This is a genomic window from Actinoplanes aureus (genome assembly GCF_015704865.1).
GTDB lineage: Bacteria > Actinomycetota > Actinomycetes > Mycobacteriales > Micromonosporaceae > Actinoplanes > Actinoplanes aureus.
This window is the reverse complement of the sequence record NZ_JADQTO010000011.1, coordinates 165,741-219,638: the sequence shown is the minus strand read 5'-3', so window position 1 is coordinate 219,638 and position 53,898 is coordinate 165,741. Positions and strand designations below refer to the sequence as shown.

Here is a 53,898-nt window from a genome sequence, read left to right as displayed (position 1 = left end):
CGACGCCGCCACGAACAGCCCACCGTGGGAGATCGGCCGCGTCCAGCCGGCCCTCGCCGCCGTGCTCGACGAGGCCAAGGGCCCCAAGGTACTCGACGCCGGCTGCGGCACCGGAACCCTCGCGCTGGCCCTGGCCCGGCGCGGCCATCAGGTCACCGCCTTCGACGTCTCACGCGTGGCCATCGACGCCGCCCGGAAGAAGGCGGCAGCCGAGGGGCTGAGCGTAAACTTCCAGGTGAAGGACGCCACCCAGCTGTCGTTCCCCGAGGCGCCGTTCGACTCGATCTTCGACTGCGGCCTGCTGCACAACCTGTACCGGCACGGCGGCGCGGCCGAATACCTCGCCGCGCTGCCGAATCTGGCCGCACCAGGCGCGACCGTCTTCGTCGAGGCCATCTCCGCGGCCGCCGGCTACGACTGGAAGCTGACCGAGGAGATCCTGCGGGCGACCTTCACCGGCCCACAGTGGACGAACACCCGGATAGACGAGGCCGAGATCGACGCGCAGGTCGACGGCGAGCAGCTGTCCCTGCCCGGCCTGCTACTCCGGACGATCCGCGCCGCCGCTTAGCTCCCGCTTCTTCGAGGTACGCGCAACCGGCGTCCCGCCGAAGCCGACCCCGTCCCCGCTCTCCCGGCGCGAGCTCGACTGTCGCGCACGCGACCACCGGGAAATAGCATCACTCGACGGTTAAGGCGACAGGCGCAGGCAATCGCGGCCATCGCCAACGGCCACCACCTACAGCCCGCCGCTTACGGCCCACCACGTACGGCCCGCCGCCTGCGGCTCACCGCCCGGGGTATCTGCTGCGCTCGTCACACGGGTGGCATCGGCTCAAGTGACATTGGGTAGCCGGAGTTGGCCGGGTTTGCAGCAGCTCTCGCGGATCGTGGTGGACCGGGTGGGTGGGAGCACACCGGAAACACCACGATCCCCAACCCACCACGCGACGGCGGCTACCGAAGTAGGCCCCCGCGCCGACCGTAGGCGGCCCTACCAGCTAGTTAGACACCTTTCGTGGTGGGATCCAAGTGGTGATCTTGTTCGGCCCACATTCAGTGTTGTCTCAATGGCCTCGAGACAACACTGACGTTGGGCCGAGAGAATTCGGCCAGCGGACCCTGACCGCGAAGGCTCTACACCCGGCACTCAGGGCGTTGGCAAGCAGCCACGCGAAGCCGCGCCCGACCCCGCCAATCCCGCGGCAGGCAGCCCGACCGCCTGGCGAGCAACCACGACGAAACCGCGCCCGGCCCCGCAAACCCCCGCGGCACGCAGCCCGGGCGCGTGAAGAGCATCCGCGCCCGCTCCCCCGCAGCGCGACGGACTGGTGTTTCCCGGCGGCCGCGCTGGGGCCGGGACGGACAGCCCGGCTCGCGCGGAGAGGGCGGGCACGCGTCGGCTTCGGCAAGACGCCGGTCACGCGTACCCCGAAGGAGCGTGACCGGCAAGCAGACCTAGACCACGAAGGTCTGCATTGAGCGCTATGGCAGCAGGGCTGTCAGGTCCGGCTGTTCCTTGACCAGGCCGTCGGCCACGGCGAGATCGGCAAGCGTCTGGACCGACGCCCGGTTGATCTCGGCCGGCCAGCTGGGCAGGATCAACGCGTCCCGGGTCTCCGGCGGGATCTTGGTGTACGTGCCAAGCACGTCCCGCACCTCATCGGGGTGCCCGTCCGCATACGCCAGCGACTCCTTGATCGCCGCCGTGAAGCGCTGGACCAGGTCGGCGTCCTCGGCGAGCAGTTTTTGTGACGTGAAGTACATGGCGACGGTGAGGTCGGGCGCCGCGTCGACGTAGGGGGACGCGATCCGTTTCGCGCCGGCCGCGATCGCGGTCTGCTGGAACGGCTCGACCACGAAGATGGCGTCGACCCGGCCGGCCTCCAGTGCGGGCACCTGGTCCGGGAAGGCCAGCTCGGTGAACTTGACGGCGGTGGCGTCGCCACCGTCCTTCTTGACCGACGCCTTGACGGTGGTCTCGACGATGTTCTTCAGGGTGTTGGCCGCGACGGTCTTGCCGGCCAGGTCCTTGGGCGATTTGATCGGGCTGTCCGCCTTCACGTACAGCGCGCCGAAGTCCTTGCCGTCCTCGCCGGTGGAGTTGTTGCCGTTCGACACGACCTTGATCGGCACCTTCTGGGTCTGTGCGATCAGCAGCGAGATGGAGTTGCTGAATCCGAACTGGAACTGGCCGCTGAGCACGGCCGGCACGATCGCCGCGCCGCCCTGGGCGGTGGTCAGCGTCAGGTCGATGCCGGCGTTGCGGAAGATCCCCTTGGCCTGGCCGAGGTAGATCGGGGCGACGTCGACGATCGCGATGACGCCCACGTTGACCTTGTCGAGCTGGCCGGACGCGGCCGGCTCGGGTTCGTCATCGGAGCCGCCGCACGCGGTCACAGCGAGAAGTAGCGCGGCGAATACCGCGAGAACAGGGCGTCGACGCATCAAGACTCCTATGTCATCCGGCCTTCCGCAGCCGATCTTATCGACATCTGTTGATCTTCGCCGCCGATTTCCACAGCCGCCGCGTCGTGCTCGTAGACCCAGCCGAGCGCGTTGAACGACCAGGCCTGCGAGCCGGCGGTCATCTGCTGGTCCCGGTCCCGCTGCGCGGGCCCGTCGGGCAGGTGGAACCGGGTCTTGTTGCCCGCCGAGATCTCCTGCATCCGGGAGGTACGCGGCAGGCGCACCTGCTCATACCGGCGGAGCGCGTCGGGCACGAACCGGTCGCGCCGCAGACACTCGGCGAGCGCGGCACCGTCCTCGATGGCCTGCGCGGCGCCCTGCGCCATGAACGGCAGCATCGCGTGGGCCGCGTCGCCGAGCAGCGTGACCCGCCCGGCCGACCAGCGCGGCAGCGGCGGCCGGTCGAACAGCGCCCACACGTACGTCTCGTCGGCCGCACCGATGATCTCCCGGACCTGCGGGTGCCAGCCGTCGTACGCCGCCAGCGCGTCCCCGACCGACCCCTGATCGGTCCACGACTCCCGGGTCCACCGGTCCTGCTCGACCACCGCCACGAAGTTCACGAAGCGGCGCCCGCTGATGAAGTAGTGCACGAAGTGCCGGCCCGGCCCCAGCCAGATCTGCGCGGTGACCTCCAGGTTCAGGTGGCGCAACCGCTCCGCCGGAACCACACCCCGGTACGCCACGCAGCCGGTGAACCGCGCCTGGTCCGGACCGAACAGCCCCTGCCGCACGGCGGAGTGGATGCCGTCCGCGCCGAGCAGCACGTCGGCCTCGACGCGAGGACCGTCGGCGAACCGGGCCTCCACGTAGGAGCCGTGATCGGTGAACCCGGTCAACCGGTGCCCGGTGTGCACCCGGGACGGGGGCAGCGCCGAGGCCAGAGCGGCGAGCAGGTCGGCCCGGTGCATCTGGTAGTGCGGAAACCCGTACGTCGCCTCCAAGGCCTCGGCGAGTGGAGCGCGCAGCAACGTGCGACCGTCGTCCCAGCGGCGCTGATGCCACGCCAGTGGCTTCACACCGGTCGCCGCGAGCGCGTCGGACAGGCCGAGCCGGTGCAGCAGGCGCGAAGCGTTCGGGCTGACCTGCACGCCGGCCCCGACCTCGGAGAGCCGGCTCGCCCGCTCGTAGATGTGGACGTCGCAACCGGCCCGGAGCAGGCTGAGGCCGGCGGTCAGGCCGCCGATGCCACCGCCGATGACCGCGACTGACAACTGGTTCTCCCCCATGACGTCGATATTTCATCGACGCCGGCCGGTGCGCCACCAGAAATTTGATTGATCGGCTGGTCAGTGTGTCTCGATCAATCAATTCCGTGGATAGAAAGCTCTCGGTCGAGCGTCGCGTCCGAGCGGCGCTCACGACGAGAGGGACACATGTTGAAGACGAGAATCGGCGCCGCGGCAGTGGCGCTCGCTGCGGGTGTCACCACGATCGCCACCGGATCGGCTCCCGCGATCGCCGCCGACGTGAACCCGTACTCGGCGTCCGCGATCTGCGGCTCGGGCTACTCCGTGATCGACAAGCAGGTGAGTGAGGGCGAGTACTACATGTACCTGCTCTACAACAGCAGCAACGGCAAGAACTGCGCGGTGACGCTCAAGCAGGCCAACCTGGGCACCAAGACGCTTACCGACGTCTACCTGATCGGCCAGAAGAACGCCGGGGCGGCCGAGGACTACGGCAAGTTCGAGTACTACGCCGGTCCGGTCTACCTCTACGCCCCGAACGAGTGCATCCAGTGGGGCGGCTTCGCCACGGTCGGCGGCAGCACGTACTACTACAACAGCCCGTGGGAGCACTGCGGCTGATCACTTCGCCACCGGGTACAGGCAGGCGATCTCGGCGGCGGCGCCCCGGTGCGCCGCCGCCGGGACCGCCTCGCCGTCCAGGGTGCGCAGATCGGCCACCTCGGTCGGGCTCTCCCCGCCCAGGCAGGCGACGGCGGCCACGACGGGCGCCGTCCCGGCGGGCCGCTGCCAGGGCACGGTGGCACCGCGGGCGGTGAGGGCGATCTGGTGCCAGGCCGGCGGGCCGTCCGGGACCGCGGGGTCGGGGTGGTAGGCGGCGTACCCCACCACGTCGACGCCGCTGCCGGTGGCGTTCAGCGTGACCCGGCCGGCCTCGTCGGTGACCCGGAGACTGATCGTGCTGGGCTGGTTCCGGTCCCCGGGACAGCGGCTGAGGCCCGTGCCGTCCGGTGGGTTGCCGTGCACGATCGCCGAGGCCAGCACCCCGCCGCCGGCCACCATGAACCAGCGGACGTCCGGGGTGCCGGCGGTCGCGTCGAGGATCGGCTCGCCGAGGCAGAAGCCGGTCAGCCCGACCGTGCATCCCGCCGGGATGGCGTAGAGCTCGGGTTGGGCGCGGGCCGGGCCCTGCCGGACCTTCGCGCCGCTGCCGTAGGTGGTCGCGGTGAACAGGGTGCCGCCGGCGACGGCCGGGCAGCCGGGCACGGCCGCGGGCTCCGGCCGGCCGCGCCCCACGCCCCAGGCCGTGCCCGCCCCGAGGAGAACGAGAGCCAGCACCGCCGCCAGCACCCAGCGACCGGCCGGGCGACGCGCCGGTCGGTGTGGGAGATGCGCAGCAGGCATCGGGTCGAGGTCCTGCCAGCGCTTGCGCCAGGCTGCCTGGTCACCGTTCAAGACGCCGACGTACGCCAGAAGCACGTCCAGAGACGGCCGCCGGATCCCGCTCGCCGCCTCGGAGAGGGTGGAAGCGCTGTACCCGGTCTTCCGGGCCATCGCCCGATAGGTCGGGCTCCCCGCCTCGACCCGTAGCTTGCGCAGGTCGTAGGCGAGCGACTCCACCGGTCCCGCGGCCGGGTCGATCGGGCGTTCCTGGCGGGCCATGGTCTCTCCCTCGCCGGCACGGCACAAACCGGGAGATCTTACGTGATCAACTCTCCGATATGGACGGCCGGGCGCTCGTAGCAGTACTCCAGGCCGTCCTCGTCGTCCCACTGCTCGCCGACCTTGCGGAAGCCGTACTGGACGGCCAGCCGGTAGGAGGCCTCGTTGTCCGGGCGGATGCTCACGCGTACCCGATGCACCCGGGAATCGCCGGCGGCGCGCTCGAGCAGCGCCTCCAGGGCGGCCCGCGCGTAGCCGCGGCGGCGATAGGCGGGGTCCACCGCGTACCCGATCTCCACCATCCCCGTGCTGTCCGGGGCCTCGTGGAAGCCGGCCCGGCCCACCGCCACGCGCTGGTCGTCGTCCCAGATGACGCCGGTCACCCAGGCGGCGCTGGCCGGATCCTCGTCCCACTGCCGGCTGCGCATCTCCCACACCGACCGGCACTCCGGCCCGGCGAGATAGTCGGAGACCGGCACAGGACTGGCGGCGTTGGCCGCCGCGAGGTCGCCGTCGGCGAGGGCCCGGAACGCGGGGCCGGTCAGATGCACGATGCGCACACGCGGCGCGGAATCCTCGGTCACCGCGCCAGGGTGCCCCATCCTCGTGCCGTCGCGGAAATCCATTTCCGGCGGATCTCGGTGGCGATCTCCTCCGGCGGCCGGCGGTCGGTGTCCACATCAAGGTCGCCGACGCCGGTCAGCCGGTCGAGGATCCGCGCCGACCGGTCCACGACCTCGGCGAGGCGCGCGGCCGGCTGCCCGATCAGCTCGTCGCCGGCCATGCCGTTCGCCGGTTTGAGGCCATGACCGCGGCGGGTGACCCGCTCGGCGAGCACCGCCCGGCTCGCGGTCAGCCGGCACAGCGTGATGGTCGTGGCGGGCAGCGCGGTGGCGTACGCCTCCAGGCCCTCAGGTCGCTCCAGCGGGCCGACCGCGACCAGGCACTCGGCCCCGCTCGCCCGGAACTCGCGCCAGACCGCGGCGAGATTGGCCGCCTTGAGCCGGTGGTTGCCGGGATCGGCGGCCCGGGCCGGCCGGTGGAAGCCGATCTGGTCGAGGTCCACGAAGGCGGCGTGCGTCCCGGCCTGGCGCAGCTGGTGGTAGACCAGCCAGCCGACGGTCGACTTGCCGATCGCGGCCGGCCCGCTGATCCAGAGGATCTCACCGGGCGGTGCCGGGCGACCCGGGCTCGGCACCGTGACCGGTATGCCCGCCGGGGTCCAGCCGGTCCGGGCCGACACCCGGTCGGCGACCTCCGCGACGGACAGCCCGGTCGTGTCCACGCACACCGCCCGCGGAACGGCCCGGTCGAGCGTCTCGGCGTGCGCCACCGCTTGCGCGACGTCGTCGTGCGGGCTGTTGCGGGCTCTGAGCCGCCGGGCCAGCTCGGCCTCTCCGACGTCGAGCCGGCAACTGGTCACCACACCGTTCGGGACGAGGCCCGTCTCCACGCCGCGCTCCGGGTCGGTGACACCCGGGACGATCACACCGCGGGCACCGGCGTCCCGGAAGCCGGCCAGGACGGCGTTGAGCGTACGAGCCTGCAGCCGGTGCCGCCCGTGGTCACCGGCCGGCTCGGGCGCCCAGTGCTCCGGCGTCGGCGGGCCGTAGCACATGCCGAGCTGGTCGATGTCGACGTAACCCACGGCCGTGCCCTCCCCGGCCAGGCGGGTGAACAACTCCCAGGCCACGGTGGTCTTTCCCGCACCCGAGGTCCCGTACAGCCACAACACCGGTAGTCCCGCCATGGCCGCGAGTATCCGGACGCTCGAGCCGGCGCGCGACCCGCTTTTCTCAACTCAGTGGTGCGGTGACCGCCGGTACGACGTGGCGGACGCTCCAGTCGAAGCTTCCCTCGCACACCACCGCGCCGTTCCGGCCGGTGACGGTTGCCGTGGTGGAGAACCGGACCCACGCCGCGCCGGCGAAGATCTCCGCGAGCGCGCGGCGGGCCGTCTCGTCCAGCGAGCAGGTGGCGACCAGGCGGCCTCGCGCGGGTGCCCGGAAGCGCAGGGCCGCGGCGCCGCCCAGCGGTACGACGCCGTCGAGCGCCGCCTTGCTCGGGCCGGCGCCGATGATCGCCGCCAGCCCGGCCGCGTCGATCATGGTGATCAGACCGCTGGAGTGCAGCGAGCCGAAGACGTTGGTCATCTGCGGGCGTACGTCCACCGCGACCACCCCGACGCCGTCGGCGGCCTGCAAAACCTCCAGACCGACCATCTGATGCGCCGGGATCGGACCGAGCAGTGAGCGGGCCAGGCCGGTCAGGTCCATCCACTCAGGCTGCCGGTCGCCGGTGAACGGCGACTGTCGGCGGACTGACCGGCAGGCGACGGTTCACAGTGCGGCCGCGACGGCCGCGCCGACGAAGATCACCTGCAACGCGGTGCGCAGCGGCAGCGGTGTCACCGGCCGCCCGCCGAGGTTGAGCGACCGGCGGGCCGCGGACACGTTCGCCGGGAACATCGCCAGCATGAGCAGCGCGAGTCCGGCCGCCGCGAACGGTGCCAGCCGCGGGATCAGCAGTCCGGCCGCGCCCGCCAGCTCGAGTACGCCGGTGAGCGTGACCAGCAGGTCCGGGCGGGGCAGACCGGGCGGCACCATCGCGATGAGCTCGCGCCGGTAGGACGGCGGATAGAAGTGCACCACACCGGTGACCACGAACATCAGCGCCAAGCCGCCACGCAGCGCCGGCTGCCAGGCGTCCAGCGCGTCGACACCGGCCACGCCGAGCAGCCGCAGAACCACGAACCCGCCGACCAGAGCGATCAAGGGAGCCATTCTCATCACCTTTCCAGTGGAAAGTTTCCACTGGAAAGATAGCGCGCCGGCTTGGATTTTGCCAATGGCAAGATAGGGTGGGCCGCGGAGGTGAGGAAGATCGAGCAGCCCGGCTATCACCATGGGAACCTGCGACGCGTCATGCTCGACGCCGCCTTGCAGGCCATCGAGGAGTCCGGCCCCACCGGCTGGAGCCTGCGCGAGCTGGCCCGCCGCGCCGGGGTCTCACACACCGCGCCGGCCCACCACTTCGGCGACAAGACCGGCCTGCTCACCGCGGTGGCCGCCGAGGGCTTCGACCTGTTCGCCGGCGCGCTGACCGCGGCCGGCGACGACTTCCTCGAGGTCGGCATCGCGTACGTGCGCTTCGCGGTGAACCACCGGGCGCACTTCCGGGTGATGTTCCGCCCGGAGCTCTACCGGCCCGACGACCCGGCCGTCGCCCCGGCCCGCGAACGCGCCCGGCAGATCCTGGTCACCGGCAGCCGGCAGCTCTCCCCCGACCCCGCCCGCGACCGCACGGCCACCGTCGCCGCCTGGTCGATGGCGCACGGTTTCGCCAGCCTGTGGCTCGGTGGTGCCCTGTCGGACGCCGCCGAGACCGACCCGGAAACCGTCGCCCGCGAGATCATCGAGCTGGCCTTCGGCCACCTTCGCTGAAGCCGCTTCAGGCGTGAACCACCCGGTTGCGACCGGCGTGTTTGGCGGCGTACAGGCGGCGGTCGGCCTCGGCGAGCAGGTCCGCCTGGTCCGCGGCCGCGTACGGATCGGTGCTCACCGACCCGATGCTGACCGTGACCGGCAGGTCTCCGGTGATCGGCTGCCAGCGGTGCCCGGCCACCCGCAGACGGATCGTGTCCAGCAGAGGTCCCGCCTGATCGGCACTGGCACCGGGCACGACCAGCAGGAACTCCTCGCCACCCATCCGGGCCGCGAACCCGCCCGTCCCGGCGGCGAACGCCGACACCACTTCGGCCACCGCGATCAGCACCCGGTCGCCGGTGTCGTGCGACAACGTGTCGTTGATCCGTTTGAAGTGGTCCAGGTCGAGCAGCGACACGGTGACCGGCCGGCCCGCGGCGGCCGCGTCGGCGAGCGCGTCCGGCAGCCGTTCGTCGACGAACCGGCGGTTGTAGAGGCCGGTGAGCGGGTCGCGGCGGGCCTGCTCCCGGTAGCGTTCGGCGTCCCGGCGTGCCTCGGCGGTCTCGAACATCGCCTGCCGGGCCCGCGCCTTCGCCTCCTGCTGCGCGGACCGCAGCTGCTCGCTGGCCGCGTGGAAGCGCTTGTACTCGGCGAATGCGGCCGGGAAGTCGCCGGCGGCGGCGTGCAGCTCGGCCTGCTCGGCCATCACGCGTACGCCGACGCTTGTCAGCTGGTGCTCGGTGCACACCTGGCGGCAGCGGTCGAGGCTGTGCTGTGCCCGGTCGAGCGCGCCCGCGTGCCGCTGGGCGGCGGTGAGGGTGAGAGCGGCGTCGGCCAGGTCGTGTGCCTCGTACCAGTTCGGCGCGTCGTCCAGGTCGTGCAGGATCGCCTCGGCCTCGGCGTACCGTCCGGCGCTGATGTGGATGTTGGCGACCGTGTCGCGTTCCACGATCAGCAGGTCGCGGCCGATGGCCGCGGCCGCGCGGTACATCCGGTCGACGGCGGCCAGCGCGGTGCCGGCCTTGCCGGCTTCCAGTTCGGTGTACGCGAGATTGTTCAGCACCAGCAGCTGCCGGGTCAGGTCGCCGATCTCCACGGCGATGCGTTCGGCCTGCCGGTAGCGTTCCCGGGCCTGGTCGGTGGAGCCGTTCTCGGCGAGCGAGTTGGCCAGCCGGATCAGGTGGATGATGCGCAGCCCGGGCGGCGCCTTCTCGTCGAGCAGCTCGACCGCGCCCAGCGCGTGCTCCAGGCTGGCCGCGTGATCGCCGAGGTAGTGGCAGGTCAGCGCCAGGTGGAAGTGGCTGCGGGCGAGCAGCGGCCGGCAGTCGTGCCGTTGCGCCCACTCGTACGTGGTGAGGAAGACGCGGACCGCGTGGTCGACGTCGCCCTCCCGGCGGCGCATGTCGGCCTGCACGAGCCGGGCCCGGTGCCCCAGCACCACGTCGCCGAGCCGGTCCGCCGCCTCCGCCGCGGCGCAGGCACGGGCCAGGATGGCCGCCACGTCATGACCCTCATGGTTCTCCAGGTCGTCGAGTTCGGCGGCAACATCCACGGCCGACGTATCGGCACCGGGCGCCGGAACTGAAGAAAGAAAACCCTCAGGCCCGGTCCGGGCCCGCCGATGACTGGCGACCGAATAGCAACCGGCACGCTACGGAGGACGCATGAGGCGTACGAGAAATGTTGTGCGGACCGCTGTGGCGGCGGCCCTGGTCGGCAGCACCGCGCTGGCCGTACCGGCGCAGGCGGCCGAACGCTTCGGCGGCGGGTGGCTGACCACCGCGACCGCCGGCACGGCGGGCACGACGCTCAAGGACGTACGCACGATCATCGGCGCGGACACCGGTGCGGCGGCACGACTGACCGGTACCGGGGTCGGCGTCGCCCTGCTCGACACCGGCGTGGCCCCGGTCGCCGGGCTGCCGGCGGCGCGGATCGTCAACGGGCCGGACCTGTCGTTCGAGTCGCAGGCGGACAACCTGCGCTACCTCGACTCGTACGGCCACGGCACCCACATGGCCGGCATCATCGTCGGCAACGACACGGCCAGTGGCGCCAAGGGCATCGCCACCGGCGCCCAGCTCACCTCGATCAAGCTCGGTACGGCCAACGGCGCCGTCGACGTCTCGCAGGTGATCGCCGGCATCGACTGGGTGGTCGAGCACCGCAACGACGACCCGAACAACCCAATCCGGGTGCTGAACCTGTCCTACGGCAGCGGCGGCAACCCGGCCGCGGCGACCGACCCGCTCCAGTACGCGGTCGAACGCGCCTGGAAGGCCGGCATCGTGGTGGTCGCGGCGGCCGGCAACGAGGGCAACGCCGAGGCTCGGCTGACCAACCCGGCCACCGACCCGTACGTCGTCTCGGTCGGCGCGGCGTCGACCAAGGGCACCGTCGCGACCGGCGACGACGACCTGGCGGCGTTCACCAACAGCGGGACCACCGGCAAGGCCATCGACGTGCTGGCACCGGGCGAGTCGATCCTGTCGCTGCGGGACCCGGGATCGAGCATCGACGACGCGTACCCGTCGGCGCGCAGCGGCACCACGCTGTTCCGCGGCAGCGGCACCTCGCAGGCCGCCGCGGTCACCTCGGCGGCCGTCGCCCTGCTGCTCGAGGCGAAGCCGTCGCTCACCCCGGACCAGGTCAAGAACCTGCTGAAGCGGGGCACCGCGCTGACCGCCGGCAAGGCCGGCACGCTGCGGCTCAAGCAGATCAACGTGAACACCGCGCTGGGTCTGAGCCCGGCCGCCGACAGCGCGCAGAAGCACCCGCTGTCCAGCGGCGCCGGCGAGATCGACGACGCCCGCGGCGCGAGCCGGGTGGTGAGCAACAGTGTCGCGCTGACCGGCGAGTTCAGCGTCTTCGGGCCGTTCCACAGCGCCAACTGGGCGGCCATGACGGCGGTCGGGCAGGCCTGGATCGGCGGCAACTGGATGGGCACCACGATCGCCGGCAACGGCTGGACCGGCACCTCGTTCGCCTCGAAGACGTGGGCGTCCGCGGTGTGGCCGGTCATTCCGTGGGGCGGCAGCCGCACCTGGACCGACCCGAGCTGGAGCGGCCGCGCCTGGTCCGGCCGCGCCTGGTCGGCCGACGAGTGGACCGGCGCCCGCTACACCTCCACCGACGGCTGGAGCACCAGCCGCTGGGGCTGAACCCCGCATGACTCGCGCCCGGCACTTTCAGTGCCGGGCGCGTCCCGTTTCCAGAGCGACAACCGCTTCGGTACGGCTGTGCACCCCCAGCCGCGCGAAGGCGTTCTCCAGGTGCTTGCGTACGGTGTGCGGCGAGACGCCCAGCCGGCGGCTGATCGCCTGGTTGGTCAGGCCGTGCCGGACCAGCGCGAGGATCTCCCCCTCGCGCCGGGTCAGCGACGGCCCGGGGTCGACGATGCGCCGGATCGCGGCGTCCAGGTGCGGGCGCAGCAGGGTCAGCACCAGGCGGTCGTGCTCGTCGAACGGCCGGCCCGGGCCACGGTCGAGCAGCAGCACGTTGGTCTGCCCCGGCGGGTGGCTGAGTTTGACGCCGATCTCGTGCTCCAGGCCGCAGGGCCGGAAGTACTCGGTGTAGAGCCCGGTCCGGCGCCAGGCCGCCCCGTCCATCACGTCCGTGATCGCAAGCACCGGCACCCGCTCGCCGGGGCCGTGGCACAGCGGGTGATCGAGGTAGTGCGCCCAGAACACGTCGTCGAGGCTGGCGTCCAGCTCGGCGGCCTCCGCCGGCATCGTCACACCGTCGAGCACCCGCTGGCCCGCGATATCGAGCCGGGACCACGAGACCACGTCACACGAGATCGACGCCGCCACGACGGCCAGCACCTCGGCGATGGTCAGCGGCGACCCGTCCGGGGACAGCAGCCGGCGCAACGCCGTCACGTCGAGATCGATGCCCATCGCACGACGCTACGACAAACGTCGTATGGCTCCTGTCGCCCGCCGGACGGCAGCGTGAAGAGATGCAACCAACCGACAGACTCGAAGAACTCGACGACCGCTGGCAGGCGCGTCCCAGCCTGAACGTCGCCCGCGGCGGGCTGATCGCGGCGACCGCCGGCACCACCTACGCGTTCGGCGGATTCACCACGGCGTTCGGCGCCGAACTGGACTCGGTCGAGCGGCTCGACCCGGCGAGCGGCCGGTGGCGGCTCGTGACGCCGATGCCCACGGCACGCGGCAACTCGGCCACGGCGGCCGTACGCCGCGACATCTTTGTGCTGGGCGGCTTCGTCCGGGGCAAGACCGTGGACACGGTCGAGGTCCTCGACACCGCGTCGGGCGCCTGGCGTACCGGGCGGCCGCTGCCGGGTGCGCGGGGTGGCGCGGGCGCGGCAGCGATCGGCGACCGGATCTATGTGGTCGGCGGCTTCGACGCCGACGACGTGGCCACCGCGGCGGTCTCCATGTACGACGTGTCGCAGGACCGGTGGCACAGCCTGCGGCCGATGCCGACCCGGCGCGGCCTGCTCAAGGTGGTCGAGCTCGACGGTGACCTGTACGCGATCGGCGGCGCCGACGACGCCCAAGTCTTCCAGTCCGCCGTCGAACGCTACGACCCGGCGAGGGACACCTGGCGGACCGTGGCACCGCTGTCCTCCGGACGCGGGAACCCGGCCGTCGCCGCCGGTGACCGGCACATCTTCGTCGTCGGTGGCGCCAGTGCGGACGGCCCGCTGCGCACCACCGAACGGTACGACCCACGAGCCGACCGCTGGCGTACGCTGCGCCCGCTGCTCGCCGCAGGCCGCGCCTCGTTCTCCGCGGATCTGGTGCGCGGCTCGCTCGTCGCGTTCGGCGGTTTCGAGATCACCGGCGGCCCGCCCACCGCCAGTGCCCGGGTCGAGGCCCTGCGCGTCAGCGACTAGAAACCTTCGTGGTCAGGGTCTTGTCCGGCCCAACGTGGGTGCTGTCTGGTGGCCGTTGAGACAGCAGTGAGCGTGGGCCAAGCTAGTTCTGGTCCTCCGCCTCGGCCAGGTATTCCAGCAGCTCCGGGCCGGCCGCCAGCCCGACGCGCTCGACCTCCTCACCGGTGCAGGTCAGCAGCGCCACCGTCACCGTGGCCGGCCCGCGCGCGATCACCCGCCAGGTGCCGCCGCTGTCGGACCAGCGCTGCAGGACACTGACGGGTTCCGGGGTCGCCATGCCTCCATCATCGACCGATGATGGGGCATGCGTGAGCGTGGGGTGCTCGTCTCGCTGGTGATCTCCTCCAGCCTGCTGCCGGTCGCCCTCGGCGTGGCGGTCAACGTGGCCACCGGCGGCACGCTGCCCGGGCCGCTCAGCCCGCTGACCGCGCTGGCCTGGCCGGTGGTCGGCGTTCTCACGATCACCACCGCCGCGCTGGCCGTCGTCCAGTCCCGGCCGGTACCCCGCGAACCCGGGACCCGCCCGGCGCCGGCCGATCTTCCGCTGCCGGCGGCCGGCCTGGCCGGCCGCGACGACGAGCTCAGCCGGCTACGCGTGCTGGTCGCCGGCGGGGTACGCGCGATCGCCATCACCGGCCAGGCCGGAGTGGGCAAGTCCGCCCTCGCGCTGCGGCTGGCCGCGGACGTCGGCGGCCGTTTCCCGGACGGGCACCTGTTCACCGACTTCGGCGCCGGCCGGACCACCGCCGACCTGCTCGCCTGGTTCCTCACCGGCCTCGGCGAACCGGTCAACGCGGCCCTCACCGAGGACCAGCTGCTGCGCCAGTACCGCGCGGCGCTCGCCGGCCGCCGCGTCCTGGTGCTGCTCGACGACGCCCCGGGCACCGAAGCTGTCCGCCCGCTGCTGCCGACCGCGCCGGAGTGCCTCGCGATCGTCGCCAGCCGCCGCCCGCTCGCCGGGTTGGACGAGGCCGTCCACTTCCCGGTGCCGGCCCTGACCGCCGGCGCGGCCGTGAACCTGCTCGCCGCGATCGTCGGCGCCGAGCGCGTGTCCCGGGACCCGGCCGGAGCGGAGGCGCTGGTCCAGGCCTGCGGCTCGCTGCCGCTGGCGGTCCGCATCGCCGGCGCGCGCCTCGCCCACCGGCCCGGATGGTCCATCACCCACCTGGCCGAGCGTCTCGCCGACGAGCGGTCCCGCCTCGACGAGCTGCGGGCCGGAGACCTGGCGGTCCGCAGCAGCTTCCAGGAGACGTACGACGACCTCCCGGAAGCCGACCGCCAGGCGTTCCGCCGCCTCGGCATCGTCCCCGCCGCCACGACCGGCTCCCCCGGCAGATCCTTCGGCGTCGCCACCGCCGCTGCCGCCCTCGGCGCGCCCGGCCGGGATGCGGAGGCCGCGCTGGAACGGCTCGTCGACTCCGGTCTGCTGGAGTCCTCCGGCCCGGGCCGCTACCGCATGCACGACCTGCTCCGGCTGTTCGCCACCGAGTGCATGACCGCCGGCGAGCGTGCCGACACTCTGGACCGCCTGATCGACCACTACGTCACCCTGGTGGATGACGACGAACTGGCCGGTGAACGCGACGCCCTGCTCGCGCTGCTGGACCGGGCCGTGGACGACGGCCGGCGCGAATCGGCGTGGCGGCTCTGGAAAGCCACGCGCCGGTCCGCCACGCTGCACGCCGACTACCGGTTCCGGGTGGCCGCGGCCGGCCGTGCGGTCCGCGCCGCGGATGATCCGCGCCGGCACACCGACGCGTTGTGGGAGCTCGGCCGGGCCACCGACCTGGTCGGCGGCGCCGTGCAGGCCCACGCGATGCTGTCCGAGGCGCTCGATCGCTGGGCGGGCGAGGACGCCGACCGGTATCTGCTGCTCTGCCACCTCGCCAGCGCGTCCGACCACCTGGGACGGCTCGACGAGGCGGCCGAGCACGCGAGCGCGGCCCGCGCCGGGTTCGCCGGACTCGGCGATGTCGAGGGTGAGGCGCACGCGCTGACCAAACTGGGCAGCATCGCGCTGCGCACCGGTCGTGCACCCGAGGCGGTGTCGCTGGCCGAACAGGCGGTCGCGTTGCGACGGCCCAGGCGCGACGAGCCGGACTCCGAACTGGCCTGGTCGCTGCTCGAACTCGGCACCGCCCTGCTGGACACCGGCTCACCGGAAGCGGCCGGTGCCGCGTTCGAGGAAGCTCTCGCCCACCAGCGCGCTCACCGGAACACCCGCGGCGAAGGCCGGACACTGCGCGCTCTGGGCTGGCTCGCCGATGTGAACGGCCGCCCGGCCGACGCCCTCGCCCACTACGAGGAGGCGGTACGCGTGCTCGCCACCATGGGGCCGACGGTCGACTACGGGCTGGCTCACGAGTCCGTCGGCGACAGCCGGCTCACCCTCGGCGATCCCGAGGGCGCCGAGGACGCGTACCGCAAGGCCGTCGACATCTTCGTCACCGTCGCCAATCCCGTACGTCTCGGGATCGGCCTGCTCAAGCAGGCCGCAGCGCAGGTCGAGCTCGGCCGGCTTCGCGCGGCCGGGGAGGCCGAGCAGCGGGCCGCCGGCATCCTCGCTGGCGTCGACATCGCCGAGGTACGCGCGGCGCGTGACCGCCTCGCCGCCGCCCGGCGCTCACGGCCGGCCTCAGCGTAGCCTCGCCGCCTGAGCCACTGGGCCGGTCCGCTCGGCGACGGTGTCGTCCAGGCGGGTTCCGCGCGTCTCCGCCGCGTACCCGGCCACCACCAGCGCGGCCAGCAGGAACGCCGCGGCGAACGCGGACAGCGCCGCCGGCAGGGAAATGGCCAGCAGTGCGCCGCCGGCCAGCGGCGCGGCCACCGCGCCGATCCGGGCGAAGCCGCTCGCGGCGCCGAGCCCGGAGGCACGCAGCTGCGTCGGGTAACGCTCCGGGGTGTACGCGTACAGCGCGGCCCAGGCGCCCAGGGTGAAGAAGTTCATCAGTCCCGCCGCGACGAACACGAGCGCCGTGGAGTCGGCGATCGCCCAGGTGAAGGTCGCGAGCGCCGCGGCACCCAGGTAACCGGCCAGCACCGGCTTGCGGCCGGCCCGCTCCACCAGCCACGCCGCCGACAGGTATCCGGGCAGCTGCGCCAGCGCCAGGAAGAAGACGTACTGGTAGCTGCGCAGGAAGCCGTACTCGCCGGCGAAGATCTGCGGCAGCCAGGAGAAGATCCCGTAGTAACCGAACCCGATCAGCAGCCACACCGCCCACAGCAGAACCGTCGTGCGGCCGAGCGCGCCCCGCAGCAGTTCCGCGGGCGACGTGGCGCCCTTCCCGGACGGCAGCGTCAGGCGCTGCTCGACCGGCGGCGCGCCGTTGACCCGCGCCACCTCGTTGACCAGCTTCCGCGCCCCCTCGGCGTCGCCTCTGCTGAGCAGGTAGCGGGCCGATTCCGGCACCCGCATCCGGGCCCAGAGCACTAGCAGCGCGGCCGCCGCCGAGCTGGCCAGCAGCCACCGCCAGCCCAGCGTCGGCATGATCAGCAGCGCGAGCCCGGCCGCGGCGACCGTGCCGGCCGCCCACCAGCTTTCCAGCAGCACCAGCCAGCGTCCCCGGTCCCGGGTCGGCAGATACTCGGTGAACAGGGCGAAGTCCAGCGGCAGCGCCCCGCCGAGCCCGAACCCGGTCAACGCCCGCAGCACCGCCAGCCACACCGGGCCGGGCGCGAACGCGGACGCCACCCCGAACACCGCGAAGATCGCGATGGTGAGCTGGAACCCGAGCCGCCGCCCCACCCGGTCCGCCATGATCCCCCAGAACCAGGCCCCCACCAGCATGCCCGCGAAGGTGGAGGTCACCACGACGCCGGCCTGGCCCGGGCTGAGCCCGAACTCCTCGGTGACCCCCGGCAGCGCGAACGACAGCAGCAGGATCTCCGCCGCGTCCGCCGCCCAGGTCACCCCGCAGATCAGGAAGAGCTTCCGCTGGAACGCGCCGAACCCGACCCGGTCGATGGCGTCCTGGATGTGTACGTCCCCGCTCACGCCCGCCGTTTACCCCGTGGCCGGCCGTTGACGCACGGCGCCGTGACTCAGCGCAGCTTGTGCAGCCGGATGGTGGTGCCGGCCGGGCTCGAGTGGATCCGCATCAGGTCGCACAGCTCGTTCGCCAGGACCAGTCCGTAACCACGGTGGCGGATGTGTGGCGGGCCGATGCGGCCGGCGAGCGGATCGGTCAGATGGCCGGTGTCCTGAAGCTGGCAGACGACCAGGCCCGGCTCGGTCCAGACGGTGACCCGGCCGAAGCCCCAGGTGTGATCGACCGTGTTGGCGGCCACCTCGCTCGCGGCCAGCACCAGCTCCTCCGCGCGTTCCCCGGGCAGGTGTGCCGTGGCCAGCCGCCGCACGAAGCACCGGACGGCGGCGAGCGAATCGTCGTACACCAGTGATTCCGCGTCCGGTTGGGGCGGCGGCAGCGGCCGGTTGAAGGTCGCGGCCGTCACCGCCGGGTCGGCGTACCGGTCGCTGTCACGCAGAGCGCCGTCCTCGATCATCGTGGGATGGGTGGACCAGGCGTCCGCGATCACCGAGGGGTCGAGTCGCACTACGTCGTACGGGCACAGGATGGCGGCGTCCCGGCCGGCGAAGGCCGCGTTGATCAGCGCCTCGTGTGCGGCGCAGGCCGGGTACTCCAGCTCGGTGCGGTCCGGCCAGATCGGCTCGCCGACGATGGAGACCCGGCGGTCCGGATGGTCGTCGGCGAACCGGAGCAGCACACCGGGGATGATCCGGCCCGGGTTGCGGCCGGCCACCGCCATGTCGGCGAAGCTCACGCGGTCGCTGACGTCGATCAGAGCGCCGCGCAACAGGTCCAGATTCGTCCCGGGTACAGCGACCAGGACCGGATCGCCGCCGGTCACGGCGGAACGGACGAAGTCGGCGACGGCCGCGACGTATTCCGCGCTGCCGCGATACAGCAGGCCCGGGTGGTGGAAGCCGGTGGCGTGGACGCTCATTGGACGACTCTCTCTACGCACACTCGGCGGTACTCGGTCATGCGGTGTCCGCAGGCGGTTCGGCGCCATGGAACTCGATGAGCCGGTCGAGGGCCGGCGACCGGCCGACGAGCCGGATCCGGCCCGCGGCGCGGTCCGGCGCCTGCAACAGGACCCGGGCCGCTGCCGTGTCGACGAAGGTCAGGCCGGAGACGTCGACGGCCGCCCTCGGGTACTCATCCGGCAGGATCTCGAGCAGATGATCGATCACGGCGCGGAGCACCGATTCGTTGAGCAGGTCGGCCTCGCCCTCCAGGCGCAAACCGAAAGGCTGCCACGTGTGCCGGACACGCAACGCGCGGGCCGGATCGAACGGCCTGCCGGTCCGCACGGTGCCCGGGTGGGACCGGGCGAGGGTACGCAGGCTCGCCGTGGTGAAGGCGCGGCGGTCGTACGCGCAGACGCCCAGTACGTAGCCCTCGGCGAAGATCTTGTTGATCTCGGTCTCGTAGTCGAGCAGCCGCTCGATACCCGGCACCAGCCGGCTCGCCCACGACATGTCCGCGACGATCCGCAGGCCCCGGTAGCCCGCGTCACGCGCGGCGCCGATCTCCCGATGGAGGAAGGACAACGTCGCCTGTGGATCGAAGACGCCGGCGGTCAGATAGGACGACTCGATCGGCGGGACCCGCAGATCGCCGGACGCCAGCGCCCGGCCGGTGGGCAACCCTCGTTGCGCGAAGGCGGCCAGGACGTCCGCGGTGTCGTCGCCGCAGTAGACGACCCGGTGTCCCTCCCGGAAGCCGGTCTCGGCCACCTCGGTCAGCGAGTCCAGCCGTACGGCTTCGTCGCCGGTGGTCCAGCAGACGTGATCTCCCGGAATGAGCCGGTCGAGTAGCGTCAACCTGGCCACATCCTCTCCATACGAGCCACGGTGACGACCGCCAACCTACGCGCGAAACTCACCGATACCGGCACCACGATCGGGTGAAACGTGGCGCACGAGCGGGGCCGTCAGAACCGTCGCCACTCCGGCCGTGGCTATGGCCAGCAGTGGGGAGGTCAACTCGGCGACCGCGCCGAGGACCAGCGGGCCGAGGCCCTGCAGCGCCATCAGCCCGGTCGAGAGCAGGGCGAACAGCTGACCCGTACGCCCCTCGGGCGCGGCCTCCAGAAACCTTCGCTGCAAACCCAGGCCGTAGGCGAAGCCGGTGCCCGACAGGACCAGCAGGCCGACGATCACCGGCAGCGGAGGGCCGGCGAGCAGCCCGATCAGCGGCGCGCCGAGCAGGACGACGAACGCGCCCGCGTACCGCTCCCGCAGGGAGGGGCGGACGAACCGGCCGACCACGAAGTTGCCGGCGAACATGCCGACCGCCGGTGCGGCCATCAGCATCGCACCGGCGCCGGCCGGGAATCCGCGGCGCGCGCCGTACGCGACCAACAGCGCTTCCGCGCCCGCCACGAACGCGGATGGCAGCCATTGCGCGAGCAGCAGCCGGCGGATGACACGGTCCCGGAGCAGGGCGAGCGCCCCGGACCAGCTGTCCCGTACGGCTCCACCGCGTTCCGGCGCCGGCGCCTCGCCCGGCGGCAGACCCCACCGGATCACCACGGCGGCGACGACATGGCAGCCGGCGGCGAAGAGCAGTGCCTGGCGGGGCCCGATCGCGGCAACGGCTACGCCGCCGCCGGCGAGGCCGAGCAGTTGCGCGGCGGAGGAGGACATGCTCGACACCGAGCGACCGAGGACGTACGCGTCCCCGGTCAGCCGTTCGGCGATGACCCGAGCCGCCGACCCGGTGAAGACCGGGGTCCAGCAGGCGAGCACCGCGACCAGGCCGAGGCTGATCGGTACGGGCAGGACGAACAACCCGAGTACGGCGGCGAGCACCGCCTCGAGGGCGTACCCGACGGTGATGAGCGGCCGGGGCCGGAGCCGGTCGGTCAGCGAGCCGAGCAGCAGACCGCCGACGAACTGCGGCAGGAACCCGGCACCGAACGCGAGCGCGCTCAGCAGGGGTGAGCCGGTGCCCGCGTACACCAGCACGGACAACGCGAAGATCTGCAGCGAGTTGGCGCCGATCGCGAGCGTCCGCGCGAGGAACAGCGCGCGGAAGACGGGTTCGGCGAACACCTCACGGTACGAGGCGGGCCGGTCGGTGACGGACATGGGTGGAGCGTGCCGGGAGGTCCGCCGTCGTACGAATGTTTCGTTCCCTGGCGTAAGGTCGACGGGTGATCCGGTTCGAGGTCGGCGCCGAAGACCTGCTGCGCACCCGGTTCGCGCTGTCACCGGTCTTCGAGCTGCAACACCTGATCCGCGGACTGTCCGGGCCGCACCGCCACGGCGTACCGGAAAGGTGGCTGGCCCGGCTGCGGCCGCGCTTCGCGGCGCTGCGCGATGACCCCGCCCTGGCCGCGGTTCTCACGCTGCGGCTGCCACGGTCCGGGGCGACCCTGCTGTGCCCGCCGCCGCAGCGGCTCGGCCAGACCATCGAGGACGACCTGGCGGCGCTGCGTGCCACGCCACCGGCCGTCGCCCGCGCCGAGATCGACTTCTATCTGCAGCGGCGCCCGGACGCCACCGAGCCGGCCCGGTCGGTGCTGACCTCGGCGGACGTCCTAAACCGGCTGGCCGACTTCCTGGCCGCGGCGTGGACCGCGCTGATGGCCGACGACTGGCCGCGACTGCGTCTGCTCTGCGAGCGCGACGTCGTGCACCGCTCCGGCGAGCTGGGCCGTTCCGGTTGGGCCGCGGCCCTGGCCGGGCTGCACCCGAAGGTCCGCTGGCGCGACGGTGGCATCGACCTGCACAACCGCTCGGGCGGGTCGATCCGGCTCGGCGGCGCGGGTCTTCTGCTGGTGCCGTCGGTGTTCGTCTGGCCGTCGTACGCCGTCTTCGCCGACGAGCCGTGGCCGAAGGCCGTCGTCTACCCGGCGCGGGGTGTGGCCACGCTGCTGGAGCACGGCCCGCCCGAGGCGCCGGAACACCTGTCGGCGCTGCTCGGCCGGTCCCGGGCGCTGCTGCTGGCCACCCTCGCCGACCCGGCCAGCACCAGTCAGCTGGCGCGGGCGTACGGGATGGCGACCGGCGCGGTCGGCGACCACCTGGCGGTGCTGCACCGGGCCGGGCTGGTCAGCCGGGCCCGTTCCGGCCGGTCGGTGCTCTATCAGCGCACTCCACTCGGCGACGCGCTGGTCCGTTGAGACTCAGCCCCGGCCCCGCCAGAGGGTCTTGGAGACGCCGCCGAAGTTGGCGCTCAGTGTCCCCGTGAACGCGGTCGACACCACCCGGGCCGAGCGGACGGTCTTCCCCTTTCGCTCCTCCGGGCATGGGAGGCCGACCGTCGGCCCGACCGTCGTGCCGGAGATACCGGTGCCGGCGCCGGTGATCCGGAATCCCGAAGGCGCCGCGGTCGTGTCGCGGACGACGACCGCGTTCAGGAAGTCCCGCGCGAAGACCCGGTCGTGGAGCACCGTGAACGGACGGTTGCCGGCCCGGCCGCAGACCACCGAGTAGGTGTCCTTGGTCAACGTGTCGTAGGTGAAGGTGATCCGGCCCGTGCGTGCCCGCAGAGCCGCATCGTCCCAGCCGAAGCTCCGCTGCACGTCGAGCTTGCCGACGAAGCCGGTCTTGGTGGCCGGGTCGAACTTGACCGTCGCGGCTGCCGGGGTGGCGAATAGAGCGCCACCGGCCACAGCGGCCCCGGCGAGGACGAGGGTGAATCGCATGACTCCGTGTCTCCTTTCACCGATCAACGCCGCGACAGGACCCGGTGGAATCCGCCACCGGGTCCTGCGCACAGGTCCGAACGCGGGCGCCCCGCTCAGGCGGCGTCGGAAAGGGTGAAGGTCACCTTGGACTTCGCGGACCCGGTGACCACGGTGTCGCACATCAGCTCATCCGGCGGAATACACGTGATCTGGCTGTCACGTACCCACGGGTGATCCCAGTAGATCTCCACGTCGCCGAACCTGGACCGGTAGACGACGGTGGCCTCGGTGCCGCCCTCGTCCTCGGCCGACATCGAGCCGAAGCGGGCCGTCTTGAAGCTCTTGATGGCGGTCGGCGGTTCGGTGGTCCACCTTCCCTCGGCGACATCGGATTCCATCAGGTTGAGTCGCACACTGCTGTCGTTCCGCACGGTGGCGAGAACGGAGCGGTCGCCCGGGACGGCGTTCGCGACGCCCGGAAGGACGGCGGCGAAGGCGGCGCTCGCCAGTACGGCGGCGCTCGCGGTCCGCGCCAGCGACGCGCGAGCAAGGGGCAGGTTCATGGCATCTTCTCCAGATCGTGGGATTCGGCCTCTGAATCGGAGCGCGCAGAGTCACCCGGAAGGCCGCTTCGCCGAGTATCACGCATGTCGCTCATACCGTCCGGCAGACTGAAAAAATGCTGCGACACCGCGACCATTACGCCCAGGTCGATGTTTTCCGATTTACCGATCCAGCGTTCCGGCCCGCACCGAATGGTCTGATCGACGCAGCAGCGAGCGCCGCCCTCCGGCCGGCCTGGCACACCTGCTCAGCGCCCGGGCGTCGCGGACTCTCACCCTAGCGGAGAACATATTTGCAATTGTCGGCGCCCATCGGGAAGCGTCTTTGTCTAGCAACTCTGCGCCTGGGCGTAAAAGACCGCTTGGATCATTGCGCAGATGGGCCGGTTCAGCCAGACATGAGCAGGCCGCCGCCAGGAGGAATGCTCGGTTTGCGAGAACGGATTGGCTGCCGGGAGATTGAACGGTTGGTGCAGGACGAGGATCGTCTGCACGATCGCGGTGGCGCGGCGTGGGCAACAGCGCAGCAGCCTTCTGCTGGCACGACAGCGCCGGCCGGGAGTGGCACCGTTTGAACGGCTACACACGCTGCCGCAGGCCGCGCCCGTCCCTGCTCTCAGCACAGGGACAGGCGCGGCCAGGAACAGAGCCCTAATCAATTCGAGAATGGCTCAGCGCTATGCCAGGTACTGGTTCCAATAGAACTGGTAATCCACAGAGCCGCCCGTGGGACAGCTGAAGCCCGTACGCACCCAATCGTTCCGGGGACTGCCGAGGCATCGTCCCGTGGCCGCACTCTGATAGGTCATGCCGGAGCCGCCCGAGGGGCGATCCTCCGCCAGAGTTGGTACCCGTTGTTGGCGTCACACGGGTTCGTGTAGACGATGCCGTTCGCGTTGCTGTCCAGGCAGAACCCCGTCGCGCGATGATGCAGCTGGATGTAGCTGCCCACGTACTGGATCCACCACACCTGATAGCTGGAACCACAGGCACCGGTGTACACCTGGCGCTGCGCATTGGCGTCCAGGCATCGATTCGTATACCAGTCCCGACAGCGCCACACCGCCAGGGAGCTACTCAGTGAGGAAGCCCAAACCCGGTGCTCCGGTGGGCGGCAACCAGCTTGGCGTACACCTCGGCGCTGGGCTTCGGGGTGCGCTCGAAGGTCTCCCGGTCGACCTCGAAGAGGCCGAGCTGGTGGCCGTACCCGAAAATCCACTCGAAGTTGTCCAGCAGCGTCCAGTGCAGATAGCCCAGCACCGGCACGCCCTCCGCCATCACCGCCCGCAGGCCCTCCAGCGCCGGCGGCAGGAAAGCAGCGCGCAACCTGTCGTCATCGGTCGACATGCCGTGTTCGGTCACCAGGACCGGTACGCCGGCTTCGGCGTGCACGTAGCGGATCGCGCCGGCCAGCGAGCCCGGCTCGATGCCGCTGCCCATCTGGTTGCGCGGCGCCGAGGCCGGCGGCGGGACGGCACCGTCGGCGTCGTAGAACAACCGCTCGTAGTTCTGGACGCCGATGTAGTCGTCGTCGCGGGCCAGGTCCAGCCAGCGCTGGTACACCTCGGAACGCTTGCGGTCGCGTACCCGGGAATCGGAACCCACGGCGACGTCGTCGGCGACCGCGAGCGAGAAGCCGACCGGGACGGAAGGCTGAAAGGCCTTGATGGCGGCGCGGGCCGCGCGGTGGCCGGCGGTCATGCCGTCGGCCATCGCGTCCATCTCCTCGGGCAGCATGACGTTCGCGGCGCGGTAGCGGGGCACGCCGGCAGCCGCCGACGCGGCCGCGAGGGTGGCACGTTCCAGCTCGCGTACGAACGGCGGCAGGTCCATCCAGGTCAATAGCCGGGCCAGGTTGGGTTCGTTGAGGGTGACCGCCACCGCGATCCGGTCGCCGAAACGGGCCGTCACCTCGGCGCAGTAGCGGGCGAACAGCGATGGCGCGTCCGGGTCGAGCCAGCCGCCGCGGGCCGCGAACCAGTGCGGCGAGGTGAAGTGGTTGTAGGTGACGACCGGGGCCAGGCCTCGCGACAGGCAGTGGTCGGCGATCGCCTCGTAGTGGTCCAGCGCCTCAGCCGAGAACTCTCCGGGTGCGGGCTCGACCCGGGCCCATTCGACCGAGAAGCGGTACGCGTTGAGGCCCATGCCGGCCGCCAGGTCGACATCGGACCGCCAGCGGGCGTAGCCGTCGCACGCCGGGCCGGACGGCTCGCGGAAGACGGTGGGCTGGACGTTCTCCAGGAACCAGGTGTCGCTGAGGGTGTTGTCGCCCTCGGTCTGATGGCCGGCGCTGGAGACGCCCCAGAGGAAGTCAGGCATCCAGTTCTCGCAAGGTGTCCTCGATCCAGTCGGCGGTGTAGGCGGCGACGTGCGGCAGGTGGTCCAGTCCGCAGTGCTCGGTCGCCCCCTCCTCGGGGGTGAAGAGCCGCAGATCCTTCTTCGGGGCGTTTATCGCTTTGGCGAAGCTCTCTCGCGCGTACGCCACGCTGATCTGCCGGTCGTTCGTCCCGTGCGTGATCAGCAGCGGACAGGTGATCTTGTCGATGACACCGTTGAGATTGACCCGCACGGCCTTCTCCACGAATGCCGGGATGTCCGGCGAACCCCACACCCAGAGCACGTGCTCCCAGTAGTGCGGAACCGGGTTCTCCCCCTCCCGTTCGAGGCGCTTCTTCTGCACCTCACCCCAGTTGTGGTTGGCACCCCAGGCCACCGCGAGCGCGAGCCGCTTCTCGAACGCGGCCGCACGCGGCACGTAGTAGCCGCCGAGCGACCAGCCGACCAGACCGATCCGGTCGGATCGGACGTCGGAGCGCGCCTCCAGGAACGAGACGCAGGCGGCGGCCCAGTCCTCGGTCTCCACCCGCGAGGTCAGCCCCTGCAACCGCAGAGCCTCCCCGGAGCCCGGGCAGTCGACCTGCAACACCGAGATTCCTCGCGCGGCCATCTCCGAAGGCCACCCCGAGGTGTACATGTGCTCCTTGGTCGAATCGAGACCGTTCCACATGATCATCGTCGGAACCGGCCGGCCGTCGGTCGACGCGTTGGTGAAGTACGCGGGCAGCGTCGTCCCCTCGAACGGGATCCGCACCCGGGTGGTGCGGGGGTCGATCAGCTCGAACGACTTCTCCATCACCTCGAGCAGGTGCCGATAGGTCGGGAGGCGCTCCGGCGACGAGTTCGACAGCATCCGCTCGGCCTGGCACAGATACGCACCGGCCCGCAGGTACTTCTGCCCGGCGGTCCGCCTGTGCCCGGCCTTCTCGGCCTCGACGGCCTGCTGCTCGACCTGGTCGGCGACCCGCCGCCAGGACCGCATGAATTCTTCGGTGCCCACATCGGAGCCCTGTTCGGCGAGGTCGCGGATGGGCCGGCAGGCCCGGTCCACCTCGTCGATGGTGCCGCCCGAGTTGAGCGTGGCCACCACGCCCAGGTTCCAGATGTAGTTGCCGGGAAAGTACTCGAACATCTGCGCAGATCCTTAGGCCGGAGGGGCGATCGCGTCGGCGATGCCCTTGTGGGAGACGTGTCCGGTGAGCCCGCCGTCGACGACGATCTCGGCGCCGGTGATGTAGGCCGCCGCGTCCGAGACCAGGAAGACCATCAGCCCGGCGACGTCGTCGACGGTTCCGGTGCGCCCGAGCGGGATCTCGGCGAGTGCGGCACCCCGGAAGGCGGGCGAGGCGTTCGCCATGAGCGGCGTCTCGATGAGTCCGGGCAGCACGGCGTTGACCCGGATGCCGCGCGGGCCGAGCTCCAGCGACGCGGTCCGGGTGAGGCCGCGCAGGGCCCATTTGCTGGCGGTGTACGCGGCCGCGACGTGCCCGGAGACCGCGGCGACCGAGCACACGTTGACGATCGACGACCCGGCCGGCATGAGCGGGACCAGCGCCTGGATGCCGAGCATCGGCCCGGTCACGTTTATCGCGAAGGTGCGGTCCCAGTTCGCCAGGTCGACGTTCGGGAGCCGCTCCCGGCCGGCCACCCCGGCATTGTTGATCAAGGCGTCGACACGGTCGAGAGACGCCGCGAGCGAGGCCCAGCCGTCCGGGTCACGGACATCCAGGTGCCGCACGCCGTCCCCGGCGAGCACGTCGGTGGCGATCACGGTGGCGCCGGCTTCCCGCAGCGCGGCCACCTCGGCGGCGCCCTGCCCGCGGGCACCGCCGGTGACCACGACGACCTTGCCGTCCAGACGGAACATCGGCGCTCAGACCGGCGGCGCGACGAACAGGCCGCGGTCCGGGTCGTTGAAGCTGTCCTTCGCGATGATCTCGCTCATCGGGTCGGCGGTGCCCCACTGGTCCTGCACGTTGGGGTCGGCGATGTCGTGGAGCTCGGGGTGCCACTGGTCGGTTTCCAGTCGCTCCAGTTCGGTGGTGTACTCCATCGTGTTGCCGCTGGGGTCGAGGAAGTACGTGAAGGTGTTGTTGCCGGCCAGGTGCCGGCCGGGGCCCCAGATCTTCTTGATGCCGGCCCGCATGACCCGGCCGGTGCCGCGCATGTACTCGTCGAGGCCACGCATCTCGAAGGAGACGTGGTGCACCGAGGTGTGCGGGCCGCGGGCGATGGCCAGGCTGTGGTGCCAGTCGTTGCACCGCATGAAGTGCATCATCTCGCCCATGTGCTGGCTCCAGAGCGTGTCCGACAGCTTGAAGCCGAGGTGCTGCTCGTAGAAGGCGCGGGTGCGGTTCGGGTCGTCGGAGTTCATCACGGCGTGCGAGATGCGTACCGGGATGGCCTCGCCCTCCTCGACCGCCCGGTGCTGCCGGGTCTCGACGTCGCAGGAGATCTCGATGGTGCGGCCGTCGATGTCGAAGAACCGGAAGCCGTAGCCGCCGCCGGCGGTCTGCAACTTGCCGGGCTGGCCGACCAGCTGGACGCCGTCGGAGGCGAGCTTGGCGGCGAGCGCGTCGACGGCGGCCGGGTCGGTGGCGCCGAACGCGATCAGGTCGAGACGCTTCTCGGCGGCCTTGCGCAGCCGGACGATGTACTGCTCCGGTGAGCCCTCGGCGGCCAGGTAGGACAGATCGCCGTCGGTGCCGACCTCGGTGAGGCCCCAGGTGTCGCGGTAGAAGGTGCGCTGGGTCTGGTAGTCGGGCACGGCCAGGTCGACGTGCCGCAGGTGGGTGATGCCGTACTCGTTGAGGTGGGACATGACTTTCCTTTCAACCAAGAACTGAGCCGCCTCCGTCGACGACCAGATGTGCTCCGCTGACCCAGGCGGATTCGTCGGAGGCGAGGTAGACGGCGGCGTTGACCACGGTGATCAGGGCGATCTTGCCGGCCAGCCGCCCGGTCACGACGCGCCCGCTGCGCGGCCGCGATCGAGCAGTTCCACCAGGCTGCCTTCCGGATCGGCCAGATAGGCCATCCGGACACCGGGCTCCGGCGACGGGCGGCCGGTGCTGCCGGCACGTTCCAGCAGCTCGAGCCGGTAACCCGCGCCGCGCAGCAGGACGCCGCGGAAGGCGTGCTCCGGCAGCGCGAAATCGAATTCCGGGGTCAGGCCGAGCGCGGTGGCGTACCAGTCGCGCATCCTGTCCAGGTCGCCGACGGTGAGGCCGACGTGGTCCAGCCTCATGCCACCACCACCGTCCGCACGTTGGTGAACTCGCGAACCCCTTCGGCGGACAGCTCCCGGCCGTAGCCGCTGCGGCCGATGCCGCCGAACGGCAGCCGCGGGTCGGAGGCGACCGGTGCGTTGACGAACAGCGCACCGGAGCGGATCCGCCGGCCGACGGCGAGTGCGTGGCCGGCCGAGCCCCAGACCGAGCAGCCCAGGCCGAACTCGGTGTCGTTGGCCAGTTCGACGGCGTGATCGTCGTCGCGGGCCCGGACCACGGCCGCGACCGGCCCGAACGTCTCCTCGGTGAAGGCCGCCATGCCGGGCGTGACGTGGTCGAGGACGGTCGCCTCCATGTGGAAGCCGGGACCGGCGGCGGCCCGCCCGCCGGTCAGCAGCCGCGCTCCGGCGGCGACGCTCTCGTCGATCTGCCGGACCACGGTGTCCCGCAGGTCCGCGCGCGCCAGCGGGCCGATCTCCAGCCTCGCGGTCTCGGCGAGCAGCGCGGAGACGAACCGCTCGGCGACCTCGTCGACGACGATGAACCGCTTGGCCGACACGCAACTCTGGCCCGCGTTGCCGAACCGGGAGCGGGCGGCGGCAGCGGCCGCGCCGGCGATGTCGGCGCCGGCGAGGACGACGAACGGGTCCGATCCGCCGAGTTCCAGGACGGTCTTCTTCAGGGCGGCGCCCGCCGCCTGGGCGATCGCGGATCCGGCCCGCTCGCTGCCGGTGAGTGTGACGGCGGCGATCCGCGGATCGGCGACGATCCGGGCGCTCACCGAGGGCACCCGCGCACCCTCGATCACCAGGGACCGGAACAGCCCGGCGGGCGCCCCGGCATCGGTGAACAGCGCCTCGACGGCCAGCGCGCAGCCGGTGACGTCCGGGCTGTGCTTGAGCAGCGCGGCGTTCCCGGCCGCGAGCGCGGCACAGGCGAACCGGAGGACCTGCCAGAACGGGAAGTTCCACGGCATCACCGCGAAGATCACGCCGAGCGGCTCATAGGAGATCCAGGAGCGGCCGGCGCCCGACTCGATCTCGCTGTCCGCGAGCCAGCCGCGGGCCAGGTCGGCGACGACCGTACAGTTCCAGGCGCACTTGTCGATCTCGGCGAGCGACTCCGCCAGGGGCTTGCCCATCTCGGCGGTGATCAGGGAGCCGTACTCGTCGCGACGCTCGGTGAGCAGTTTGCCGGCCGCGCGCAGCATCGCGAGCCGGTCCGGCAGTTCGACCGCCGCCCAGGTCCGCGCGGCGGCGGACGTCTCCGCCAGGGCCCGCTCCACCACCGCGTCGTCGTGGGCGGGGTAGCGGCGCAGCTCCCGGCCGGTCGCCGGGTCCCGCGTCACGACCTCGGACATGTCACACCTCCTCGCGGACGCGGCGGCGGGCCGGGACGATGGGCGGCACGGTCTCGGTGCCGGCGACGATCCGGTTGCGGATCGTGCCGAGCCGCTCGATGGTCATCTCGACGACGTCACCGACCCGCAGCGGCGGCGGGGTCAGCTCGCCGGTGCGGCCCCACCCCTCGGCCAGGGCGCCGGACCCGCAGGTTCCGGAGGCCAGCACCTCGCCCTTCTTGACCCAGGAGGCGCGGGACGCGTACGAGACCATCTGCTCGAACGACCAGCCCATGTGCCCGGACCGGTCGCTGCCGGTGACCGTGCCGTTGACCTTCACGGTCATCTGGAGATCCAGGAACCCGTCCGCGTCCCGGAAGTCGTCGAGCTCGTCGGCGGTCACCACCCACGGCCCGATCGTGGTGGCGAAGTCCTTGCCCTTGGACGGGCCGAGGCCGAGCTTCATCTCCCGGCCCTGCACGTCCCGGGCGGACCAGTCGTTCATCACGCAGTAGCCGCCGATCGCCCGCCGGGCCTGTTCCGGGCTGACGTTGCGGACGTCGTGGCAGATCACCGCGGCGAGTTCCAGCTCGTAGTCGAACCGTTCGGTGTCCGGCGCGATGGCCACGTCGTCGTAGCCACCGGTGACCGCGTGCGGGGCCATGAACAGGAACGACGGGGCGGCGTACCACTCGTCCGGCACGAACTCGTGCCCCTGCATGCCCTTGCCGACGCCGGCCACGTGCTGCTCGAAGGTGAGGAAGTCGCGCATCGCCACCGGGTAGACCGGCGGCAGCAGCCGCACCTGGGCCGGCCGCAGCCCGTCGCCGCGGGCGGCGGCGTCGGCCGCCGCTTCCCGGTCGGCACGGTCGGCGGCGAGCAGCTCGACCAGGTCGGTGCCGTCCGCGAACGGGTGCAGCCACCAGTCGGGACCCTCGCCGACGACCAGGCCGACCCGGCGTACGCCGTCGGGCTCGGTCGCGAGGCGGAACGCAGCCAGTCTCATCTCAGGTCAGCCGATCGTGGTGTAGAAGGCGCGCTCACGCTTGGCGAGCACCGGGATCGCCTGGCCGAACGCGTACGTCTGGAAGTGCTCCGACGCACCGTGCGCGGCGTAGGCGTCCTCGTCGTCGTAGACCTCGAACAGGTGGAAGACGCTCGCCTCGGCCGGATCCTGGTACGCCTGGTAGAAGCGGTTGCCCGGCTCCGCCCGCGACAGCGGGGTCAGCTTCTCGATCGCGTCGAGGACGACGGCCTCCTGGCCGGGCTCGGCGATCCACGTGGCGCTGACGACGTATGCCATGAAAAGTCCTCCTCGTTCGGTGACCTCCTCACGCTAGGTGCGCACCGGCTGACGGGAGAAAGCTCGGACGGCGATGCCTGGCATCACCGCGGAGCGGGTTCCGCCTTCCGACACCTCCGTGTTCTCTGTGACCCAGCACACGTCTGTTAACAGCTGTCGCTCATAGCCCCGGGAGTGGACATGGATTTGAAAAACTACGGCCGCGCTGCCGCTCTCTCCGTCAGCAGCCTTCTTCTCGTGACCGCGTGCAGTTCCGGCGGAACCCAGCCGGCCGACGGATCCGCCGCCGCGGGCTCCGGCAACTCCACCAAGACCATCGTGTTCTCCCCGCTCGCGCTGAAGATCCCGGCCATGAAGGGCCTGTCCGAAGGCGTGCAGGGCTACGGCAAGGGCCACGGGTACGAGGTCCTCGTCCAGGACCCGAACCTCGACCCGCAGAAGCAGCTCACCGACCTGAAGAGCGTCATCGAGTCCGGCCGCGCCAGCGGCGCCTGGGTGATCGCGGTCCAGCCGGCCGCACTGTCCGACCTGGTGAAGACCGCCCAGGAGAAGAAGATCCCGCTGCTGCTCAACGGCGTACCCGAGGACTACGGGTTGTCCGGCATGCAGCCGGGCGTGACCTTCGACCGGATCGACTACGAGGCCCAGGGCAAGGCCATGGGCGAGCAGCTCGGCAAGTGCGTCAACGAGAAGCTGGGCGGCAAGGCCAAGGTCATCCTGACCGTCGGCGTGGCCGGCACCGCCGGTAAGGCCGAGGTGGAGAAGGCGCAGAAGGACGCTCTGGCCGCCACCGCGCCGGGAGCGGAGATCGTGACCGAGGTGGCCGTCACCGATCGGGCCAAGGCGCAGACCGACGTCGGCAGCGCGCTACAGGGCAACCCGGGCGCCAACGCGCTGCTCGGCACCAACGACGAGGCCGCGCTCGGCGCACTCGGCGCGTACGCCGCCGCCGGCAAGGAGCTGACCTGCGTGACCGAGACCGGCGGCAACGACGAGGTGCTGGAGGCGGTCAAGGACGGCAAGATCTACGCGTCGGTGGCGCTCCAGTTCGAGGCCGACATGGTGCAGTCGTTCGACACGCTGACCGCGATGATGGCCGACCCCGCCAAGCCGGGACAGCAGATCGTCGTGCCGCAGAAGGTGATCACCGCGGGAAGTGGGCAGTGACCGTGACCGCCGCTCCCGTGGAGAAAGCGGACGTCCCGGTTCCCACCGGCCATGACATGCCGCGCGCGGTCACCGCGCTGGTGTTCGTCCGGGATCGCGGCATCTTCGTGCTGTGGGGCCTGATCATCGTGGCCTTCTCGTTCTGGTGCGCGCCGTACTTCGCCACCCTGGACAACGCGCTGCTGATCGCGAACGCGGCCGCCCTCACCGCGATCTTCGCGGCCGGCGTGGGCTTCGGCGTGATGACCGGTGTGCTCGACCTGTCGCTGCCGGGCACCGCCGCCTTCGCCGCCTGCGTCGCCGGCTGGCTGATCACCAACGGTCAGCCGATCTGGCTGGCCCTGGTCGCCGGTCTGGCCTGCGGTGTGCTCGTCGGGCTGGTCAACGGGCTGATCGCGCTGCGCGGCTTCAACCCGATCATCGTCACCATCGGCACGCTGTCGGCGCTGTCCGGCCTGGCCGCGGTGATCGCCGGCGGCTACACCTTCCCGGGGCTGACCGGCCTGACGTTCATGGGCACCGACCGCTACCTCGGGGTGCCCGCCCCGGTCTACATCGTCGGTCTGCTGTTCCTGGTCGGGACGGTGTTCCTGACCCGTACCCGGGACGGCATCCGGCTGATGGCGGTCGGCGGCAACGCCGAGGCGGTACGCCGCTCCGGCATCCACAGCGACCGGTACAAGGTCCTCGGTTTCGTCATCTCCGGCCTGTGCGCCGCGCTCGGCGGCCTGGTCACCGCGGCGATCACCACCGAGGCCACCCCGGAGGCCAGCCCCAGCATCATCTTCAACGCCCTGACCGCGGTCGCCCTGGCCGGCGTCGCGCTGACCGGCGGGCGTGGCAGCCTCCCCCGGGTCCTGGTCGGCGCGCTGATCCTGGCCACCATCGCCAACGGCCTGACCATCCGCGGCATCCAGCCCTACTGGGCCACCGTCACCACCGGCGTGCTGCTGCTCGCCTCCCTGCTGCTGGAGCGCGTCGTGCAGACCAGCGTGTCGAACCGGCTGATGGCCAGCGCCAACCTCTCGGTGCACAAGAAGCAGGTGTGAACATGACGTCTCCCGCTCTCGAGCTCAGCGGCATCGACATGCACTACGGATACGTCGGCGCGCTGGCCGGCATCGACTTCCACGTCAACCCCGGCGAGGTGGTCGGCCTGCTCGGCGACAACGGCGCCGGCAAGTCCACCCTGCTCAAGGTGATGTCCGGCGCGCACCGGCCGAGCGGCGGCACGATCCGCGTGCACGGCAAAGAGGTGCAGTTCCACTCCCCCAGCGACTCCGCGGACGCCGGGATCCAGATGGTCTACCAGGACCTGGCCCTGGTGGACCCGCAGGACATCTCGACCAACCTGAGCATCGGCCGGGAGATCCTGCGCAAGGGCCCGCTCGGCTGGCTCGGATTCGTCGACCGCAAGGCGATGCGCAAGCGCTCCGAGGCTGAGCTGGACCGGCTCGGCGTACGCACCGCCCCGATGACCCGCCCGGTGGAGATGCTCTCCGGCGGGCAGCGGCAGGTCGTCGCCCTGGCCCGGGGAGCGATCCGGGTCTCCGGCGAGGCCAACGGGGTGCTGCTGCTCGACGAGCCGACCGCGGCGCTCGGCTACGAGCAGACCAGACAGGTCGAGGCGCTGATCCGGCGGATGGCCGCGCAGGGTGTCGCGATCGTCCTGGTCACCCATAACCTGCCACTGTGCTCCGAGGTCGCCGACCGGGTGGTGGTCCTGAACCGTGGCAGCAAGGTCGCCGACGTCGCCGTGGCCGACACCGAACCGGACCACATCGTCGGCTGGATCACCGGCGCCCGCGCCTCCCAATTCGCATAGAGAAGGAGAAGAGATGACCTCCCGCGTCCTCGTCGTCGGCGGCGGCATCACCGGCGGTGTGCTGGCCCTGGCTCTGGCCCAGCGCGGCGTGCAGGTGGTGATCGCCGAGCTGCGCAACGGCCTCGGCGGTGTCGGCCACGGCATCACCCTGCAGGGCAACGCGCTCAAGGCGTTCCACGCCGTCGGCATCTACGACGAACTCGCCGAGCACGGCTTCGCCTTCGACAAGCTGCGGATGTTCCGGGCCGACGGCGTCCAGTTGATGGAGATGCCGGCACCGCCGATGGGCGGCGACGCCGTACCCCCGACCATGGGCGCGTTGCGCGCCGACCTGGCCGACATCCTGGCCCGCCGGGTCCGCGAGGCCGGCGTCGACGTGCGGCTCGGCACCACGGTCACCGCGATCGACGACCGCGGCGACCACGTGCTGGCCACCCTGACCGACGGCGCCACCGAGACCTTCGACCTGATCGTCGGCGCCGACGGCATCCGCTCCACGGTCCGCCGGATGATCGGCATCGAGGCGCGGCCCAAGCCGGTCGGCATGGGCATCTGGCGGGTCGTCGCCGAGCGGCCCGCGGCGATGGACAGCTCCGGCGTCTACTACGGCGGGCCGAAGTACAAGGCCGGATACACCCCGATCTCGGAGACCCTCTGCTACGCGTTCCTGCTCGAGGAGAACCTGGACCGCTCGTACGTCGGGGAGCACCCCAACGGCAAGATCCTCAAGGAGCACGGCCAGGGGTACGGCGGCGTCTGGGGCCAGGTCCGCGACAGCCTCGCCGATGACGCGGTCGTCAACTACCAGTACATCGAGTCGATCCTGCTGGACGGGCCGTGGCACCGGGGCCGGACCATCGTGATCGGCGACGCGGCGCACGCCTGCCCGCCGCTGATCGCCCAGGGCGCGGCCATGTGCGCGGAGGACGCCGTGGTGCTGGCCGAGATGCTGACCAGTGGCGATCCGATCGACGAGGTGCTGCCCGCGTTCCACGCCCGCCGCATGCCCCGGGTCAAGCTGGTGCTGGACAACAGCCTCCAGCTGGCCGAGTGGGAGATCCACCCGGACACCCCGGGCGCCGACCCCGGCCGGGTCATGGGCCAGACGCTGCACGCGATGTGCGCACCCGCATGAACGGACAGATCCTCCCCGGCGACGAGGGCTTCGAGGCGGCCCGCGTCGACCGGATCTTCAACCGCCGGCTACCGGCCGGCAGCCGGCGGCGATCCTGCGGGCGACCAGCGAGGACGACGTGGTCGCCGGGGTACGCCTGGCCCGCGAACGCGGCTGGCAGGTAGCGGTGCGCTCCGGTGGGCACAGCTGGGCGCAGTGGTCGATCCGCGGCGACGCCCTGGTCATCGACCTGGCGGCATGCGGGAGATGACCTACGACCCGGAGACCGGGATCGCCACCGCGTCGCCGGCGGTGCAGGGCGGCCTGGAACTGGCGCCGTTCCTGGAGAAGCAGGGCCGGTTCTTCGCCGGCGGCCACTGTCCTTCGGTCGGCCTCGGCGGATTTCTGCTGCAAGGCGGCCAGGGCTGGAACGCCCGGAGCGCTGCTTCACTGGCTACCTAGAGTGATGGCCAGCTCGTCGAGACGGGCGAACAACCACTGGTGCGCCGGATCGGAGAGCCGATCCCTGGCATACCAGTAACCCTCGGCGAGCAGCACCTCCCCGAACGGCGGCTCGACCATGGTGATCGGGCCGCCCGGCACCAGGTGCAGCCGGGCCAGCCGCTCCGGCACCACGGCCACCAGCTCGGTCCCCTCGATGACGAACGCCAGCGGCAGGAACCCGGCCACCTGGAGCACGATGCGCCGGTCGATGCCGTGCTCGCCGAAGACCCGGTCCACCGGGGTGAGAATGCCCGGGCCGAACGTGGCGACGGCGTGCGGCACCTCGGCCAGGTCGCGCAGGGACATCTCGCCGCCGGCCAGCCGGGGATGCCGCCGGTCGGCGATCAGCACCATCCGGTCGCGCCACAGCGGCTTGCGCTCGCCGGGGAAGCCGAACCCGAGCGGTGCGACGAGGGCGTCATGCTCCAGCAGCGTGCGTTCGGACGTACGCGCCTTCGGCCCGATCCGGTCGATGGACAGCCGGACCCCCGGCGCGGTGGCCCGCAGCAGCCGGACCAGCGGTTCGTGCAGCACCGCCACCGCATAGTCGCTCATCGCGAACCGGAAGGTCCGCTCGCTGGTGGCCGGGTCGAACCGGTTCTCCAGGTCGAGGGCCCGCGAGATCAGCCGGACCGCGCGCTGCACCTCGGGCAGCAGATCCCGGGCGAACGGGGTCAGCTCGTAGTCCCGGCCCGCCCGGACCAGCAGCTCGTCGTCGAAGCGGCGGCGCAGCTTGGCGAGGGCCGCGCTCATCGCCGGCTGTCCCACGTCCAGCCGGGTCCCGGCCCGGGTCACGTTCCCCTCCTCCAGCAGGACGCGCAGAAAGAGCAGCAGGTTGAGATCGGTACCGCCCAGGGTCATGCCAGAGCCTCCTCGTGCCTGAGACTAGAGCCGTGAAGGAACGGCTGCGTGAGGTCGACGCCAACCTGCTGCTCTCCCTGCACGCGCTGCTGGAGGAACGCAACCTGACCCACGCGGGCGAGCGGATGACGATGAGCCAGTCCGCGATGAGCAGCGCGCTCACCCGGCTGCGCCGGCACTTCGGCGACGAACTGCTGGTCCGCTCCGGCCGCGGCTTCGACCTGAGCCCGCTCGCCGAGCGGCTGCGACCGGCGGTGGCCGAGGCGGTGGAGGCGGCCGAGGCGCTGCTCGGCACGCAGCGCGAGTTCGACGCGGCGTCCAGCACCCGCCGGTTCGGGGTGAGCATGTCGGAGTACGCGATGACCGTCCTCGCCGAGCCGCTGATCCGGCTGATGGGCGAGCAGGCACCCGGCTGCTCGGTCGCCCTGGACACCCTCGACGCGCACGGCGCCCAGCTGGAGACGCAGCTGATGCGCCGCGACCTGATCATCGGCCCGCTGGGGTACGAGTTCCCCGGCCACACCCAGCCGGTCTTCACCGACCACCTGGTCTGCATCGTGTCCCGCGGCCACCCCCGGCTGACCGGAGGCGCACTGACTCTGGCTGATCTGGCCGCCATGCCGCACGCCGTCGCCGCGTTCACGGCCGCCGGTGAGCACAAACGCCCCCTCGAGATCGAGCTGGAACGGCAGGGCATCGCCGACCGTACCGTGCTGGTCCAGGTGACCAGCCTGCTGACGCTGCCGTTCGCGGTCGGCGGCACCGAGATGTGCGCGTTCGTGCCGTCCCGGCTGGCCCGCCGCTGCCTCGGCATCCTGGACCTGGCGATCGCCGAGACGCCCCTGGCGACGGTCGGCATCACCGAGGCCGCGCACTGGCATCCCGGCCGGGAGAAGGATCCAGGTGTGGCCTGGCTGCGCCGCCTGCTCCACGAGGTCGCGGTAGCCGTCGAGGACGATGTCACCGAACCGGCCTGAGCCACAACGGCCGTTTCACGCATGCCAGCGATCGGTGTCAGCGATGGTGGAAACCGTTGTGCGGCCGCGCCGGGGATGCCCCAATGGGTGCAGAACCCCTTCGAAGGAGGAGACACGTGACCTGGGACGACGGCAGCCCGTACGTGGATCGCCTGGCCGACGGCATTCACGCCTATGTCCAGCCCGACGGCGGCTGGATGGTGAACAACTGCGGCGTGATCGTCGACGGCCGGGGCAGCGCGGTGCTGGTGGACACCACCTCGACCGAACGCCGCAACCGGGCCGTGCTCGCCGAGGTCGCCAAGATCAGCAGCGGCGCACCACGTGCCGTGGTGAACACCCATCACCACCCGGATCACACGTTCGGCAACGGTTTCCTGCCTTCCGAGACCCTGGTCATCGGGCATGACCGGTGCCGCGACGAGGTCCTGGCCGCCGGTCTGGAAGCCACCCGGGTGATCACCGCCCCGGACTACGGCGACCTGGTGGTGCGCCCGCCGAACCTCACGTTCAGCGACCGGATGACCATGCACCTGGACGGGTTCCCGGTCGAGTTGCAGCACGTCGGCCGCGCGCACACCAGCAACGACGTGGTGGTGTGGCTGCCCGAGCAGAAGGTCCTGTTCGCCGGTGACCTGGCCTTCGCGGGCGGCCAGCCGTTCCTGCTCGAGGGCTCGGTGGCCGGCTTCCGGTCAGCCATCGCGCACATGCGGGCGCTGGAGCCGGCTGTGCTGGCACCGGGCCACGGCCCGGTCTGCCGCGGTGACGAGGTCGGTGTTCTCCTGGACAACCTGGACGCCTACGTCTCCTATGTGTCCTCGGTGGCCGAGAGCTCGTTCAAGGAAGGCCTCTCACCTCTGGAAGCCGCGATCAAGCACCGCGACAACCCGTTCAAGGGCTGGGCCGAGACCGAACGCTTCGTCGGCAACCTGCACCGCGCCTACTCGGAGCTGTCCGGCAAGCCGATCGACACCCGGATCACCGTCCCGTCGGTCTGGCCGGACATGGTGGCGTTCCACGGCGGGCCGATCCCGTGCCACGCGTGAACGTCCCCCGCCGGGTCGTCACCGGACACACCCCTGACGGCGTCTCCGTGGTCCTTTCCGACGGCCCGGTCCCGGTCAGCCGCGAACTTCCCGCCGACGGCGTCGCCTTCCACGAGATCTGGAACACCGAAGGAGCACCCACCCGCATCCTCGCGGCCGAACCCACCGAGCCCACCGCACGTACCCTCGCCGTCCCGCCACCCCCGCGCGGCACGAAGATCCGCATCAACGAGTTCCTCCCCGGCCACCTCGACGCCCACGGCCGCCAGTCACCGGTGCACCGGACCGCCTCCATCGACTACGGCATCGTCCTGGACGGCGAGATCACCCTCCTGCTCGACGACTCCGAGGTCACCCTGCACGCCGGCGACGTGGTGGTCCAGCGCGGCACCGACCACGCCTGGGCCAACCGCGCCGACGTCCCGGCCCGGGTGGCCTTCATCCTGGTGGACGCGGAATTCGACGAAAGCCTGGCAGCGACACTCCCGGGAGGCCTTTCCGGTCTCATGCGAGAGGGACCAGGAGATTAGGTACGCGTACCGCACAGTCCCGCCGAGCCGCGCGACCACCTGCCACCCCAGGCCGCCACGCGGCCGCCGGGAAACAGCACGTGGTCGCGCGGGCAGCCAGGCGCCGTGCCGGTGACTATGGTCGGACGGATGGAGCTGGACCACCTCGCGATCCTGCGGCGGGAACTCGCCACCTTCCACGGCTACCTGGGCGACGACCTGGACGTTGCGGTCGAGCACTGTGGCGACTGGACGCTTGGCGACCTCACCGCCCACCTCGGCACCGGCAACCTGTGGGCCGCCGTGGCCGTCACCGAACGCCGCGGCGGCTACCGCCCGGATCCGCCGGAGAGCGGGCTGCCCGACTGGTTCGCCGAGACCGCGCGCGTTCTCACCAGCGCGCTGGAGGCCGACCCGGCCACCGAGGCCTGGACGTTCGCGCCACCGCACACCGTCGGGTTCTGGCGCCGCCGCCGCTGCCTGGAGACCCTGGTGCACCGCTGGGACGCCGAGCACGCCCTCGGGCTGCCCAGCGTTCTGGACCCGGCCCTGTGCGGCGACGGGATCGCCGAGGTCATCGAGGTGTTCGTACCGCGCATGATCAAGCGCGGCGGGCTAGCCCCGCTGCCTGCGGCGGTCCGGTTCACCGCCACCGACCTCGGCGCCTGCTGGATGCTCGGGCCCGGCGATCCGGTCGCCGAGCTCACCGGCACCGCGCCGGAGCTGATGCTGGCTCTGTGGAACCGGGTTCCGATGCCGTGGCACACCCTGACCGGCGACCAGGACACCGCGCGGAAGGTGCTCCGCGGCCCGCTCGTGCCGTGAAATCGGTGGCCGCCGGCTCCGGCGATGTCACAGAATGCGGCAATGATCAGGCTCCCCGCGCTGGCGGCGCTCATGGCGGCGGCGTTCAGTTACCTCACCGTAGAGATTCTGCCGGTCGGGTTGCTGCCGGACATCGCCGCTGACCTCGACGTCTCGCTGACCGCGGTAGGCCTGCTGGTCACCGGATACGGCCTGACCGTCGCCGTGTTCTCGGTCCCGCTGACCCATCTGGTCAGCCGCGTCCCCCGCCGCTACCTGATCACCGGTCTGCTGGCGTTGTTCGTCGTGTCGACCGGCGTCTCGGTGCTGGGCGGATACTGGCTCCTGCTCGCCGGGCGGGTCGTCACAGCGTTGTCGCAGGCGGTCTTCTGGTCGGTCGCCGCACCAGCCGCCGCGGCTCTGGTACCCCCGCATGCGCGGGGCCGCGCGGTCGCCGCGGTCTTCGGCGGCTCCTCCCTCGCTCCGGTCCTCGGCGTACCCGCCGCCACCTGGCTGGGCCAGCAGGCCGGATGGCGTACGGCGTTCCTGGCGGTGGCCGGCCTGGCCCTGCTCGCGATGGCCGGCGTGGCGGCGCTGCTGCCGACGACAGCCCCACGAGACGGACACGCCGCCGCCGGCGCCGCGCCGGACACCCGCGCGTTCTGGCTGCTGATCACGATCACCGGCATCACGATCACCGGCGTCTTCACCGCGTACACCTATCTGACCCCGTTCCTGACCGACGTCGGCGGCTTCTCCGCGTCCGCGGTGAGCGCGCTCCTGCTGGTCTTCGGCATAGCCGGACTCGGCGGTGTGGCCACCGCCGGTTTCCTGGCCGACCGGAGACCGCGCCTGGCCGTACGCCTCCCAATCGCGCTGCTCGCGCTGACCCTGCTCGGTCTCCCCCTGTCCGGCGGCCACCCGGCAGCCGTGACAGCACTGGTGGCGCTCTGGGGTTTCGCGCTGCCGCAGGTGCCGACCACCTTCCAGAGCCGCGTGCTGGTGGTAGCGCCAGGCAGCACCGACCTGGCGTCAGCCACCCTGTCAGCCGTGTACAACCTGGGCATAGCCGCCGGCGCCCTGCTCGGCGGCGTGCTGCTACCGCACGCCGGCCTGCGAGGCGTCTACCTGACCGGCGGCCTAGTGCTGATCGCGGCCCTGGCCGTCCTGGCCGCCGAGCCCACCATGACCCGCCGCCGAGACCGCCCCAGCGTCCCCGCCGCCTCCCGCTGACCAAGCGACACAGACAGCGGCCGCCGGGAAACACCAGTCCGTCCCGCTACGCGAGAACCGGGCGCGGGTGCTCGCCAAGCGGCCTGCCTGCCCGGGGTTGCCGGGCCGTGCACGGTGACGTCGTGGTTGCGCATACCCCGAAGAAGCGGGACCAGAGCCTTCGTGGTCAGGGTCTTGTCCGGCCCAACGTGGGTGCTGTCTGAACGCCGTTGAGACAGCCTTGAGCGTGGGCCAAGCAAGATCACCGCTTGGGGACCCTGACCACGGAAGCTGTCTAGCGCTGGAGCAGCGCGGCCAATCCCTTCCGCAGGCGTTCGATCGGTCTTGGCGGCAGGGGTTCGGTCCGGCAGTTCTCGCTCTCCGGCCGGGTCACCGAGTCGGCCGCCGATCCCCTCGCCAGCCCTTCGGCCCGGCGGTCAAGGAACCCGGTGGCCAACTGCTGGGCATAGCCGAGCACGAGCGCATAGGCAAGGATCTGCTCCTGCGAGTCCAACCCTGACAAACCGGGCACGAAATCGCCTCGGATGGCTACCAGTCCCACGACGGCGGTCAGCGCTCCGGTGGGAACCTTGAGGGTGGCGAGGACTACCGGTATGTCATACGGCGTCGCGCTGCCCTGGACCTTGCGGATGGACACGGCGGCGGCCAGGGAACCGCCGAGCAGGCCCATGAGAGCGACGATCACGATGTCGAAGGACGAGGGCACCGAGCCGTCGGCCGGTCGGCCGGTCGGGCAGCTGGTGATCCGGAAGGCGGTCACCGCTTGGGCCGACGAGCCGGGGGGCGTGTATTCGGCGGGCGGTGTGCCGGTCAGCGGCGGTGCGCCCTCGGCCTGTTGCACGTTGGCGAAGCAGAACGGCATGTACGACGGTTCGTGGAACACCAGGGCCACCACACACGCCATGAGCACCGTGATTCCGATCGTGGCGAGCACGATGATGTTGCGGAAGCTGCGCTGGCGCCGGTGCCACTCGTCGGACGCGGTGTAGGCGGCATCGGAGCAGGCGCGCAGCGCCACCCGCCGGGCTGCCCCGGAGGGCGTGGAGGTCAGACGTTCGGCGGTCAGTCGGCGCGGGTCGTCCCGGTCGAGTTCGCGGCGGGACCGGGCCAGAGCGGCCGGGATGGCGGCGTCCACCTCCTCGTCGTCGTAGAGGTCGATCATCTGCACCTGGGCGGCGTGCAGGTACTGGTAGGCCGCCTCCAGCAGCGGCGCCCGCCACCAGTTCGTCAGCCGGCGGTACGGCGGGTTCTCGCCCTTCGCCGCCGCGCGCGCCTTGTCCAGCAGCGACGTGACACCGTCGGCGACCGCCAGCCGCTCCGGCGACACGTAGTCGTGCCTGGCCAGAAGAACCGCGAGCCGGTTGGTCAGGGCGTCCGCGGTCGCCAGCACGTCTTGGACGAAGACTCGTTGCGCTGAGCTCGCCACAGTGCCCTCCGGCGAGGTGTGTCCCGGCAGCTTGGATCACCCCAGCCTAGGCCAAACAGCGACTTATCAGGATAAAATTCGGGTGGTTGCCAGGGCTTGGCAGGATCGGGTGGTGATCCGCCGCTCCGTTGTGCTTCTCGGCTCTGCCCTGGTTCTGGTTCTGCTCTCGGTGGCGTGGGTCGTCGTGCCGCGGCTGCTGCCGGCCGGTCCGCGGCCGGCGTTCCAGATGCCGGTGGCCTGCGGGGAGGCGTGGCTGCTCGGCACCTATCCGGGACACGACGACTTCGACATCGACTTCTTCCCGGTCAAAGGGCCGGCTTGGGGACGGCCGGTGCTGGCGTCGTTCGGCGGGACCGTGATCGAGGCCGGGGTCAACGGCACGCTCGGCGAGCGAACTCCGCAGAACCCGAAGGGCCCGCACGGCACCGGCGCCGGGTACTGGGTGAAGATCGACCACGGTGGCCGCTGGGAAACGCAGTACCTGCACCTGCTGGAGCCGCCGCTGGTGGAGGTGGGCCAGCGGGTGGAGACCGGTGACCAGCTCGGCAAGGTGGGCAGCACCGGCAAGTCGGGCGCGCCGCACCTGCACTACGAGCAGCGCCGGTCCCGGGAGAAGGTGGAGGCGTACTTCGACGGGGTCGCGGCCGGCATCACCACCGACGACCGGGAGTATTCGGTTCGGCGTACCAGCAAGAACTGCACCCCGGGCGCGGGCGCCGCCTAAAGCGGGATCGTGCAACCGCGCGGTCGCGAGCCACCGTGCAGTCGCCGCTAGCGACGAATGGCCGTGGCTGGCTTCTTCCTCGTCCAGAGCACGTAGACGGCACAGAGGATCAGCATGAGGACGGCGATGGCGGTCCAGGCCCAGCGGGCGAACGGGCCGTCGGTCATGACGAACACCGCCAGCCGCCCACCCATTCTGGGGGTCCAGCTTTTTCGGGGTACGCGCAATCGGCGTCCCGCCGAAGCCGACCCCGTCCCCGCTCTCCCGCCGCGAGCCTGGCTTCCCCTGACCGCCCCAACGCGACCACCGGGAAACAGCATCACCTGCCGGTTACGGCGACGAACGCGGGCAATCACGGCCCCTCCGGCCCGCTGGACCGGCACCCCGGCCGCTGGCAAGCAACCACGACGAAACGCGCCCGGCTCGGCAGCCCCCGGGCAGGCACCCGGCCGCTTGGCGAGCGCCCTCGCTCTTCCCGCAGCGCGAGGGACTGGTGTTTCCCGGCGGCCGCTCTGGGGCCGGGACGCAAAGCCGGGTCCGCGCGGGGAGAGCGGGCACGCGTCGGCTTCGGCAAGACATCGTTCACGCGTACCCCGAAGAAGCAGGACCGGCAAGCAAACCTCGACCACAGATACCCGCCGGACGCTGGCTACAGCCGCACCAATCCCGTGGTGAGATCCACGAGCCGGTCGACGACGCCCGGCGCCAGGTGATGGCCCATGCCGCTGATCTCGGCATACCGGGCACCGGGGATCGCCCGCGCCGTCGCCCGGCCACCGCTGGGATGCACCATCCGGTCGACATCACCGTGGACCACCAGGGTGGGCGCGGTGATCCGGGCCAGCTCGGCGGTACGGTCGCCGCTGGCCTGGATCGCACTGATCTGGCGGGGGATGCCCTGCCGGCCGCCGGTGCGTTCCCACAGCCCGGCGGCCCAGGCGCGTTCCAGGTCGTCGTCGGGTGGGAAAGCGGCCGAGCCGATGTGCCGCAGCATGGCGAGGTGCCGCCGCACCGACTCGTCGACGCTGCGGGCCGGGCGCCGGGCCATCCGGACCAGCGTGGACCGGGCGGGCTGCCCTACCCGGCGGTGGCCGGTGGTGGAGAAGATCGAGGTCAGGGTGGCGACGCGGTCCGGGTGCCGGGCCGCGACGGTTTGCGCGATCATGCCGCCCATCGACATGCCGACCAGGTGGGCCCGTTCGACGCCGAGGTGGTCGAGCAGGCCGATCGTGTCGGCGGCCATGTCGCCCAGGTCGTAGGCGTCCGGGCGGGGGCGGGCGAACAGCTGCCGCAGCCGGCCGGGTGGTGGGGTGTCGATGCGCGACGAGCATCCGGCGTCCCGGTTGTCGAAGCGGATCACCTGGAATCCGGCGCCGGTGAAGCGGTCGATCATCCGCTGTGGCCAGCTGGTCAGGTCCAGGCCGAGCCCGGCGATGAGCAGCAGCGGTTCGCCGGTGCCGTGGACCCGGTAGCAGATTCGTGGACCGCCGGGCAGCCCGACGAAGTCGTCGCTCATGCCGTCACCAGTGCGGAGAACCGCAGCTCCGGGTCGGTGACTTCGGCGGAACGCAGCAGTGCGACGTCGGAGGAGTAGCTCATCGAGGTGAGCCAGGGCATCCGGTCGCCCTGCCGGGGCAGCTGGTCGACGACCCGCCGGATGTACCCGGCGCCGAAGTCCAGGAACGGCCGGGTCGGCATGTCCGGGTCCGCGAGCGATGGGCGGCAGGTGTCGTACCCGTGCTCGTCCATGTGCTTCAGCAGCCGGCAGAAGTGCTCGCAGAGCAGCCCGACCTTCAGCGTCCAGGAGCTGTTGGTGTAGCCGACCGCGTAGGCGAGATTCGGCACGCCGGACAGCATCATCCCCTTGTAGGCGACGGTGTCCGCCAGCTCGACCGCCCGCCCGTCGACGGTCAGCCGTGTCCCGCCCATCGCCTGCACGTTCAGCCCGGTGGCGGTGACGATCACGTCGGCCTCGAGCGAGGCGCCCGATTCGAGCAGGATGCCGGTCTCGGTGAACGACGCGATCCGGTCGGTCACCACCGACGCGCGGCCGTTGCGGATCGCCCGGAAAAGATCACCATTGGGTACGGCACACAGCCGCTGATCCCACGGCCCGTAGGGCGGGTTGAAATGCTCGTCGACCGGATAGCCGTCGGGAAGCTGACGGGTGTTCACCCATCGGATCAGCCGGCGCGCCGCCCTCGGATACTTCTGGCAGAACTGCCAGATCAGGCGCCCCTTCACGATGTTCTTGCGGCGGATGATCGGGTACGCGCGCTCCTCACCGAGCAGGCTCCGCAGCCGGTTGCCGAGCGCGTCCTTCGCCGGCACCGGCATGACGTAACTCGGTGTGCGCTGCAGCATCGTCACGTGGGCCGCCGTCTCGGCGAGCGCCGGGACGAGGGTGACCGCGGTGGCACCACTGCCGATCACCACGATCCGCTTGCCCGCGTAGTCGAGTTCCTCGGGCCAGTGCTGCGGGTGCACGATCTCACCACGGAACCGCTCGCGCCCCTCGAAGTGCGGCGTGAACCCCTGGTCGTAGCGGTAGTAGCCGCCGGCCGAGAAGATCCACCGGCAGGTCAGCCGCTCGGTCGCGCCGGTGTCGCCGCGTTCCACCTCGACGGTCCACCGGGCCTGCGCGGACGACCACGAGGCGGCGACCACCCGGTGGTGGTAGCGGATCCGCTTGTCGATGCCGTGCTCGGCGGCGGTCCGGCGCACGTACGCCAGGATCCGGTCCGCCGTGGCGATGGAGTGGTCGTCGGTCCACGGCGCGAACTCGTACCCGAAGGTGTGCAGGTCCGAGTCGGACCGGATGCCCGGATAGCGGAACAGGTCCCAGGTGCCGCCGCTGGCCCCGCGCGCCTCCAGGATCGCGTAGTCCCGCCCGGGATGGTCGCGCTGCAGGTAGTACGCGGCGCCGATGCCGGAGATGCCGGCGCCGACGATGACGACGTCGAGGTCCATGCCGCCCATCATGCGTGATCATGGCACGGCGGCGCAGTGACGGTGTGCTGCGATCTGAGGCGTCAGTGGTGCAGACTGCACCCATGGCGTGGGAGCTGCCGTCGAAACCGGTCCGGGAGCTGATCCGGCGCGGCGCCACGATCGTCCTCAATCCCCGGCCCGCCTGGCTGGCCGAGCTGGACGACGCCATCCTGTCCGGCAGCAACATGCACGCGATCGCGGCCGACCCGGTCCTGGCGGCCGGCACCCGCCGCACCAACCGCGCCAACCTGGCCACCTGGGCGGCCGCCAACATCAACGACCCGGGCGCCCGCGTGCCGGTGGTGCTCAGCGAGCCGGCCGTCGCGGTCGCCCGCGATCTGGTACGCCGTGGCCTCAACGAGTCCGCCCTGGACGCGTACCGGATCGGCCAGGGCGTGTCATTGCGGCTGTGGACCCGGGTCGCGTTCACCCTGACCACCGACCCGGCCGAGCTCAGCGAACTGCTGGACGTGTCGTGCCGGTCCATCTCCACGTTCATCGACGACACCGTGGCCGCGATCTCGGCACGCATGCAGTCCGAGCGCGCCGACCTGACCCGCGGCAGCCATGCCGAGCGCCGGGAGACCGTGATGCTGCTGCTGGACGGGGCGCCGATCGGCCGGCCGCGCGCGGAGGCACGGCTCGGCTACCCCCTGACCGGTACGCACACCGCGGCGATCATCTGGAGCGACGACCCGGACTCCGACCTGGGACACCTGGACCGGGCCGCCGATCTGCTCGCCACGGTCGCCGGCGAGGCGCATCCGCTCAGCGTGACGGCGAGCGCGGCCACCCGCTGGGTCTGGGTGCACGGCCACCCCGATCCGGTCCGGCTGCGTGCCGCACTGGCCGGGCTGCCCGCCGTACGCCTCGCCCTCGGCCCGGCCGACGCCGACCTGGACGGCTTCCGCCGCAGCCACCTGCACGCCCTCACCACCCAGCGGATGCTGGCCCGGCTGGCGTCCCCGCAGCAGCTGGCCACGCACGACGAGGTCGAGCTGGTCTCGCTGATCACCCACGATCCGCAGCGGGCCGACGACTTCATCAAGCGAACCCTGGGCCGCCTGGAGACCGCACCACCGGAGGTCGTCGACGCGGTCCGGGTGTTCGTCGCCGAGCAGTGCAACGCCTCCCGCGCCGCCGAGCGGCTGTTCACCCACCGCAACACCCTGCTGCGCCGGTTGCACCGGGCCGATCAGCTGCTCCCCCGCCCTCTCGCGACCGGCAGCGTGCACGTCGCCGTCGCCCTGGAGGTCCTGCACTGGCGTGGCCGATGACGGCCGCTTTCACCGAGCATCGCGGTCTGCTGTTCGCGGTCGCGTACCGGATGCTCGGCAGCGTCACCGAGGCCGAGGACGTGGTGCAGGAGGCCTGGCTGCGATGGAACCGTGTCGACCCGGGGACGGTGGCCGACGCGGAGGGCTATCTGGTGCGGGTGACCATCCGGCTGGCGATCGACCAGTTGCGCAGTGCGCGGGTGCGCCGGGAGGCGTACGTCGGCCCGTGGCTGCCCGAGCCGCTGCTGACCCGGCCGGACGTCGCCGAGGACGTGGTCCGCGCCGAGTCGGTCTCCACCGCGCTCCTGCTGATCCTGGAGACGCTCACACCACTGGAGCGGGCGGTGTTCGTGCTGCATGAGGCATTCGGTTACGCGTACGGTGAGATCGGTTCGCTGCTGGGTCGTGCGGAGCCGGCGGTGCGGCAGCTGGCGCGCCGGGCGCGGTCCGCGGTCGAGGCGCGGGAGCGCCGATATGACAGCGACCCGGCGACCCGGCGGGTGGTCGCCGAGCGGTTCCGGGCGGCGTGCGAGAGCGGCGATGTCGCGGCCCTGATGGCGGTGCTGGCGCCGGACGTGACGATGCTGAGCGACGGCGGCGGCACGACCGGCGCGCCCCGCAAACCGATCCGGGAGCGGGCCCTGGTGGCCCGGGCTCTGCTGGTGCTGTCCCGGCAGCGGCCGGCCGGCTCGGTCATCCGGCCGGCCGAGATCAACGGCGGGCCGGGGCTGGTGGTCATGGCGGGGCCGGCGCCGGTGCTCGCGATGACCCTGCACGTGTTCGACGGGATGGTGCGGACCCTGCACGTGGTGAGCAATCCGGCGAAGCTGACCGGAGTGGTGTGACCCGGCGCACACGGCGTCACGGCTCGTCGGGGCGCCCCGTCCGTGGGGAATGCTCATCATCTACCTCACCGCGGCCCTCACCGGTGCGGCCGCGGTCGCCAACCTGATCGGCGCCGACTACCCCAAGCGCGAGGCGGACCGCAACAGGGTGCCCCGGTCCTGGGTACGGCCGCTCGGCGTACTTCTGGCGGCCGGGGCGATCGGCCTGCTCCTGCCACCGGTCAGCGTGCTCGCCGCGGCCGGGCTGGTGCTGTACTTCCTGGGCGCGCTCGGGGCGCACGTGCGGGCCCGGAACTTCCGGCTCGGCGCGTGGGCGGTCTACTTCGGCGCCTCGGTGGCCGCCCTCGCCGCGAACCTGGTGCAGCGCTAGCTAGCCGTAGGCAGGGTCCTGGCCCACGCTCAATGCTGTCTCAACGGCCGCCAGACAGCACTCACGTTGGGCCGGGCAAGACCCTAGCCGGCCACCTTCCGGTTGGAGGGCACCAGCTGGTGCGGCTCGGTGTCGAGCTCGTCCAGGCCGAAGCTGATGATCTGGCGCGGGTGGATCCGGATGATCGGGGCGTCGCCGTACGGCGAGTCGGCCGGGTGCTCGATCGCCTCGGCGGTTCCGCGCACCTCCAGGCACCGGACCCGCCACGGGGTGGTGGACACCAAGTCGTCGACGACGAAGGCGACCTGGCCGTTGGCGGCCACGTTGCGGTACTTGCGGCTGTCCGTCAGCCGGTGACCGGCGACGTCGATGGTCCCGGTGGCCGCGTGGTAGCGGTAGCCGACCGGGCTGTTCTGCAGGGTCCCGTCCGGGCGCAGTGTGGCCAGGCGGCCCAGCCGTTGCCCGGCCAGGTAGTGGATCTCGATCTCGGTGAACGCCATGGACCCACCCTGCAACCTCAATATTGATTGAAGTCAAGGGCTCGCCGCTTTACCGTTCCGGCCATGTCGTCCCAGCGGCCTTCGCCGGCCGTCCTGCGCGCGTTCGGGGCACAAGGGCAGCCGGCCCCGCTGGCCGGCGGCCGCGGCACCTCCTGGGCCGCCGGCGACCTGGTGTTCAAGCCGGACGACGGCCCGGCACCCGCCTGGCTGGCGTCGGTGGTCCCGGACGGCTTCCGCCTCGCGGCTCCGGTCACCACCCGGGACGGCGACCTCGTCCATGACGGCTGGACCGCCACCCGATGGGTGGCCGGCAGCTCACCGGACTACTCCCAGGTCGACACCTGGCGGGCGATTCTCGCCGCCGGGCGGGCGTTCCACCGGGCCGTGGCGGATCTGCCCCGGCCGGACGACCTGGACACGCGGCACGACCGGTGGGCGCTGGCCGACCGGGTGGCCTGGGGCGAGCGCACCACCCGCTTCCACCCCGCGTTCGCCGGTCTGGCGGCACGGCTGCGAGCCGCGCTGCGACCGCTCGGACCGGCGCAGATCGTGCACGGCGATCTGAGCGGGAACGTGCTCTTCGCGCCGGGTCTGCCGCCGGCGGTCATCGACGTGTCGACGTACTGGCGGCCGCCCGCGTACGCCGAGGGCGTCGTGATCGCCGACGCGCTCTGCTGGCATGACGCCCCGGCGTCGTTGTGGCGGCGGCTGGAGGTGCCGGCCACGGCGGTGGCCCGGGCGCTGCTGTTCCGGATGGCCACCACGAACGAGCTCGTGGACGCGGACTTCGACGACGAGGCCCGCCGGTACGACCGCGCGGCCACCGCCCTCGGCCTATGAGCCGGTCCATTCGTGGCTGAGGACGGCGTACAGATCGGAGTCGCGCCAGCCGTCGCGGATCAGCTCGGTCTCACGCATCCGGCCCTCGTGTCGCAGGCCCAGTTTCCGCAGCACCCGGGCCGATGCGACGTTGCGCGGGTCGCAGGTGGCGAAGACCCGGTGCCGGGCGTGCTCCGCGAAGGCCAGGTCGACCAGCCGGCGGGCGGCCGCGGTGGCGAGACCGCGACCCCACCGGTCCGGGTGGATGCCGTAGCCGATCTCGGCCTGGTGCGGCCCACGCAGGTTGAGCTCGCCGATCCCGGCCACCTCGTCCCCGTCGAGCACGGCGAAGACGAAGCGGGTCCGCGACGGCCGCGCGGCCTCCCGGACGAAGTCCCGGGTCTGCTCCGGTGTGTTCGGACCCCAGGCCTGGTAACGGCAGGCCTCCGGCAGCCGGGCCCAGTCGTGCACCGCGGGCCAGTCCCGGTACGTCAGCGACCGCAGCATGTCCGCCTCACCCTCTGAGCAGGTCGAGCACCCATCCGGTCTCGTACGCGTCAACCGCGTCGACCAGCGCCCGCAGGATCACCGGATGCTCACATCCGGCCGCACCGAGCCGCCGGGCCAGTTCGGCCGGATCCGCTTCCGCCCGGGCGACCGCCCGCCAGCCCGGCTCGACGGTCGCCGCCAGAGCCGCGTCGACATCACCCATGAAAACCGCCAGGTCCCGGTGCGGGAACTCCGGGTTCGCCCGCTCGCGCATGGTGTACTCGCCCTGGAGTACCCACCCGCCGCCGTCCTGGACCCACCGATAGCCACCCTGCGCGGCGCAGTTGTCCCAGTGCTCGAGGTGGTAGGCCAGGGGTTCCCCGTCCAGCGCTCGCAGCGCGGCCGCCAGGACCGGCTGGGCCACCGCACGCTCCTCCGATGTGGTCATCGGCGTGAACCGGGAGAGCAGCGCGACGAACGGCCCGGGGTGCCGCAGATCCGGATCGCGCAGGGCGGCCAGCCGGGCGATCCGGTCCAGCTCGTCCCACCGGAAGATCCACGGCAGGTACGCCTCGGCGGCGTCGTCGTAGCCCAGCTGCGGCAGCTCGGCGTCGCCGTGCCGCAGAATCACCCGCATCAGGGTGGGGTGCAGCATCACCTCGAGGCCGAGGGTCCGTTCACCGGCGGTGAGCAGCGACAGGCTCGTCCACTCCGGCGGGTCCTCCTCGTCGTCCCGGTCCAGGTATCCGTCCCAGAAGCCGGGGTCGAACACGATGCGCCGGATCAGGTCTCGGCTCGGGGGATTCATGCCGGGGATCTTGTCAGATGTCCGCCGGTCGGGGCCCATTCATCCGAGCCGCATGATCGTCTCCTCGATCTCGGTGGCGCGCCCGTTCGCGTACGAGGTCTCGGCCCCGACGACCACGAATCCGGACCTCAGCAGCACCTTGATCGACGCCGCGTTGTCGGCCGCCACCCGCGCGAACAGCGGCCGGTCCGGAACGAGCTCGAGCATCAGCGCCAGGGCCTGCCCCGCGATGCCGCGCCCCCAGAACTCCCGCCCGATCCAGTAGGTGACCTCGGTGTCGCCCTCCATGACAAACGCGGCCACACTGCCGGCCAGCCGCCCGTCGGCGGTCACCGCACGCAACGTCACCTCCGGTGACGCGCGCAGCCGCGCCATGTGCGCGTCGAACGCCACCCGATCCTCCGGATCGGCGGCCGTGAAGGCCGCCATCTTCACCGACTCCGGGTCGCGCATGTGATCGAAGAGCACATCCAGGTCGGCATCAGCGATCGGCCGCAGCGCAACATCCATCCGGCGAACCTATCAGCGGTACGCGTGACCGGCTGTCCCGCCGAATCGGGACCGTCCCGCCCACCAGCGCTGCTGCCGGCGCTACACGCGGAACTGGCCGACCAGGTCGCGCAGCTGGTGGGACATGCTGGCCAGTTGCTCGGCGGTCTGCCGGGACTCCACGACCCCCCGGGCGGTGTCCTGGCTGGCGGACGCGACCCCGGTGATGCCGGCGGCGATCTCGCCGGAGCCGGTCGCCGCCTCCACGATGTTGCGGCCCATCTCGGCGGTGGTCGCGGTCTGCTCCTCGACGGCGGCCGCGATGGTGGTGGAGTGCTCGTTGACCTCACCGATGATCTCGGCGATCCGGTTGATGGCGGCGACGGCCGACCCGGTGTCCTCCTGGATCGCCTGGACCCGGTCGCTGATGTCGGTGGTGGCGCGGGCGGTGGCCTGGGCGAGGTCCTTGACCTCGCCGGCGACGACGGCGAAGCCCTTGCCGAGTTCGCCGGCGCGGGCGGCCTCGATGGTGGCGTTCAGAGCGAGCAGGTTGGTCTGCTCGGCGATCGAGGTGATCAGGCTGACGACACCGCTGATCTCGTTGCTGGAGCGGCCCAGCCGGTCGATGGTCTCGGTGGCGGTGCGGACGCTGTCCACGCCGGTGGCGGCCACCCCGGCGGCCCGGCCGGCGCCGTCGGCGATCTCCCGGATCGCGGCGTTCATCTCCTCGGTGCCGGCGGCCACGGTCTGCACGCTGCGGGACACCTCCTCGGCGGAGCTGGCGATCATGTCGGACTGGCCGGAGGCCGAGTCGGCGGCGGCCGCGATCCGGGTGGAGGTGGCGGTCAGCTCGCCGGCGGCGTCGGAGAGGGTGCGGCTGTTCTCGGTGATCGTGGCGAACGCGGTACGCAGCACGTCGAGCGTACGGTTCACCGCGCGGCCCATCGAGGTGAGCTCGTCACGGCCGGTCTCCGGGGCTCGCACGGTCAGGTCCTTGTCCGCGACGTCCCGGAGAACGGCGACGGTGGCGGCCAGCGGCAGAGTGATGCTGCGGGTCACGACGACGGCGATCAGCACGCTGAGCACGAGGCAGAGCAGTCCCGCGACGATCATGGAGGTCTCGGCCGTCGCGGAGGTGTCGTCGGCCTCCTGCTGGGCGGCTGTCCCGCGGGCGTTGGTGAACTCCACCAGCCGGTCGACCGAGCCGATGATCGCGGTCATCAGCTCCAGGGCTTCGCCGGAGGCGAGCCCGTTCGCCTCCTGGGTCCCCGCGCGGGTGCCGGACCGGTAGCCGGCGATGATCCGCCCGTCGACCGCCATGAACTGCTCGAAGGATTGCTGAACGGCGTCGACCTGAGCCCGCTCGTCGGCGGTCAGCCCGAGGGATTCGAGTTTGGCGAGATCCTCGCGGAAGGCGGCCGTGGAGGCGAGGAAGGACGCACGCTGCCCGACCGAGTCGTCGGTGGCGCCCTTGACGCCACGGATGGTGTCGAACGCGTACCCGGTCTGCCAGCCGTTGAAGTCGGCGGTGCGGAACTTGGCCAGCATGGCCGCCTGGCGGGCGGCGGTCGCTGCCGCGACGTCCTTGGCGGCGGAGCGGGACCGCTCCTGGCCCCACAGCCCGAAACCGAGGGCGGTGAGCATGCACAGGCAGATCACGGTGAACGCGGCACCGAGCCGCACACCGATCTTCAGGTTCCGGAGAAAGCGCATCATCACCGCTGACCATACGCACCGGGAGCGCTGGTCAGGGCCGATTCGGCAGGGTCCAAAACCTAGCGCACTCGGTTTTGAGCGGACATGCTCGCAGCCGTGAAAAGTCCGCTGAATCTCCGGGTCGAACACCACCCGTCCGGCGCGACCGCCCGCGTCGGTTCCGGCCGGCCCCGGCTGTCCTGGCGACTGCCCGCCGGCGCCGGGCGGCAGGAGGCGTACCGGTGGCGGGCCGGGGACTGGACCTCGCCGTGGCCGAACCCGGCCTCATCGAACTCACCGTGATCATCTCCGCGGAGGGCGGCGGACGCTTCCAGTGCGGCGCACAGCCTGTTCGCCGAGCCCTACGACAACGCCGTCG

At 71.6% G+C, this 53,898-nt stretch carries 60 protein-coding genes (1 of these 60 cut by a window edge); 24 read left to right on the top strand and 36 right to left on the bottom strand.

Going from position 1 to position 53,898, the window contains the following annotated elements; genetic code table 11:
* Nucleotides 1-571, top strand: the 3' portion of a protein-coding gene (locus I4J89_RS24115; protein ID WP_196416313.1) for a class I SAM-dependent methyltransferase. The gene continues 32 nt to the left of window position 1, outside the view; only the last 571 of its 603 coding nucleotides appear in the window; its start codon lies beyond the left edge, outside the window; it ends in the stop codon at nt 569-571.
* A 914-nt stretch (nt 572-1,485) separates the two neighbouring features.
* Here I4J89_RS24115 and I4J89_RS24110 read toward each other — a convergent pair.
* Both I4J89_RS24110 and I4J89_RS24105 read right to left on the bottom strand, forming a co-directional pair.
* Nucleotides 1,486-2,448 carry an ABC transporter substrate-binding protein gene (locus I4J89_RS24110; RefSeq protein ID WP_196416312.1) on the bottom strand — a complete coding sequence of 321 codons (963 nt, stop codon included), beginning with the start codon at nt 2,446-2,448 and terminating at the stop codon, nt 1,486-1,488.
* Nucleotides 2,449-2,456: 8 nt separating this feature from the next.
* Complete coding sequence (locus I4J89_RS24105) at nt 2,457-3,698, bottom strand: FAD-dependent monooxygenase (protein WP_230859464.1); 1,242 nt, start codon at nt 3,696-3,698, stop codon at nt 2,457-2,459.
* Nucleotides 3,699-3,845: 147 nt separating this feature from the next.
* Between I4J89_RS24105 and I4J89_RS24100 the strand changes: the two genes are divergently transcribed.
* Nucleotides 3,846-4,280 carry a hypothetical protein gene (locus tag I4J89_RS24100; RefSeq protein ID WP_196416311.1) on the top strand — a complete coding sequence of 145 codons (435 nt, stop codon included), beginning with the start codon at nt 3,846-3,848 and terminating at the stop codon, nt 4,278-4,280.
* On the opposite strand, the gene I4J89_RS24095 is transcribed toward I4J89_RS24100, so the two are convergent.
* The 5 genes from I4J89_RS24095 to I4J89_RS24075 all read right to left on the bottom strand — a co-directional run bounded on the left by I4J89_RS24095 (nt 4,281) and on the right by I4J89_RS24075 (nt 8,104).
* Complete coding sequence (locus I4J89_RS24095; protein ID WP_196416310.1) at nt 4,281-5,321, bottom strand: helix-turn-helix domain-containing protein; 1,041 nt, start codon at nt 5,319-5,321, stop codon at nt 4,281-4,283.
* Nucleotides 5,322-5,359: 38 nt separating this feature from the next.
* Nucleotides 5,360-5,905, bottom strand: a complete 546-nt coding sequence (locus I4J89_RS24090) for a GNAT family N-acetyltransferase (RefSeq protein WP_373688153.1) — start codon at nt 5,903-5,905, stop codon at nt 5,360-5,362.
* Nucleotides 5,902-7,071, bottom strand: a complete 1,170-nt coding sequence (locus tag I4J89_RS24085) for a hypothetical protein (protein ID WP_196416308.1) — start codon at nt 7,069-7,071, stop codon at nt 5,902-5,904. The genes I4J89_RS24090 and I4J89_RS24085 overlap by 4 nt, the downstream gene beginning before the upstream one ends.
* A gap of 46 nt (nt 7,072-7,117) precedes the next feature.
* Entirely contained in the window at nt 7,118-7,597 is a 480-nt protein-coding gene (locus I4J89_RS24080) for a hypothetical protein (protein WP_196416307.1), read from the bottom strand.
* 63 nt (nt 7,598-7,660) lie between these two features.
* Entirely contained in the window at nt 7,661-8,104 is a 444-nt protein-coding gene (locus I4J89_RS24075; RefSeq protein WP_196416306.1) for a DoxX family protein, read from the bottom strand.
* 141 nt (nt 8,105-8,245) lie between these two features.
* Here I4J89_RS24075 and I4J89_RS24070 point away from each other — a divergent pair, with 141 nt between their 5' ends.
* Nucleotides 8,246-8,764, top strand: coding sequence for a TetR/AcrR family transcriptional regulator (locus tag I4J89_RS24070; RefSeq protein ID WP_196416410.1), 519 nt, complete (start codon nt 8,246-8,248; stop codon nt 8,762-8,764).
* Nucleotides 8,765-8,771: 7 nt separating this feature from the next.
* Here the strand turns inward: I4J89_RS24070 and I4J89_RS24065 are convergent, their stop codons facing one another.
* Nucleotides 8,772-10,298, bottom strand: coding sequence for a GGDEF domain-containing protein (locus tag I4J89_RS24065; protein ID WP_196416305.1), 1,527 nt, complete (start codon nt 10,296-10,298; stop codon nt 8,772-8,774).
* 112 nt (nt 10,299-10,410) lie between these two features.
* Between I4J89_RS24065 and I4J89_RS24060 the strand changes: the two genes are divergently transcribed.
* Entirely contained in the window at nt 10,411-11,907 is a 1,497-nt protein-coding gene (locus I4J89_RS24060) for a S8 family serine peptidase (RefSeq protein WP_196416304.1), read from the top strand.
* 27 nt (nt 11,908-11,934) lie between these two features.
* Here I4J89_RS24060 and I4J89_RS24055 read toward each other — a convergent pair whose 3' ends face one another.
* Nucleotides 11,935-12,645 carry a response regulator transcription factor gene (locus I4J89_RS24055; protein ID WP_196416303.1) on the bottom strand — a complete coding sequence of 237 codons (711 nt, stop codon included), beginning with the start codon at nt 12,643-12,645 and terminating at the stop codon, nt 11,935-11,937.
* A gap of 62 nt (nt 12,646-12,707) precedes the next feature.
* Here I4J89_RS24055 and I4J89_RS24050 point away from each other — a divergent pair, with 62 nt between their 5' ends.
* Nucleotides 12,708-13,613 carry a Kelch repeat-containing protein gene (locus tag I4J89_RS24050; protein ID WP_196416302.1) on the top strand — a complete coding sequence of 302 codons (906 nt, stop codon included), beginning with the start codon at nt 12,708-12,710 and terminating at the stop codon, nt 13,611-13,613.
* An 82-nt stretch (nt 13,614-13,695) separates the two neighbouring features.
* On the opposite strand, the gene I4J89_RS24045 is transcribed toward I4J89_RS24050, so the two are convergent.
* Nucleotides 13,696-13,890, bottom strand: coding sequence for a hypothetical protein (locus I4J89_RS24045; RefSeq protein WP_196416301.1), 195 nt, complete (start codon nt 13,888-13,890; stop codon nt 13,696-13,698).
* 27 nt (nt 13,891-13,917) lie between these two features.
* Here I4J89_RS24045 and I4J89_RS24040 point away from each other — a divergent pair, with 27 nt between their 5' ends.
* Nucleotides 13,918-16,257: an ATP-binding protein gene (locus I4J89_RS24040; protein ID WP_196416300.1), complete on the top strand. Its 2,340-nt coding sequence runs from the start codon at nt 13,918-13,920 to the stop codon at nt 16,255-16,257.
* Here I4J89_RS24040 and I4J89_RS24035 read toward each other — a convergent pair.
* From I4J89_RS24035 to I4J89_RS24020, 4 genes are read right to left on the bottom strand one after another with little or no spacing between them, the layout of a single operon-like run.
* A complete protein-coding gene (locus tag I4J89_RS24035) occupies nt 16,249-17,607 on the bottom strand; it encodes an MFS transporter (protein WP_196416299.1) in 1,359 nt (452 codons plus the stop codon). The genes I4J89_RS24040 and I4J89_RS24035 overlap by 9 nt on opposite strands.
* Nucleotides 17,608-17,654: 47 nt before the next feature.
* Nucleotides 17,655-18,578: an anti-sigma factor RsbA family regulatory protein gene (locus I4J89_RS24030; protein WP_196416298.1), complete on the bottom strand. Its 924-nt coding sequence runs from the start codon at nt 18,576-18,578 to the stop codon at nt 17,655-17,657.
* Between the two features lie 37 nt (nt 18,579-18,615).
* Nucleotides 18,616-19,470 carry an MEDS and STAS domain-containing protein gene (locus I4J89_RS24025; RefSeq protein WP_196416297.1) on the bottom strand — a complete coding sequence of 285 codons (855 nt, stop codon included), beginning with the start codon at nt 19,468-19,470 and terminating at the stop codon, nt 18,616-18,618.
* Nucleotides 19,471-19,506: 36 nt separating this feature from the next.
* The gene (locus I4J89_RS24020) at nt 19,507-20,730 is read right to left on the bottom strand and encodes an MFS transporter (protein ID WP_196416296.1); all 1,224 of its coding nucleotides are present in this window, start codon (nt 20,728-20,730) and stop codon (nt 19,507-19,509) included.
* Between the two features lie 65 nt (nt 20,731-20,795).
* On the opposite strand from I4J89_RS24020, the gene I4J89_RS24015 reads away from it, so the two are divergent.
* A complete protein-coding gene (locus tag I4J89_RS24015) occupies nt 20,796-21,767 on the top strand; it encodes an ArsR/SmtB family transcription factor (RefSeq protein WP_196416295.1) in 972 nt (323 codons plus the stop codon).
* Nucleotides 21,768-21,770: 3 nt separating this feature from the next.
* Here the strand turns inward: I4J89_RS24015 and I4J89_RS24010 are convergent, their stop codons facing one another.
* The 12 genes from I4J89_RS24010 to I4J89_RS23950 all read right to left on the bottom strand — a co-directional run bounded on the left by I4J89_RS24010 (nt 21,771) and on the right by I4J89_RS23950 (nt 31,046).
* Nucleotides 21,771-22,292 (bottom strand): hypothetical protein, encoded by a 522-nt coding sequence (locus tag I4J89_RS24010; protein ID WP_196416294.1) that lies wholly within the window; start codon nt 22,290-22,292, stop codon nt 21,771-21,773.
* Nucleotides 22,293-22,387: 95 nt separating this feature from the next.
* Entirely contained in the window at nt 22,388-22,837 is a 450-nt protein-coding gene (locus I4J89_RS24005; protein WP_196416293.1) for a hypothetical protein, read from the bottom strand.
* Nucleotides 22,838-23,642: 805 nt separating this feature from the next.
* Nucleotides 23,643-23,900 carry an RICIN domain-containing protein gene (locus tag I4J89_RS23995; RefSeq protein ID WP_196416292.1) on the bottom strand — a complete coding sequence of 86 codons (258 nt, stop codon included), beginning with the start codon at nt 23,898-23,900 and terminating at the stop codon, nt 23,643-23,645.
* A gap of 14 nt (nt 23,901-23,914) precedes the next feature.
* Nucleotides 23,915-25,156: a glycoside hydrolase family 1 protein gene (locus I4J89_RS23990; RefSeq protein WP_196416291.1), complete on the bottom strand. Its 1,242-nt coding sequence runs from the start codon at nt 25,154-25,156 to the stop codon at nt 23,915-23,917.
* On the bottom strand, nt 25,149-26,306 hold the full coding sequence (locus I4J89_RS23985; RefSeq protein ID WP_196416290.1) for an alpha/beta hydrolase family protein: 1,158 nt from the start codon (nt 26,304-26,306) through the stop codon (nt 25,149-25,151). The genes I4J89_RS23990 and I4J89_RS23985 overlap by 8 nt, the downstream gene beginning before the upstream one ends.
* 12 nt (nt 26,307-26,318) lie before the next feature.
* Nucleotides 26,319-27,041 carry an SDR family NAD(P)-dependent oxidoreductase gene (locus I4J89_RS23980; protein ID WP_196416289.1) on the bottom strand — a complete coding sequence of 241 codons (723 nt, stop codon included), beginning with the start codon at nt 27,039-27,041 and terminating at the stop codon, nt 26,319-26,321.
* A 6-nt stretch (nt 27,042-27,047) separates the two neighbouring features.
* Nucleotides 27,048-27,995, bottom strand: a complete 948-nt coding sequence (locus tag I4J89_RS23975; RefSeq protein WP_196416288.1) for a VOC family protein — start codon at nt 27,993-27,995, stop codon at nt 27,048-27,050.
* 10 nt (nt 27,996-28,005) lie between these two features.
* Nucleotides 28,006-28,140: an SDR family oxidoreductase gene (locus I4J89_RS23970; protein ID WP_230859463.1), complete on the bottom strand. Its 135-nt coding sequence runs from the start codon at nt 28,138-28,140 to the stop codon at nt 28,006-28,008.
* The gene (locus tag I4J89_RS23965) at nt 28,137-28,421 is read right to left on the bottom strand and encodes a VOC family protein (protein WP_196416287.1); all 285 of its coding nucleotides are present in this window, start codon (nt 28,419-28,421) and stop codon (nt 28,137-28,139) included. The genes I4J89_RS23970 and I4J89_RS23965 overlap by 4 nt, the downstream gene beginning before the upstream one ends.
* A complete protein-coding gene (locus I4J89_RS23960; protein WP_196416286.1) occupies nt 28,418-29,764 on the bottom strand; it encodes an aldehyde dehydrogenase family protein in 1,347 nt (448 codons plus the stop codon). The genes I4J89_RS23965 and I4J89_RS23960 overlap by 4 nt, the downstream gene beginning before the upstream one ends.
* 1 nt (nt 29,765) lies before the next feature.
* Nucleotides 29,766-30,749, bottom strand: coding sequence for a fumarylacetoacetate hydrolase family protein (locus I4J89_RS23955; RefSeq protein WP_196416285.1), 984 nt, complete (start codon nt 30,747-30,749; stop codon nt 29,766-29,768).
* A 6-nt stretch (nt 30,750-30,755) separates the two neighbouring features.
* Entirely contained in the window at nt 30,756-31,046 is a 291-nt protein-coding gene (locus tag I4J89_RS23950; protein ID WP_196416284.1) for a putative quinol monooxygenase, read from the bottom strand.
* A 180-nt stretch (nt 31,047-31,226) separates the two neighbouring features.
* On the opposite strand from I4J89_RS23950, the gene I4J89_RS23945 reads away from it, so the two are divergent.
* From I4J89_RS23945 to I4J89_RS49760, 6 genes are all read left to right on the top strand, one after another.
* Nucleotides 31,227-32,213, top strand: coding sequence for a sugar ABC transporter substrate-binding protein (locus I4J89_RS23945; protein WP_196416283.1), 987 nt, complete (start codon nt 31,227-31,229; stop codon nt 32,211-32,213).
* A gap of 2 nt (nt 32,214-32,215) precedes the next feature.
* Nucleotides 32,216-33,262, top strand: a complete 1,047-nt coding sequence (locus tag I4J89_RS23940; protein WP_196416282.1) for an ABC transporter permease — start codon at nt 32,216-32,218, stop codon at nt 33,260-33,262.
* Between the two features lie 2 nt (nt 33,263-33,264).
* Nucleotides 33,265-34,038: an ATP-binding cassette domain-containing protein gene (locus tag I4J89_RS23935; RefSeq protein ID WP_196416281.1), complete on the top strand. Its 774-nt coding sequence runs from the start codon at nt 33,265-33,267 to the stop codon at nt 34,036-34,038.
* Between the two features lie 13 nt (nt 34,039-34,051).
* Nucleotides 34,052-35,173 (top strand): FAD-dependent monooxygenase, encoded by a 1,122-nt coding sequence (locus I4J89_RS23930; protein ID WP_196416280.1) that lies wholly within the window; start codon nt 34,052-34,054, stop codon nt 35,171-35,173.
* A 91-nt stretch (nt 35,174-35,264) separates the two neighbouring features.
* Nucleotides 35,265-35,423 (top strand): FAD-binding protein, encoded by a 159-nt coding sequence (locus I4J89_RS49765; RefSeq protein WP_309238458.1) that lies wholly within the window; start codon nt 35,265-35,267, stop codon nt 35,421-35,423.
* Complete coding sequence (locus I4J89_RS49760) at nt 35,411-35,614, top strand: hypothetical protein (protein ID WP_230859462.1); 204 nt, start codon at nt 35,411-35,413, stop codon at nt 35,612-35,614. The genes I4J89_RS49765 and I4J89_RS49760 overlap by 13 nt, the downstream gene beginning before the upstream one ends.
* Here the strand turns inward: I4J89_RS49760 and I4J89_RS23920 are convergent.
* Nucleotides 35,600-36,517 (bottom strand): LysR family transcriptional regulator, encoded by a 918-nt coding sequence (locus I4J89_RS23920; RefSeq protein ID WP_196416279.1) that lies wholly within the window; start codon nt 36,515-36,517, stop codon nt 35,600-35,602. The two genes, I4J89_RS49760 and I4J89_RS23920, sit on opposite strands and share 15 nt — an antisense overlap.
* A gap of 32 nt (nt 36,518-36,549) precedes the next feature.
* Here I4J89_RS23920 and I4J89_RS23915 point away from each other — a divergent pair, with 32 nt between their 5' ends.
* The 5 genes from I4J89_RS23915 (at nt 36,550) to I4J89_RS23895 (ending at nt 41,086) form a co-directional block, all read left to right on the top strand.
* Nucleotides 36,550-37,494 carry a LysR family transcriptional regulator gene (locus tag I4J89_RS23915; RefSeq protein ID WP_309238453.1) on the top strand — a complete coding sequence of 315 codons (945 nt, stop codon included), beginning with the start codon at nt 36,550-36,552 and terminating at the stop codon, nt 37,492-37,494.
* A gap of 116 nt (nt 37,495-37,610) precedes the next feature.
* Complete coding sequence (locus I4J89_RS23910) at nt 37,611-38,540, top strand: MBL fold metallo-hydrolase (RefSeq protein WP_309238452.1); 930 nt, start codon at nt 37,611-37,613, stop codon at nt 38,538-38,540.
* The gene (locus tag I4J89_RS50905) at nt 38,537-39,070 is read left to right on the top strand and encodes a cupin domain-containing protein (protein ID WP_196416276.1); all 534 of its coding nucleotides are present in this window, start codon (nt 38,537-38,539) and stop codon (nt 39,068-39,070) included. The genes I4J89_RS23910 and I4J89_RS50905 overlap by 4 nt, the downstream gene beginning before the upstream one ends.
* A 129-nt stretch (nt 39,071-39,199) precedes the next feature.
* On the top strand, nt 39,200-39,874 hold the full coding sequence (locus I4J89_RS23900; protein ID WP_196416275.1) for a maleylpyruvate isomerase family mycothiol-dependent enzyme: 675 nt from the start codon (nt 39,200-39,202) through the stop codon (nt 39,872-39,874).
* A 42-nt stretch (nt 39,875-39,916) separates the two neighbouring features.
* Nucleotides 39,917-41,086: an MFS transporter gene (locus tag I4J89_RS23895; RefSeq protein ID WP_230859461.1), complete on the top strand. Its 1,170-nt coding sequence runs from the start codon at nt 39,917-39,919 to the stop codon at nt 41,084-41,086.
* Between the two features lie 274 nt (nt 41,087-41,360).
* Here the strand turns inward: I4J89_RS23895 and I4J89_RS23890 are convergent, their stop codons facing one another.
* The gene (locus I4J89_RS23890) at nt 41,361-42,512 is read right to left on the bottom strand and encodes a hypothetical protein (protein WP_196416273.1); all 1,152 of its coding nucleotides are present in this window, start codon (nt 42,510-42,512) and stop codon (nt 41,361-41,363) included.
* A 112-nt stretch (nt 42,513-42,624) separates the two neighbouring features.
* Here I4J89_RS23890 and I4J89_RS23885 point away from each other — a divergent pair, with 112 nt between their 5' ends.
* Nucleotides 42,625-43,236 (top strand): M23 family metallopeptidase, encoded by a 612-nt coding sequence (locus I4J89_RS23885; RefSeq protein WP_309238451.1) that lies wholly within the window; start codon nt 42,625-42,627, stop codon nt 43,234-43,236.
* A gap of 47 nt (nt 43,237-43,283) precedes the next feature.
* Here I4J89_RS23885 and I4J89_RS23880 read toward each other — a convergent pair whose 3' ends face one another.
* From I4J89_RS23880 to I4J89_RS23870, 3 genes are all read right to left on the bottom strand, one after another.
* Nucleotides 43,284-43,430 carry a hypothetical protein gene (locus tag I4J89_RS23880; protein WP_196416271.1) on the bottom strand — a complete coding sequence of 49 codons (147 nt, stop codon included), beginning with the start codon at nt 43,428-43,430 and terminating at the stop codon, nt 43,284-43,286.
* Between the two features lie 455 nt (nt 43,431-43,885).
* Nucleotides 43,886-44,752, bottom strand: a complete 867-nt coding sequence (locus I4J89_RS23875; protein ID WP_196416270.1) for an alpha/beta fold hydrolase — start codon at nt 44,750-44,752, stop codon at nt 43,886-43,888.
* Nucleotides 44,749-46,206: a flavin-containing monooxygenase gene (locus tag I4J89_RS23870; protein WP_196416269.1), complete on the bottom strand. Its 1,458-nt coding sequence runs from the start codon at nt 46,204-46,206 to the stop codon at nt 44,749-44,751. The genes I4J89_RS23875 and I4J89_RS23870 overlap by 4 nt, the downstream gene beginning before the upstream one ends.
* A gap of 83 nt (nt 46,207-46,289) precedes the next feature.
* Here I4J89_RS23870 and I4J89_RS23865 point away from each other — a divergent pair, with 83 nt between their 5' ends.
* Genes I4J89_RS23865 through I4J89_RS23855 form a run of 3 tightly spaced genes read left to right on the top strand, consistent with a single transcriptional unit; the run spans nt 46,290 to nt 48,719 of the window.
* Complete coding sequence (locus tag I4J89_RS23865; protein ID WP_196416268.1) at nt 46,290-47,504, top strand: PucR family transcriptional regulator; 1,215 nt, start codon at nt 46,290-46,292, stop codon at nt 47,502-47,504.
* Nucleotides 47,501-48,349, top strand: a complete 849-nt coding sequence (gene sigJ / locus I4J89_RS23860) for an RNA polymerase sigma factor SigJ (RefSeq protein ID WP_196416267.1) — start codon at nt 47,501-47,503, stop codon at nt 48,347-48,349. Before I4J89_RS23865 ends, sigJ begins: the two co-directional genes overlap by 4 nt.
* Nucleotides 48,350-48,398: 49 nt before the next feature.
* Complete coding sequence (locus I4J89_RS23855; protein WP_196416266.1) at nt 48,399-48,719, top strand: DoxX family protein; 321 nt, start codon at nt 48,399-48,401, stop codon at nt 48,717-48,719.
* Nucleotides 48,720-48,802: 83 nt separating this feature from the next.
* Here I4J89_RS23855 and I4J89_RS23850 read toward each other — a convergent pair whose 3' ends face one another.
* On the bottom strand, nt 48,803-49,219 hold the full coding sequence (locus I4J89_RS23850) for a PPOX class F420-dependent oxidoreductase (protein WP_196416265.1): 417 nt from the start codon (nt 49,217-49,219) through the stop codon (nt 48,803-48,805).
* Between the two features lie 63 nt (nt 49,220-49,282).
* On the opposite strand from I4J89_RS23850, the gene I4J89_RS23845 reads away from it, so the two are divergent.
* Nucleotides 49,283-50,059, top strand: coding sequence for a phosphotransferase (locus tag I4J89_RS23845; protein ID WP_196416264.1), 777 nt, complete (start codon nt 49,283-49,285; stop codon nt 50,057-50,059).
* On the opposite strand, the gene I4J89_RS23840 is transcribed toward I4J89_RS23845, so the two are convergent.
* The 4 genes from I4J89_RS23840 to I4J89_RS23825 all read right to left on the bottom strand — a co-directional run bounded on the left by I4J89_RS23840 (nt 50,054) and on the right by I4J89_RS23825 (nt 53,540).
* Nucleotides 50,054-50,545: a GNAT family N-acetyltransferase gene (locus I4J89_RS23840; RefSeq protein WP_196416263.1), complete on the bottom strand. Its 492-nt coding sequence runs from the start codon at nt 50,543-50,545 to the stop codon at nt 50,054-50,056. The two genes, I4J89_RS23845 and I4J89_RS23840, sit on opposite strands and share 6 nt — an antisense overlap.
* A 7-nt stretch (nt 50,546-50,552) precedes the next feature.
* Entirely contained in the window at nt 50,553-51,335 is a 783-nt protein-coding gene (locus tag I4J89_RS23835) for a hypothetical protein (RefSeq protein ID WP_196416262.1), read from the bottom strand.
* Nucleotides 51,336-51,374: 39 nt separating this feature from the next.
* The gene (locus I4J89_RS23830) at nt 51,375-51,845 is read right to left on the bottom strand and encodes a GNAT family N-acetyltransferase (protein WP_196416261.1); all 471 of its coding nucleotides are present in this window, start codon (nt 51,843-51,845) and stop codon (nt 51,375-51,377) included.
* An 81-nt stretch (nt 51,846-51,926) separates the two neighbouring features.
* A complete protein-coding gene (locus I4J89_RS23825) occupies nt 51,927-53,540 on the bottom strand; it encodes a methyl-accepting chemotaxis protein (protein ID WP_230859460.1) in 1,614 nt (537 codons plus the stop codon).
* Nucleotides 53,541-53,636: 96 nt separating this feature from the next.
* Between I4J89_RS23825 and I4J89_RS23820 the strand changes: the two genes are divergently transcribed.
* A complete protein-coding gene (locus tag I4J89_RS23820) occupies nt 53,637-53,822 on the top strand; it encodes a hypothetical protein (RefSeq protein ID WP_196416260.1) in 186 nt (61 codons plus the stop codon).
* Nucleotides 53,823-53,898: the final 76 nt, after the last annotated feature.

What these genes read in the sequence shown, in the direction of transcription:
- I4J89_RS24110 (WP_196416312.1), bottom strand. Translation starts at nt 2,448, where the DNA reads ATGCGTCGACGCCCTGTTCTCGCGGTATTCGCCGCGCTACTTCTCGCT.
- I4J89_RS24105 (WP_230859464.1), bottom strand. Translation starts at nt 3,698, where the DNA reads ATGGGGGAGAACCAGTTGTCAGTCGCGGTCATCGGCGGTGGCATCGGC.
- I4J89_RS24100 (WP_196416311.1), top strand. Translation starts at nt 3,846, where the DNA reads ATGTTGAAGACGAGAATCGGCGCCGCGGCAGTGGCGCTCGCTGCGGGT.
- I4J89_RS24095 (WP_196416310.1), bottom strand. Translation starts at nt 5,321, where the DNA reads ATGGCCCGCCAGGAACGCCCGATCGACCCGGCCGCGGGACCGGTGGAG.
- I4J89_RS24085 (WP_196416308.1), bottom strand. Translation starts at nt 7,071, where the DNA reads ATGGCGGGACTACCGGTGTTGTGGCTGTACGGGACCTCGGGTGCGGGA.
- I4J89_RS24080 (WP_196416307.1), bottom strand. Translation starts at nt 7,597, where the DNA reads ATGGACCTGACCGGCCTGGCCCGCTCACTGCTCGGTCCGATCCCGGCG.
- I4J89_RS24075 (WP_196416306.1), bottom strand. Translation starts at nt 8,104, where the DNA reads ATGGCTCCCTTGATCGCTCTGGTCGGCGGGTTCGTGGTTCTGCGGCTG.
- I4J89_RS24070 (WP_196416410.1), top strand. Translation starts at nt 8,246, where the DNA reads ATGCTCGACGCCGCCTTGCAGGCCATCGAGGAGTCCGGCCCCACCGGC.
- I4J89_RS24060 (WP_196416304.1), top strand. Translation starts at nt 10,411, where the DNA reads ATGAGGCGTACGAGAAATGTTGTGCGGACCGCTGTGGCGGCGGCCCTG.
- I4J89_RS24055 (WP_196416303.1), bottom strand. Translation starts at nt 12,645, where the DNA reads ATGGGCATCGATCTCGACGTGACGGCGTTGCGCCGGCTGCTGTCCCCG.
- I4J89_RS24050 (WP_196416302.1), top strand. Translation starts at nt 12,708, where the DNA reads ATGCAACCAACCGACAGACTCGAAGAACTCGACGACCGCTGGCAGGCG.
- I4J89_RS24045 (WP_196416301.1), bottom strand. Translation starts at nt 13,890, where the DNA reads ATGGCGACCCCGGAACCCGTCAGTGTCCTGCAGCGCTGGTCCGACAGC.
- I4J89_RS24040 (WP_196416300.1), top strand. Translation starts at nt 13,918, where the DNA reads ATGCGTGAGCGTGGGGTGCTCGTCTCGCTGGTGATCTCCTCCAGCCTG.
- I4J89_RS24030 (WP_196416298.1), bottom strand. Translation starts at nt 18,578, where the DNA reads ATGAGCGTCCACGCCACCGGCTTCCACCACCCGGGCCTGCTGTATCGC.
- I4J89_RS24020 (WP_196416296.1), bottom strand. Translation starts at nt 20,730, where the DNA reads ATGTCCGTCACCGACCGGCCCGCCTCGTACCGTGAGGTGTTCGCCGAA.
- I4J89_RS24010 (WP_196416294.1), bottom strand. Translation starts at nt 22,292, where the DNA reads ATGCGATTCACCCTCGTCCTCGCCGGGGCCGCTGTGGCCGGTGGCGCT.
- I4J89_RS24005 (WP_196416293.1), bottom strand. Translation starts at nt 22,837, where the DNA reads ATGAACCTGCCCCTTGCTCGCGCGTCGCTGGCGCGGACCGCGAGCGCC.
- I4J89_RS23990 (WP_196416291.1), bottom strand. Translation starts at nt 25,156, where the DNA reads ATGCCTGACTTCCTCTGGGGCGTCTCCAGCGCCGGCCATCAGACCGAG.
- I4J89_RS23985 (WP_196416290.1), bottom strand. Translation starts at nt 26,306, where the DNA reads ATGTTCGAGTACTTTCCCGGCAACTACATCTGGAACCTGGGCGTGGTG.
- I4J89_RS23980 (WP_196416289.1), bottom strand. Translation starts at nt 27,041, where the DNA reads ATGTTCCGTCTGGACGGCAAGGTCGTCGTGGTCACCGGCGGTGCCCGC.
- I4J89_RS23975 (WP_196416288.1), bottom strand. Translation starts at nt 27,995, where the DNA reads ATGTCCCACCTCAACGAGTACGGCATCACCCACCTGCGGCACGTCGAC.
- I4J89_RS23965 (WP_196416287.1), bottom strand. Translation starts at nt 28,421, where the DNA reads ATGAGGCTGGACCACGTCGGCCTCACCGTCGGCGACCTGGACAGGATG.
- I4J89_RS23960 (WP_196416286.1), bottom strand. Translation starts at nt 29,764, where the DNA reads ATGTCCGAGGTCGTGACGCGGGACCCGGCGACCGGCCGGGAGCTGCGC.
- I4J89_RS23955 (WP_196416285.1), bottom strand. Translation starts at nt 30,749, where the DNA reads ATGAGACTGGCTGCGTTCCGCCTCGCGACCGAGCCCGACGGCGTACGC.
- I4J89_RS23950 (WP_196416284.1), bottom strand. Translation starts at nt 31,046, where the DNA reads ATGGCATACGTCGTCAGCGCCACGTGGATCGCCGAGCCCGGCCAGGAG.
- I4J89_RS23945 (WP_196416283.1), top strand. Translation starts at nt 31,227, where the DNA reads ATGGATTTGAAAAACTACGGCCGCGCTGCCGCTCTCTCCGTCAGCAGC.
- I4J89_RS23935 (WP_196416281.1), top strand. Translation starts at nt 33,265, where the DNA reads ATGACGTCTCCCGCTCTCGAGCTCAGCGGCATCGACATGCACTACGGA.
- I4J89_RS23930 (WP_196416280.1), top strand. Translation starts at nt 34,052, where the DNA reads ATGACCTCCCGCGTCCTCGTCGTCGGCGGCGGCATCACCGGCGGTGTG.
- I4J89_RS49760 (WP_230859462.1), top strand. Translation starts at nt 35,411, where the DNA reads ATGCGGGAGATGACCTACGACCCGGAGACCGGGATCGCCACCGCGTCG.
- I4J89_RS23920 (WP_196416279.1), bottom strand. Translation starts at nt 36,517, where the DNA reads ATGACCCTGGGCGGTACCGATCTCAACCTGCTGCTCTTTCTGCGCGTC.
- I4J89_RS23900 (WP_196416275.1), top strand. Translation starts at nt 39,200, where the DNA reads ATGGAGCTGGACCACCTCGCGATCCTGCGGCGGGAACTCGCCACCTTC.
- I4J89_RS23895 (WP_230859461.1), top strand. Translation starts at nt 39,917, where the DNA reads ATGATCAGGCTCCCCGCGCTGGCGGCGCTCATGGCGGCGGCGTTCAGT.
- I4J89_RS23880 (WP_196416271.1), bottom strand. Translation starts at nt 43,430, where the DNA reads ATGGGTGGGCGGCTGGCGGTGTTCGTCATGACCGACGGCCCGTTCGCC.
- I4J89_RS23875 (WP_196416270.1), bottom strand. Translation starts at nt 44,752, where the DNA reads ATGAGCGACGACTTCGTCGGGCTGCCCGGCGGTCCACGAATCTGCTAC.
- I4J89_RS23870 (WP_196416269.1), bottom strand. Translation starts at nt 46,206, where the DNA reads ATGGACCTCGACGTCGTCATCGTCGGCGCCGGCATCTCCGGCATCGGC.
- I4J89_RS23865 (WP_196416268.1), top strand. Translation starts at nt 46,290, where the DNA reads ATGGCGTGGGAGCTGCCGTCGAAACCGGTCCGGGAGCTGATCCGGCGC.
- sigJ (WP_196416267.1), top strand. Translation starts at nt 47,501, where the DNA reads ATGACGGCCGCTTTCACCGAGCATCGCGGTCTGCTGTTCGCGGTCGCG.
- I4J89_RS23855 (WP_196416266.1), top strand. Translation starts at nt 48,399, where the DNA reads ATGCTCATCATCTACCTCACCGCGGCCCTCACCGGTGCGGCCGCGGTC.
- I4J89_RS23850 (WP_196416265.1), bottom strand. Translation starts at nt 49,219, where the DNA reads ATGGCGTTCACCGAGATCGAGATCCACTACCTGGCCGGGCAACGGCTG.
- I4J89_RS23845 (WP_196416264.1), top strand. Translation starts at nt 49,283, where the DNA reads ATGTCGTCCCAGCGGCCTTCGCCGGCCGTCCTGCGCGCGTTCGGGGCA.
- I4J89_RS23840 (WP_196416263.1), bottom strand. Translation starts at nt 50,545, where the DNA reads ATGCTGCGGTCGCTGACGTACCGGGACTGGCCCGCGGTGCACGACTGG.
- I4J89_RS23835 (WP_196416262.1), bottom strand. Translation starts at nt 51,335, where the DNA reads ATGAATCCCCCGAGCCGAGACCTGATCCGGCGCATCGTGTTCGACCCC.
- I4J89_RS23830 (WP_196416261.1), bottom strand. Translation starts at nt 51,845, where the DNA reads ATGGATGTTGCGCTGCGGCCGATCGCTGATGCCGACCTGGATGTGCTC.
- I4J89_RS23825 (WP_230859460.1), bottom strand. Translation starts at nt 53,540, where the DNA reads ATGATGCGCTTTCTCCGGAACCTGAAGATCGGTGTGCGGCTCGGTGCC.